General features: G+C 70.7%; 58 protein-coding genes, 1 tRNA gene and 1 pseudogene (1 of these 60 only partly in view). 41 read left to right on the forward strand and 19 right to left on the reverse strand.

From position 1 onward, the window contains the following. Nucleotides 1-310: 310 nt before the first annotated feature. Nucleotides 311-931 carry an RDD family protein gene (locus ON759_RS13345; protein WP_271680891.1) on the forward strand — a complete coding sequence of 207 codons (621 nt, stop codon included), beginning with the start codon at nucleotides 311-313 and terminating at the stop codon, nucleotides 929-931. A gap of 88 nt (nucleotides 932-1019) precedes the next feature. After that, nucleotides 1020-1754, forward strand: coding sequence for an energy transducer TonB (locus ON759_RS13350; RefSeq protein ID WP_271680892.1), 735 nt, complete (start codon nucleotides 1020-1022; stop codon nucleotides 1752-1754). A 73-nt stretch (nucleotides 1755-1827) separates the two neighbouring features. On the opposite strand, the gene ON759_RS13355 is transcribed toward ON759_RS13350, so the two are convergent. Next, nucleotides 1828-3651 (reverse strand): sulfatase family protein, encoded by a 1824-nt coding sequence (locus tag ON759_RS13355; RefSeq protein WP_271680893.1) that lies wholly within the window; start codon nucleotides 3649-3651, stop codon nucleotides 1828-1830. A 195-nt stretch (nucleotides 3652-3846) separates the two neighbouring features. Next, the gene (locus tag ON759_RS13360; RefSeq protein WP_425608489.1) at nucleotides 3847-4491 is read right to left on the reverse strand and encodes a fasciclin domain-containing protein; all 645 of its coding nucleotides are present in this window, start codon (nucleotides 4489-4491) and stop codon (nucleotides 3847-3849) included. 232 nt (nucleotides 4492-4723) lie between these two features. Between ON759_RS13360 and ON759_RS13365 the strand changes: the two genes are divergently transcribed. From ON759_RS13365 to ON759_RS13385, 5 genes are all read left to right on the forward strand, one after another. Further along, nucleotides 4724-5707 carry a hypothetical protein gene (locus ON759_RS13365; RefSeq protein ID WP_271680895.1) on the forward strand — a complete coding sequence of 328 codons (984 nt, stop codon included), beginning with the start codon at nucleotides 4724-4726 and terminating at the stop codon, nucleotides 5705-5707. A 77-nt stretch (nucleotides 5708-5784) separates the two neighbouring features. After that, nucleotides 5785-6138, forward strand: a complete 354-nt coding sequence (locus tag ON759_RS13370) for an FKBP-type peptidyl-prolyl cis-trans isomerase (RefSeq protein WP_271680896.1) — start codon at nucleotides 5785-5787, stop codon at nucleotides 6136-6138. A 70-nt stretch (nucleotides 6139-6208) separates the two neighbouring features. Continuing rightward, nucleotides 6209-6679 carry a hypothetical protein gene (locus ON759_RS13375; RefSeq protein WP_271680897.1) on the forward strand — a complete coding sequence of 157 codons (471 nt, stop codon included), beginning with the start codon at nucleotides 6209-6211 and terminating at the stop codon, nucleotides 6677-6679. A 64-nt stretch (nucleotides 6680-6743) separates the two neighbouring features. After that, nucleotides 6744-7115, forward strand: coding sequence for a YciI family protein (locus ON759_RS13380; RefSeq protein ID WP_271680898.1), 372 nt, complete (start codon nucleotides 6744-6746; stop codon nucleotides 7113-7115). Nucleotides 7116-7245: 130 nt separating this feature from the next. Beyond that, a complete protein-coding gene (locus ON759_RS13385; protein WP_271680899.1) occupies nucleotides 7246-7671 on the forward strand; it encodes an MAPEG family protein in 426 nt (141 codons plus the stop codon). A 51-nt stretch (nucleotides 7672-7722) separates the two neighbouring features. Here ON759_RS13385 and ON759_RS13390 read toward each other — a convergent pair whose 3' ends face one another. From ON759_RS13390 to ltaE, 4 genes are all read right to left on the reverse strand, one after another. Then, the gene (locus tag ON759_RS13390) at nucleotides 7723-8613 is read right to left on the reverse strand and encodes an endonuclease/exonuclease/phosphatase family protein (RefSeq protein WP_271680900.1); all 891 of its coding nucleotides are present in this window, start codon (nucleotides 8611-8613) and stop codon (nucleotides 7723-7725) included. Between the two features lie 61 nt (nucleotides 8614-8674). Next, a complete protein-coding gene (locus tag ON759_RS13395) occupies nucleotides 8675-9943 on the reverse strand; it encodes a hypothetical protein (protein ID WP_271680901.1) in 1269 nt (422 codons plus the stop codon). A gap of 201 nt (nucleotides 9944-10144) precedes the next feature. Continuing rightward, nucleotides 10145-10354, reverse strand: a complete 210-nt coding sequence (locus tag ON759_RS13400) for a cold-shock protein (RefSeq protein ID WP_271680902.1) — start codon at nucleotides 10352-10354, stop codon at nucleotides 10145-10147. A gap of 282 nt (nucleotides 10355-10636) precedes the next feature. Further along, a complete protein-coding gene (ltaE, locus tag ON759_RS13405; RefSeq protein WP_271680903.1) occupies nucleotides 10637-11656 on the reverse strand; it encodes a low-specificity L-threonine aldolase in 1020 nt (339 codons plus the stop codon). 141 nt (nucleotides 11657-11797) lie between these two features. Between ltaE and ON759_RS13410 the strand changes: the two genes are divergently transcribed. The 6 genes from ON759_RS13410 to ON759_RS13435 all read left to right on the forward strand — a co-directional run bounded on the left by ON759_RS13410 (nucleotide 11798) and on the right by ON759_RS13435 (nucleotide 14871). Next, the gene (locus ON759_RS13410) at nucleotides 11798-12178 is read left to right on the forward strand and encodes a hypothetical protein (protein ID WP_271680904.1); all 381 of its coding nucleotides are present in this window, start codon (nucleotides 11798-11800) and stop codon (nucleotides 12176-12178) included. A gap of 84 nt (nucleotides 12179-12262) precedes the next feature. Continuing rightward, nucleotides 12263-12634, forward strand: a complete 372-nt coding sequence (locus tag ON759_RS13415) for a hypothetical protein (protein WP_271680905.1) — start codon at nucleotides 12263-12265, stop codon at nucleotides 12632-12634. Nucleotides 12635-12726: 92 nt separating this feature from the next. After that, a complete protein-coding gene (locus ON759_RS13420) occupies nucleotides 12727-13359 on the forward strand; it encodes a Rossmann-fold NAD(P)-binding domain-containing protein (RefSeq protein WP_271680906.1) in 633 nt (210 codons plus the stop codon). A gap of 70 nt (nucleotides 13360-13429) precedes the next feature. Next, complete coding sequence (locus ON759_RS13425; RefSeq protein ID WP_345780554.1) at nucleotides 13430-13972, forward strand: lipocalin family protein; 543 nt, start codon at nucleotides 13430-13432, stop codon at nucleotides 13970-13972. A gap of 163 nt (nucleotides 13973-14135) precedes the next feature. After that, nucleotides 14136-14429: a hypothetical protein gene (locus ON759_RS13430; protein WP_271680907.1), complete on the forward strand. Its 294-nt coding sequence runs from the start codon at nucleotides 14136-14138 to the stop codon at nucleotides 14427-14429. 103 nt (nucleotides 14430-14532) lie between these two features. Further along, nucleotides 14533-14871, forward strand: a complete 339-nt coding sequence (locus ON759_RS13435; RefSeq protein WP_271680908.1) for a zinc ribbon domain-containing protein YjdM — start codon at nucleotides 14533-14535, stop codon at nucleotides 14869-14871. A gap of 12 nt (nucleotides 14872-14883) precedes the next feature. Here ON759_RS13435 and ON759_RS13440 read toward each other — a convergent pair whose 3' ends face one another. Beyond that, nucleotides 14884-15939: a GGDEF domain-containing protein gene (locus ON759_RS13440; protein WP_271680909.1), complete on the reverse strand. Its 1056-nt coding sequence runs from the start codon at nucleotides 15937-15939 to the stop codon at nucleotides 14884-14886. Nucleotides 15940-16058: 119 nt separating this feature from the next. On the opposite strand from ON759_RS13440, the gene ON759_RS13445 reads away from it, so the two are divergent. Further along, nucleotides 16059-17081 (forward strand): proline iminopeptidase-family hydrolase, encoded by a 1023-nt coding sequence (locus ON759_RS13445; protein ID WP_271680910.1) that lies wholly within the window; start codon nucleotides 16059-16061, stop codon nucleotides 17079-17081. 33 nt (nucleotides 17082-17114) lie between these two features. On the opposite strand, the gene ON759_RS13450 is transcribed toward ON759_RS13445, so the two are convergent. Beyond that, the gene (locus tag ON759_RS13450) at nucleotides 17115-17633 is read right to left on the reverse strand and encodes an adenine phosphoribosyltransferase (RefSeq protein ID WP_271680911.1); all 519 of its coding nucleotides are present in this window, start codon (nucleotides 17631-17633) and stop codon (nucleotides 17115-17117) included. A 238-nt stretch (nucleotides 17634-17871) separates the two neighbouring features. Between ON759_RS13450 and ON759_RS13455 the strand changes: the two genes are divergently transcribed. From ON759_RS13455 to ON759_RS13485, 7 genes are all read left to right on the forward strand, one after another. Beyond that, complete coding sequence (locus tag ON759_RS13455; protein ID WP_271680912.1) at nucleotides 17872-18198, forward strand: EF-hand domain-containing protein; 327 nt, start codon at nucleotides 17872-17874, stop codon at nucleotides 18196-18198. Between the two features lie 102 nt (nucleotides 18199-18300). After that, complete coding sequence (locus ON759_RS13460; RefSeq protein ID WP_271680913.1) at nucleotides 18301-19041, forward strand: HAD family hydrolase; 741 nt, start codon at nucleotides 18301-18303, stop codon at nucleotides 19039-19041. A gap of 107 nt (nucleotides 19042-19148) precedes the next feature. Beyond that, entirely contained in the window at nucleotides 19149-19589 is a 441-nt protein-coding gene (locus ON759_RS13465; protein WP_271680914.1) for a hypothetical protein, read from the forward strand. Nucleotides 19590-19675: 86 nt separating this feature from the next. Then, a complete protein-coding gene (locus tag ON759_RS13470; RefSeq protein WP_271680915.1) occupies nucleotides 19676-20095 on the forward strand; it encodes a copper resistance protein NlpE N-terminal domain-containing protein in 420 nt (139 codons plus the stop codon). Between the two features lie 113 nt (nucleotides 20096-20208). Beyond that, nucleotides 20209-20793, forward strand: a complete 585-nt coding sequence (locus tag ON759_RS13475) for a hypothetical protein (RefSeq protein ID WP_271680916.1) — start codon at nucleotides 20209-20211, stop codon at nucleotides 20791-20793. Nucleotides 20794-20803: 10 nt separating this feature from the next. After that, nucleotides 20804-21208, forward strand: coding sequence for a GFA family protein (locus tag ON759_RS13480; RefSeq protein WP_271680917.1), 405 nt, complete (start codon nucleotides 20804-20806; stop codon nucleotides 21206-21208). A gap of 4 nt (nucleotides 21209-21212) precedes the next feature. After that, complete coding sequence (locus ON759_RS13485) at nucleotides 21213-22097, forward strand: SDR family NAD(P)-dependent oxidoreductase (protein WP_271680918.1); 885 nt, start codon at nucleotides 21213-21215, stop codon at nucleotides 22095-22097. On the opposite strand, the gene prpF is transcribed toward ON759_RS13485, so the two are convergent. Continuing rightward, complete coding sequence (gene prpF / locus ON759_RS13490) at nucleotides 22094-23293, reverse strand: 2-methylaconitate cis-trans isomerase PrpF (protein ID WP_271680919.1); 1200 nt, start codon at nucleotides 23291-23293, stop codon at nucleotides 22094-22096. The two genes, ON759_RS13485 and prpF, sit on opposite strands and share 4 nt — an antisense overlap. Before the next feature lies 1 nt (nucleotide 23294). Then, on the reverse strand, nucleotides 23295-25925 hold the full coding sequence (gene acnD / locus ON759_RS13495; RefSeq protein ID WP_271680920.1) for a Fe/S-dependent 2-methylisocitrate dehydratase AcnD: 2631 nt from the start codon (nucleotides 25923-25925) through the stop codon (nucleotides 23295-23297). A gap of 82 nt (nucleotides 25926-26007) precedes the next feature. Between acnD and dusA the strand changes: the two genes are divergently transcribed. From dusA to ON759_RS13520, 5 genes are all read left to right on the forward strand, one after another. Beyond that, on the forward strand, nucleotides 26008-27018 hold the full coding sequence (gene dusA / locus ON759_RS13500) for a tRNA dihydrouridine(20/20a) synthase DusA (protein ID WP_271680949.1): 1011 nt from the start codon (nucleotides 26008-26010) through the stop codon (nucleotides 27016-27018). After that, complete coding sequence (locus ON759_RS13505; RefSeq protein WP_271680921.1) at nucleotides 27015-27926, forward strand: arginine deiminase-related protein; 912 nt, start codon at nucleotides 27015-27017, stop codon at nucleotides 27924-27926. The genes dusA and ON759_RS13505 overlap by 4 nt, the downstream gene beginning before the upstream one ends. A gap of 113 nt (nucleotides 27927-28039) precedes the next feature. Beyond that, nucleotides 28040-28426 (forward strand): PepSY domain-containing protein, encoded by a 387-nt coding sequence (locus ON759_RS13510; RefSeq protein WP_271680922.1) that lies wholly within the window; start codon nucleotides 28040-28042, stop codon nucleotides 28424-28426. A 64-nt stretch (nucleotides 28427-28490) separates the two neighbouring features. Beyond that, a complete protein-coding gene (locus ON759_RS13515; protein WP_271680923.1) occupies nucleotides 28491-29174 on the forward strand; it encodes a response regulator transcription factor in 684 nt (227 codons plus the stop codon). A 54-nt stretch (nucleotides 29175-29228) separates the two neighbouring features. Further along, nucleotides 29229-30689, forward strand: a complete 1461-nt coding sequence (locus tag ON759_RS13520; protein ID WP_271680924.1) for an ATP-binding protein — start codon at nucleotides 29229-29231, stop codon at nucleotides 30687-30689. A gap of 166 nt (nucleotides 30690-30855) precedes the next feature. On the opposite strand, the gene ON759_RS13525 is transcribed toward ON759_RS13520, so the two are convergent. Both ON759_RS13525 and ON759_RS13530 read right to left on the reverse strand, forming a co-directional pair. Beyond that, nucleotides 30856-31602, reverse strand: a complete 747-nt coding sequence (locus ON759_RS13525; protein ID WP_271680925.1) for a M90 family metallopeptidase — start codon at nucleotides 31600-31602, stop codon at nucleotides 30856-30858. 37 nt (nucleotides 31603-31639) lie between these two features. Next, complete coding sequence (locus tag ON759_RS13530) at nucleotides 31640-31942, reverse strand: hypothetical protein (protein ID WP_271680926.1); 303 nt, start codon at nucleotides 31940-31942, stop codon at nucleotides 31640-31642. 141 nt (nucleotides 31943-32083) lie between these two features. Here ON759_RS13530 and ON759_RS13535 point away from each other — a divergent pair, with 141 nt between their 5' ends. The 9 genes from ON759_RS13535 (at nucleotide 32084) to ON759_RS13575 (ending at nucleotide 38726) form a co-directional block, all read left to right on the forward strand. Further along, nucleotides 32084-33910 carry a DegV family protein gene (locus ON759_RS13535; protein ID WP_271680927.1) on the forward strand — a complete coding sequence of 609 codons (1827 nt, stop codon included), beginning with the start codon at nucleotides 32084-32086 and terminating at the stop codon, nucleotides 33908-33910. 62 nt (nucleotides 33911-33972) lie between these two features. Then, entirely contained in the window at nucleotides 33973-34623 is a 651-nt protein-coding gene (gene plsY / locus ON759_RS13540; protein ID WP_271680928.1) for a glycerol-3-phosphate 1-O-acyltransferase PlsY, read from the forward strand. Next, a complete protein-coding gene (gene birA, locus ON759_RS13545) occupies nucleotides 34620-35606 on the forward strand; it encodes a bifunctional biotin--[acetyl-CoA-carboxylase] ligase/biotin operon repressor BirA (RefSeq protein WP_271680929.1) in 987 nt (328 codons plus the stop codon). Before plsY ends, birA begins: the two co-directional genes overlap by 4 nt. Continuing rightward, entirely contained in the window at nucleotides 35603-36322 is a 720-nt protein-coding gene (locus tag ON759_RS13550; RefSeq protein WP_271680930.1) for a type III pantothenate kinase, read from the forward strand. Before birA ends, ON759_RS13550 begins: the two co-directional genes overlap by 4 nt. A gap of 9 nt (nucleotides 36323-36331) precedes the next feature. After that, nucleotides 36332-37033 carry an SPOR domain-containing protein gene (locus ON759_RS13555; protein WP_271680931.1) on the forward strand — a complete coding sequence of 234 codons (702 nt, stop codon included), beginning with the start codon at nucleotides 36332-36334 and terminating at the stop codon, nucleotides 37031-37033. Nucleotides 37034-37078: 45 nt separating this feature from the next. Further along, nucleotides 37079-37154 (forward strand) — tRNA-Thr (locus tag ON759_RS13560). Nucleotides 37155-37209: 55 nt separating this feature from the next. Then, nucleotides 37210-38133: an arginase gene (gene rocF, locus ON759_RS13565; protein ID WP_271680932.1), complete on the forward strand. Its 924-nt coding sequence runs from the start codon at nucleotides 37210-37212 to the stop codon at nucleotides 38131-38133. A 126-nt stretch (nucleotides 38134-38259) separates the two neighbouring features. Further along, nucleotides 38260-38412 carry an entericidin A/B family lipoprotein gene (locus ON759_RS13570; protein WP_271680933.1) on the forward strand — a complete coding sequence of 51 codons (153 nt, stop codon included), beginning with the start codon at nucleotides 38260-38262 and terminating at the stop codon, nucleotides 38410-38412. Nucleotides 38413-38609: 197 nt separating this feature from the next. Beyond that, nucleotides 38610-38726 carry an entericidin A/B family lipoprotein gene (locus tag ON759_RS13575; RefSeq protein WP_271680950.1) on the forward strand — a complete coding sequence of 39 codons (117 nt, stop codon included), beginning with the start codon at nucleotides 38610-38612 and terminating at the stop codon, nucleotides 38724-38726. Between the two features lie 63 nt (nucleotides 38727-38789). Here the strand turns inward: ON759_RS13575 and ON759_RS13580 are convergent, their stop codons facing one another. Then, the gene (locus ON759_RS13580; RefSeq protein ID WP_271680934.1) at nucleotides 38790-39554 is read right to left on the reverse strand and encodes a hypothetical protein; all 765 of its coding nucleotides are present in this window, start codon (nucleotides 39552-39554) and stop codon (nucleotides 38790-38792) included. Nucleotides 39555-39662: 108 nt separating this feature from the next. On the opposite strand from ON759_RS13580, the pseudogene ON759_RS13585 reads away from it, so the two are divergent. Together ON759_RS13585 and ON759_RS13590 are read left to right on the forward strand one after the other, a co-directional pair. Further along, nucleotides 39663-40973: pseudogene (locus ON759_RS13585) on the forward strand (tryptophan--tRNA ligase); the annotation flags it as partial. Between the two features lie 5 nt (nucleotides 40974-40978). Beyond that, a complete protein-coding gene (locus tag ON759_RS13590) occupies nucleotides 40979-41299 on the forward strand; it encodes a hypothetical protein (RefSeq protein ID WP_345780555.1) in 321 nt (106 codons plus the stop codon). On the opposite strand, the gene ON759_RS13595 is transcribed toward ON759_RS13590, so the two are convergent. The 6 genes from ON759_RS13595 to ON759_RS13620 all read right to left on the reverse strand — a co-directional run bounded on the left by ON759_RS13595 (nucleotide 41300) and on the right by ON759_RS13620 (nucleotide 49096). After that, nucleotides 41300-41686, reverse strand: coding sequence for a VOC family protein (locus tag ON759_RS13595; protein WP_271680936.1), 387 nt, complete (start codon nucleotides 41684-41686; stop codon nucleotides 41300-41302). Further along, on the reverse strand, nucleotides 41683-42051 hold the full coding sequence (locus ON759_RS13600) for a VOC family protein (protein ID WP_271680937.1): 369 nt from the start codon (nucleotides 42049-42051) through the stop codon (nucleotides 41683-41685). The genes ON759_RS13595 and ON759_RS13600 overlap by 4 nt, the downstream gene beginning before the upstream one ends. Before the next feature lie 2 nt (nucleotides 42052-42053). Beyond that, nucleotides 42054-43403 (reverse strand): dihydrolipoamide acetyltransferase family protein, encoded by a 1350-nt coding sequence (locus ON759_RS13605; protein ID WP_271680938.1) that lies wholly within the window; start codon nucleotides 43401-43403, stop codon nucleotides 42054-42056. Nucleotides 43404-43412: 9 nt separating this feature from the next. After that, the gene (locus ON759_RS13610; RefSeq protein WP_271680939.1) at nucleotides 43413-44399 is read right to left on the reverse strand and encodes a transketolase C-terminal domain-containing protein; all 987 of its coding nucleotides are present in this window, start codon (nucleotides 44397-44399) and stop codon (nucleotides 43413-43415) included. Beyond that, nucleotides 44396-45469 (reverse strand): pyruvate dehydrogenase (acetyl-transferring) E1 component subunit alpha, encoded by a 1074-nt coding sequence (pdhA, locus tag ON759_RS13615; protein ID WP_271680940.1) that lies wholly within the window; start codon nucleotides 45467-45469, stop codon nucleotides 44396-44398. The genes ON759_RS13610 and pdhA overlap by 4 nt, the downstream gene beginning before the upstream one ends. Nucleotides 45470-45595: 126 nt before the next feature. Beyond that, nucleotides 45596-49096, reverse strand: coding sequence for a Calx-beta domain-containing protein (locus ON759_RS13620; RefSeq protein ID WP_271680941.1), 3501 nt, complete (start codon nucleotides 49094-49096; stop codon nucleotides 45596-45598). Between the two features lie 115 nt (nucleotides 49097-49211). Between ON759_RS13620 and ON759_RS13625 the strand changes: the two genes are divergently transcribed. From ON759_RS13625 to ON759_RS13640, 4 genes are all read left to right on the forward strand, one after another. After that, entirely contained in the window at nucleotides 49212-50099 is an 888-nt protein-coding gene (locus ON759_RS13625) for a tryptophan 2,3-dioxygenase (RefSeq protein WP_271680942.1), read from the forward strand. Continuing rightward, a complete protein-coding gene (locus tag ON759_RS13630; RefSeq protein ID WP_271680943.1) occupies nucleotides 50096-50758 on the forward strand; it encodes an energy-coupling factor ABC transporter permease in 663 nt (220 codons plus the stop codon). Before ON759_RS13625 ends, ON759_RS13630 begins: the two co-directional genes overlap by 4 nt. A gap of 109 nt (nucleotides 50759-50867) precedes the next feature. Beyond that, entirely contained in the window at nucleotides 50868-52400 is a 1533-nt protein-coding gene (locus ON759_RS13635; protein WP_271680944.1) for a peptide MFS transporter, read from the forward strand. A 118-nt stretch (nucleotides 52401-52518) separates the two neighbouring features. Beyond that, nucleotides 52519-53805 carry the 5' portion of an MFS transporter gene (locus tag ON759_RS13640; protein ID WP_271680945.1) on the forward strand. It continues 6 nt past the right edge of the window, so only the first 1287 of its 1293 coding nucleotides appear in the window; it begins with the start codon at nucleotides 52519-52521; its stop codon lies beyond the right edge, outside the window.

Raw genomic sequence — 53805 nt, forward strand, 5'->3', positions numbered from 1 at the left:
TGAAGGTCGCATGCGGCATACAGTGCCATCGTCGTCTCCTGGTGCGTGGCGCACGCTCGTTGTGTAGGAACCACGAACGTACCGCCATCGCCAGGAGGCGGCGATATGAGTTTTCAGAGAACATTTCCGTTTGAACTGCGCTGCGACCCAGAACGGGGTCAGCTTTACTTCCTTGAAAGGCGCGCATGTCGCGCCTTTTTGCTGCGCCCCGTTACCACATGGCACACCGCCCGCATGAGGAATTTTGCGTGTCGACTTCCGCCCTCGCGGCAGGCATCGTCGCGGTTGCATTGCATCGAAGGTGACGCACGTGATCGACACGCAGGAACCCCTGGTCGTGGCTGCCCCCGCGCCGAAGGCGGCGGCCAGCGACCGCCGCCCCTGGCCGCGCTACCTGGCCAGGATGCTCGACACGCTCGTGCTGGGCGCGGTGATGGGGCTGATCCTCGGCATCGTCCTGGTCTTCACCACCGACGACGCAGGCGAGCGCGTGTTCGCGGCGATGGGCGGCGTCGGCGGCACGTTGCTGACGAACGTGGTGTCGTTCGTGATCGCCGCGGTGCCCATCGCGTTCCTGCTCGCATTCGCGCAGACGCCGGGCAAGTGGGTGTTCGGCATCCGCGTCCGCAATCCCGATGGCAGCCGCCTGGGCCTGTGGAAGGCCCTGCAGCGCGAGGCCTGGGTGCTGGTGCGGGGCGTCGGGTTCGCGCTGCCGGTGGTCACCCTGTTCACTATGATCTCCAGCTACACCGACCTCAAGGACGACGGCGCCACCGCATGGGACCGCGCCCTGCGCTGCGAGGTCACGCATGCGCCGGCGACGCCGTGGTGGTGGGCGCGCGCCATCGTCGGCGGCGTGCTGGTGTTCGGCATGAGCCTGTGGGGCTACATCGACATGCTGATGTCGATCGCCCGGCCTGCGGCGGGCTGAAAGAGCAGCCAGGGACAGCTCCCCTGCCAATCCCCGCACGCGGCGTTTCCCATGCAACACTCCCGCATCGACTGAAGGATCAGGCGCCATGCGCACGCGATGGATCGTTTCGATGGGACTGGCCGCGGCCTTGTGCGGCGCGCCGGCGCTGGCGCAATCGCCCGCACCCGTGATCACCCTGGGTTTCAAGGCCGACGTGCAGGCCGATGGCGTGCCGACCAACATCCAGCCCGATGCCGCGCTCTCGCCGCCGCTGCAGGCGATGGTGCGCAAGCGCGTCGCGGAGTGGCGCTATCGGATGGGCACGTGGCAGGGCAAGCCGGTCGCCGCGACGGTATCGCAGCAGATCACGGCCGAAGCGGTGCCGGTCAACGGCGGCGGCTTCGCCCTGCGGATCAAGTCGGTCGCGTATCCGAGCGTGCGAGCGGACAGCGCTGCGGCCGCGGAGAAGAAGCCCCGCATGGTGGCGCCGGTGTATCCCGCGGCGCTCGCACAGCGGGGCGTGCAGGGCGTGCTGGTCTACGCCTACGCGGTGGATGCCGCGGGCAAGGCAGTGGACGTCGAACTGGTGCATCCGCAGCAGCCCGACCGCGACTTCAAGTTGCTGGATGCGGCCAGCCGCGACGCGATCGCGAAGTCGCGGATGCCGCCGACCAAGGTGGGAGGTGAACCGGTGCCCTGTCGCGTCCTGACGCCGATCACGTTCAGTACCGAGAGGGAGCCGCCGAAGGGACCGGACCTCAGCACCTATCGGGCTGGCCATCCCGAGCTGTGCCCGTTGCCGCCGGAGCTGCTGACCGACGTCGCCGGCACCATGCTCTGAGCAGGACCCGCCCACCCCGCAACGAAAGCGGGCGGCCGAAGCCGCCCGCCTGTTGCACATCGGGAGCTGCCGATCAGAACCCGGCCATCGTCTCCGGGGTGACTTCCCAGCCGGCCTCGATGCCGCCCGGCAGCATCTGTCCGCGGTCCTCGCCGACCTCCGCTTCGATCAGCCGGTTCATCTTCGCGTTCATCGCCATCGCCAGCTCGGCCGACTTCTTGCGGTCCACCGCGAGGTTGTTGACCTCGTGCGGATCGGCGGCGGTGTCGAACAGCTCGACGTCGTTGAGCGCGTACAACTGCTCCAGGGTCGTGGGCATGTTGTGCTGCTTGGGCGAGAAATAGCGGGTGAACACGTAGCGGCCGTCGTAGACCGAGCGGATCGCGCCGCGCTTGGTCATGTCGGGGCGCACGCCGGACGCGCCCAGCTGCTTCGGGTTGCCGCCCTGCTTGAGGAACTCCACGCCCTTGCGCATGAACTCGCCGTCGAGGTAGGCGAACATGTTGTAGTTGTAGAGCAGCGCGTCGTGCAGCGCGTTGACCTCGGCGGTCGCGGGCGAGGCCAGCAGGCCGGAGAAGTCCTTGCCGGGCAGGTCCGCGGTGATCGCCTTGCGCTTGTCGGCGGGCGGGTTGGCGAAGGCGACGAAGGTCGGCGCCAGGTCGAGGTGCGAGGTGAGCGCGCGGCACTCGCGGCCGCCCTTGTAGGCCGGGTGGGCGACGATCAGCGGCACGTTGTTCTGCTCGCGGTAGGCGGTGGCGCCCTTGGAGTGCATCTGGTGCGCGCCGTCGATGTCGCCGTGGTCCGCGGTCAGGATGACGATGGTGCGGTCGGCGAGGCCGGAGGCTTCCAGCTCGTCCAGCACGGCGGCGATGTTGCGGTCGACGTCGCGGATGCAGTTCAGGTAGTAGTTGTGGCGCCGGCGCCAGCGCGCCTCATCGTTGCCGATCGGCGCGACCATCCAGTCGTGCGACTTGAGGTAGTCGACGTGCGCGGCCGGCCGCCCGGGCGCATCCAGCGGCTGCTTGTGGCTGGCCGGCAGGTCGAAGTCCCAGCGCTTGGCGTACAGCGGGTCCACCGGGTCGCGCTCGATCGGCGACAGGCCCGGCGGCGGGCGCTTCGGCGTGCCGGGGGCGTCGGCGTCGTAGAACATCACGTCGTGCGGGTTGACCAGGTTCACCGCCAGGAACCAGGGCGTGCCTGCTTCGGCGAGGTCGCGGCCCTTGCCGCGCAGCCAGCTCACGCCCATCGCCGAGATGATGCCGTCGTGCTTATAGCCGCCGCGGTCGTGGGCGATGATGTCGCCGACGCCGAAGTAGTCCGAGAAGCCGTAGGCCTCCATCTCCTCGGTGAAGATCTTGGTCGGATGGCCGAGCTTGTTGACGGTCTCGAATTCCTTGGTGAGGTGCCACTTGCCCTTGTAGGCGGTGTAGTAGCCCGCATCGCGCAGCATCTTGCCGACCGTCGGCATCTCGGTGGACAGGCTCTGGATCCACGGGAAGTTGGTGTTGTCGAACATCTTGGTCTGCTGGATATGCCGGCCGGTGTAGATCACCGAGCGCGACGAGGTGCAGACGGCGGAGTTGATGCGGTGGTTGAGGAAGGTGGTGCCCGCCTTCATCAGCCGCTCGTGCCCCGGCAGGTGGAAGCCGACCGGCAGCTCGCCCGGGCGGAACAGGCGTTCCTGGTCGACCAGCAGGAACAGGATGTTGTAAGGCCCGGTGTGCGAACCCTGGCCCTGCATCAGGCCGCCGCCGGACGGCTGCGGGCCGGGCGATGCGGTGGCGTTGCCAGCAGCGCCGAGGGCGGCGCCGGTGCCGAGGGCGAGTGCGCTCAGGCCCGATGCCTTGAGGAAATCCCGGCGCGATGCGCCCAGGTCTGTTGGCTTCTTGTCGCTCACTGCACCCTCCGCGGAATGGCCGATTCGGAGGATGAGGGTAGGCAGGAGCGTGCGGCCTTGGGTATGGGACCTTGGCCCCAGCCGGGCGCACGCGCGGGGGAGGTCGCCCTGCCGCGTCGCCGGACGCCCGTACATAAAAACGGGCGGCCGAAGCCGCCCGCCCAACCGCGCCACACCACGGCTGTTGGAACGCGATTACTTGGGCATCAGCACGCTGTCGATCACGTGCACCACGCCGTTGCTCTGGCGGACGTCCGCATTGGTCACCTTCGCGGTGCCGCCCTTGCCGTCGGTCAGGGTGATGCCGCCCATGCCATCCGACTTCGCGGTCAGGGTCGCGCCCTGCACGGTGGTCAGGGTGGCGCTGCCGCCGCCCGCTTCGATCTGCTGCGCCAGCGCCGCGGCATCCACGTTGCCGGCGACCACGTGGTAGGTCAGCAGGCCGGCGAGGTCGGCCTTCTTCTCCGGCTTCAGCAGGCCGTCGACGGTACCGGCCGGCAGCTTGGCGAAGGCATCGTCGGTCGGGGCGAACACGGTGAACGGACCGGCGCCCTGCAGGGTGCCGACGAGGTCGGCGGCCTTGACCGCAGCGACCAGGGTGCTGAGATTCGGCGCGGCCGACGCATTGGTCACGATGTCCTTGCTGGCGTCCATCGCGGCGCCGCCGACGGTGGGGTTCTCGCTGGCGGCGGGCATCGGCTCGACCGGCGGAGTCTCTGCCGGGGTCTCGACCGCGACCGGCTCGGCGGCGGGCGGCGGGGTCTCCTGCTTGCCGCAGGCGGCGAGGGCCAGGGCGCTGGCGATGGCGATCGGGAGGGTCAGGTGCGGCTTCATCGGCATTCTCCTTGAGGGGGATGGGCCCGCCTGCGCGGCGGGAGTGCCGGGGCGTGCGTGGTGACCTTACGAGGCCGCATGCGAGGCGGATGCATGCGTTGCGCAGGTCGCCGCATTCGGGGAGATGAAGGTTCCGTTGCCGCTCACGGAGGTGCAGGGGCCGTGACCGCCGCCCGGCATGGCATCGATGCGCGACGTGGCGCTAGCATGCGTCGACGTATCGGGGGAGATGCGCCGCATGATGTTGGTTCCCGCGTATTGGGCCGAGGCCCGCGAGCAGGCACGGCACCAGGGCCGCACGATCACCGTGCGCCGCCATGGGTGGTCGGACGAGAGCGTGGAGGCCGCGCAGGCGCATGCGCAGGCGCGTACGCGCGCGGCGCTGGACGCGATCCTGGCCGGCGAAGCCCTGCCGCGTCGCGAACGTCGCACGAACTACGGCGTGGAAGGCGTGCCGATCCGCGAGCAGATCGTGTCCCGCCACGGCGACGTGGTGGTCACCCGCAACAGCTACGGCGCGCTCTGCCTCAATACCCCCGACGTGCTGTTCGCCGACATCGACCTGGAGCAGGCGCCCGCCGGGTGCGTGGTGCCGCTCGGCATGCTGGGCGCGTTGGCGGCGGTGGGATTCGCCGCGGGCTGGTGGCTCGGGCACTGGGCACTGGGCATCGCGATGGCGGGCGTGGCGATGTATGCGGCGAACGCGTGGATGCTGCGTCGCCGCCGTGCCATGCACGACCGCGACGGCGGCGCCGAGGCGCGTGCGTTCGCGCCGGTGGCCGCCTTCGCGGCAGCGCATCCGCATTGGCACCTGCGCGTGTATCGCACGCCGGCGGGGCTACGCGTGCTGGCGATGCACCGCTGCTTCGATCCGCAGGAACCGGAGGCGCAGGCCCTGTTCGAGGCCTTGCGCGCCGACGCGCTGTACGCGGTCATGTGCCGGGTGCAGCACTGCTTCCGCGCGCGCCTCACTCCCAAGCCGTGGCGGATCGGCATCAGCCGGCGCATCCGCCCGCCGGTCGCGGCGTGGTCGGCGGAACAGGCCAGCCTGCCCGGGCGCCTGGCCTGGATCGCGGACTACGAGGCGAGGTCCGCAGGCCATGCCGCCTGCCGCTTCCTGCGTGCGTTGGGCGACACCGACGCAGTCGATCCGAAGGCGGACGCGGTGCGTGCCCTGCACGACGCGATGGCGAAGGCGCACGAGGACCTGCCGCTGGCCTGAGCCGGTGTCGATGCGCGGCGCATGCGCGGACTACGGCTAGACTGCGCCCCCGTGCCCACGTTCGCAAAGGACCCGCCATGCCGTACACCACCACCGCCTCCGGCCTGCAGTTCGAGGACCTCGTCGTCGGCAGCGGCCCCGAGGCGCGGCCCGGCCGCAACGTCGTGGTGCATTACACCGGCTGGTTGTACGAGGGCGGCATGCAGGGCGCGAAGTTCGATTCCAGCAAGGACCGCGGCGAGCCCTTCATCTTCCCGCTCGGCGCGGGCATGGTCATCAAGGGCTGGGACGAGGGCGTGCAGGGGATGCGCGAAGGCGGCCGCCGCATGCTGGTGATCCCGGCCGCGCTGGGCTACGGCGCGCGCGGTGCTGGCGGGGTGATCCCGCCCAACGCGACCCTGCTGTTCGAGGTGGAATTGCTCGGCGCGTAAGCGGCCCGCTCACGTCGCCATCGCAGCCGCGCAGCCATCCTGCAGGCATTCCCACGCCACAGGTGCGCCGATGCGTCATTCCCCGCTGCCGTTCCTGGTGTTCGCCGTCGTCGCGATCGCGGCCTGTTCCGATCGCACGCCCGCGCCCGCCACGCCCGCTGCACCGGAAGCGGTGAGCGCGACGCCGGCGCCCTCCGTCGAACCCGCGCCGACGCCCGCGGCCGAGGCCACGCCCACCCCGCCGGCCACCGAGGCGGCGATGCTCGAGGCCGATTACCTCGGCCGCTGGACCGGCGTCGAGGGCATGTACCTCGACATCGCCAGCAAGCCCGGCGGCGGGGTCAGGGTGCAGATGCAGTGGGACCTCGACCATCGCGGCACCTTCGACGGCTCGGTCACCGCGGAAGGCCTGCGCTTCATGCGCGACGGCGTGGCGGAGACCGCGGTCCCCGGCAATGGCGATGCCACTGGCCTGAAGTACCTCGCCGGCAAGCAGGACTGCCTGGTGGTCAAGCCGGGCGAGGGGTATTGCCGCGACTGATCCGCGGCGTGTCGAAACGCGTCGCCCTGGCGCGTCGTCGGGGCATGTCCACCGGAGATCGCCCATGCATTACGTCGGCCTCGCCTACTTCACGCCCGATCGCTTCGCCGAGCTGAGCCCCGAAGAGGTCAAGGCGCTGGTCAGCCAATGCCCGCCGCTGGACGCGCGCATGCGCGCGACCGGCAAGGTGCGGGTGTCGGCCTCCTTGGGCGACCTCGACACCTGGCGCACGCTGCGCCCGCGCAACGGCGCGACCCACGTGAGCGACGGGCCCTACGCCGAGGCGAAAGAAGTGGTCGGCGGATTGTTCATCATCGAAGCCGACACCCATGAGGAGGCGCTGCGCATCTCGGCGATGCACCCGGCCGCGAACTTGGGCGAGGACGTCGGCTGGGCGGTGGAACTCATCCCGCTGCCGTTCTACCTGCCGGGCTGAGCCTCGCGGCGACCGACCCCGCGCACGGCCTGTTCGTCCCCGCGATCGGCCGCGCGCAGCGGGCGTGTGCCGGCGCCACCGGCGCGATTGCGGCATGATCCGGCATCGCCCGCCGCCGCACGGAGCCGCCATGGCATCCCCGCAACCGCTGCTCGCCCCGGTCATCGCGCTGGTCATCTGGACCGCGGTGATGTGGGCCTGGATGTACGCGACCCGCATCCCCGCGATCCTGCGCCTGCGCATCAAGCTCGACGGCCACCTGCCGCGCGGCGAGCAGATGGCCACGCTGCCGGCGGTGGTGCGCTGGAAGGCGGACAACTACAACCACCTGTTCGAGCAGCCGGTGTTGTTCTACGCCACCGCGCTGGCGCTGGCGGTGCTGGGCGATGCCAGCACGGCCTCGCTGGCGCTGGCTTGGGCATACGTGGCGCTGCGCATCGTGCACAGCCTGTGGCAGGCGCTGGTCAACCGCATCCCGGTGCGCTTCGCGCTGTTCGCGGCATCCTCGCTGGTGTTGTTCGCGCTGGTCGCGCGCGCGGCGATGCAGGTGTTCTGAGCGCAGCGTCGTCGCCATGTCGACGGCCGCCGCTGCTGCATCGCCTTGGCCTCAGCGCAGGGTGAGCCGCGCAGCGATCGCGCAGTGGTCGCTCAGCGACTCGCCCGGATAGCGCGATTCCTCGAAGCCGACCAGGTCGTTGGCCGCGCGCCGGTCCAGCACGATGTAGTCGATGAAGTCGGGGTAGCGCGGGTTGCAGCGCGCGCCCTGGTCGCCGGAGGCGCGCGCGAGGTCGGCGTTGGCCGGCAGGCCGTCGTCGAGGTCGGCCCACACCACGTCGCCGGGCACCGAGAGGCGGCGGTTGTAGTCGCCGAGCACGGCGAAGCGCAGGCCCTCGCCGGCGCGCTGGTCGATCCAGCGCTCCAGCACCGGCACCTGCTGCAACAGCACCGGGCAGGCCTCGTTGCGGTCGCCGGCGGTGCAGCCGGCCTTGAGGTGCACCGACAGCACGCGGATCGGCGCGCCGCCCGCCGGGCGCACGATGAGGTCGACGCCCGAGCGCAGGTCGGGGTTGCCGACCTGCAGCGCGGTGACGTCCGCCAGGCGCTGGTAGGCCACGCCCTTGCGGATCGCGAAGCCGGTGCGTTGCGCGTTCACGGTCAGCCCGGGACGGCCGCCGCATTCGCCCTTGCGCCCGGTGCCGACGCGCGCCTCGATCTCCACGGTGTAGCGCGCCGGGTCGAACACGCGTTCCGCCGCGGCCTTCGATTCCACTTCCTGGAACGCCACCACGTCCGCGCCGAGCGCCTCGACGTAGGCGCGCATCGCGGCGTAATCGGCCTCGGTGCGCGGGCGGCAGCCGGAACCGTCGAGCTCGGCCAGGTGCTCCATGTTCCAGCTCGCCAGGGTCAGCGTGGGCGCGGTGGCCCCGCGTTCGCGCACGCCGGTGCAGGACGTGGCGAGGAACAGGCAGAGGGCGGCGAGCAGGGCATGGCGTGTCATGCGACTAGTAAAGCATCCACGCATCGCCGTTCGCCAGCATCGCCGATCCGCGGCGGGCGTCTCACGGCTTCGCCGGGTACGCCAGCGCCGCCGCATCCGCGCCTGCGAACCCGCCCTGCAGGAAGCCCAGCCGGACCGTCCGGTACTCGTCGCCGATGAGTCGATGGCCGCCCGCGACGTAGAGCAGCCGCGCGTGCGGATAGGCCGCGCGCAACAGCTCGCTGGACGCGTCGTCGAACACCACGTCCTGCCGCCCCTTGATGATCAGGACGTCGCCCGCGAAGTGGCGATCGATCTCGAAGCGCATCGGCGCGATGCGATGGCGACGATGCCACGCCAGCATGTCGTCCAGCGCGACCGTCGAGAGTTCGTAGAGCAGGTTGAAGCGATCGTTTCGCTGGTAGCGCATCAGGTCCGCGCCGACCAGCTCGAACCAGCGGACCCGTGCCATCAGGGACGAGGGCGCGTGGACGACGTAGGCCAGCATGCCCAGGTTGCGTCGCGGCGACAGCTCGTACGTCCAGAGCCAGCGGCCACCCGCAAGTCCCCGGGCCGTGCGCAATTGCGCCGCGCGCGGGTCGGCCGCGTCGCGACCCTGCTGGTACAACACGTTCGCCACCCGGGCGCGCGCCGAAGGATGCGCGTGCAGCCAGGGCGCCAACGCCTTGGCGGCCATCGGGTTGTAATTGGCGAAATCCGGGGAGTAGGGCTGTCCGGCGCGCTGCGACAGGTCGGGAGCGCCGGTGGACTCCAGCAGCAGCCGGCGCACGTGGGCGCCGTGCGCGGAGACGTACTGTTGGGCGAGGACGCCGGCGCCAGAGGCGCCGAACACGTTGATCCGGCCATCCGCGGGAAGCAATCCCTTGCGCAGCATGTCCAGGCGCACCGCTTCGATGTCGCCGACTTGCTGGTTCGAACCGTACAGCCGCATCGCCTGCTCATGGTCGACCTTTCCGTCCCGATACACCTCCGGCAACAGCGTCGGTGCATGCCCACACACCCCGATCAGGACGTAGGACGCACCACCCAGCATGGCTTCGAAGAAGTCGAAGTCGGGATCGAGGTCGACCAGTTCCATCTGGCCGTCGGTGAGCAGGAAGGTGACGTCCCCACCCTTCCGGAAGCCCGGGCTCAGCAGGTAGAAGCCGCGCAGCGTGCCGCGCGCCAGGTCGGCGTGGTCCACCGGCAGGTCGATGTAGTGGTGCGACGCATCCTCGCGCATCTCGGGATAGGTCTCGCCCGCAGCCAGTCGCGCTCCGGGGGTTCGATACATCCAGGCATGCACCCCCGCCAGGATGGCGCAGGCCAGTCCGGCAGCCAGGACCAGCATCGGAAGCTTGCGACGAGGGGTGTGCATGCGGGCCGGGAGGCGAGTGCGGTGCGGGCATTCTCGCCGGCCCGCGCCGCCCGCGTATCTTCGGGTGCGCATCGCGGGTGCATCGCCGAGGGATGTCCCATGAACGAAAAACCCCGCACGTCGCCGTGCGGGGTCGGGTGTCGCACCGGCGGCGCGCGAAGCGCCGCGGCTGGCTCAGACGGCCTGGACTTCCTCGGCCTGCAGGCCCTTCTGGCCCTGCGCGACCTTGAAGGTCACCTTCTGGCCTTCCTGCAGGGACTTGAAGCCGCTGCCCTGGATGGAACGGAAGTGCACGAACAGGTCGGCGCCGCTCTCCGGGGTGATGAAGCCGAAGCCCTTGGCGTCGTTGAACCACTTGACGGTGCCGCTTTCGCGATTGGACATGGTGTTACTCCTTGCGACAGTTGGGGTTACGCAGCCCGCGGGGCGGTGCTGCGACTGCATCGAGCAAGGGGTAACGCGAAGCGATGAGGCGGATCGTCTGGAGCGGTCGTCTTCGACCATGTCACCGATTGATCTACAGCACCGGAGTCACGATGTACCGTGATCCCGCCTTGGACAGTGGCGCCACCCTACAGCAATTCGGCGCGCGAACATGAACGGAACGCCGTGCTTCGCCTCGGCGGGTGGACGCGCAGCGTACGCGATGCATGCTGCTGCAGCGCCTCAGCGCGTGGCGAAGAACCGCGCGAATGCGTCCGCGGTGCGTTCGATGCCGGCATCGTCGACATCGAGGTGGGTGACCAGGCGCAGCGTCGGCAGGGTGCCGATGCTGATGCGGATGCCGGCGTCGCGCAGGTGCGCGTCGAGCGCGCGCAGGCGGTCCACCGGCACGTCGACGAAGACCATGTTGGTGTGCTGGCCGAGCACGGTCGGTCCGTCGATGTCGGCCAGGCGTTGCGCCAGTCGCGCCGCGCGCGCGTGGTCGTCGGCGAGCCGGTCGACGTGGTGGTCCAGCGCGTGCAGGCAGGCCGCGGCCAGCATCCCCGCCTGGCGCCAGCCGCCGCCGCAGACCTTGCGCCAGCGCCGCGCCTTCCCGATCAAGGCATGCGGGCCGACCAGCACCGAGCCCACCGGCGCGCCCAGGCCCTTCGACAGGCACACCGACACGGTGTCGAAATGCCGCGCGATCTCCCGCGCCGGCACGTCGCAGGCCACCGCCGCGTTGAACAGCCGCGCGCCGTCGAGGTGGATGCCGAGGCCACGGTCGCGCGCGAGCGCGCTGGCTTGCCGCAGGTAGTCGAGTGGCAGCGTGCGGCCGTGCCAGGTGTTCTCCAGCGCGAGCAGTCGGGTACGCGCGAAGTGCGGGTCGATCGGCTTGATCGCGGCGGCCACGCGGTCGAGCGGCAGGCTGCCGTCGTCGGCCTGCACGATCGGTTGCGGCTGGATCGAGCCGAGCACCGCCGCGCCGCCGCCCTCGAACTTGTAGGTATGCGCGTCCATGCCGACGAGGTATTCGTCGCCGCGCTCGCAGTGCGCGAGCAGGGCCAGCAGGTTGGACTGGGTGCCGCTGGGCACGAACAGGCCCGCCTCGAAGCCGAGGTCGTCGGCCAGCCGGCGCTGCAGCGCATCGACCGTGGGATCCTCGCCGTAGACGTCGTCGCCGACGTCCGCCGCCCGCATCGCCTCGCGCATCGCGTCGGTGGGGCGGGTCACGGTGTCGCTGCGCAGGTCCACCGGGGTCATCGTGCGTCCTTCGGAAAAGGGAACGGCGACTTTACTGCGCGACGCGGCATCCGGAACCGGTCCCGGCGCGTAGTGGGACGGGTGCATGCCAGCGTGGCGATCGATGCGGGCCCGCACTTCCTCCATGACCCGGGAACCCCCATGCGCATGCCCGTCCTCGCCATTGCCCTGCTGGTCGCGACGTCGACCACGCCCCTCCGTGCGGCCGAGCCCGGGCTCGACGGGCGCTGGGTGGTCGATCTCTCCAGCGAGCCCGGCAAGCCCTACACCCAGCCGATGGATCTGGCGCTGCTGGCCGACGGCAGCGTGACCGGCAGCTTCTACAACAGCACCATCGAGGCCGGCCGCTGGAAGCGCGACCGCGGCCGCCTGTGCGCGAGCTTCCGCACCACCGACGGCGTCGGCCCGTACCACACCGCGGTGTGCCTGGTCGGCGACCACGCCGAGGGCCAGACCTGGGCGGAGCACCGGCGCTTCCTGTTCAACTGGGGCGCCACCCGCGCGCCGACCACGGCGCCCTGACCGAGCCGCGATAGGCCCATGGGCCGATTGCCGGCCCCCTGCGGGCGGCGGACGATCCCGCCACCGCCCGCCCGAGGAATGCCCATGCGCCGCCCCTTGCTCGCCTTCGCCCTGCTCGCCCTGGCCACGCTCGCCCAGGCCCGCGGTTCCGACAACAAGTGGCGGCTGGAATTCAGCGGCAATGCCGAGTCGGCCGGCCGCATCGTGCTGCAGCTGGTGCCCGAGGAGGGCGAGCCGGTCGCGGCGACCGTCGAGATCCGCAAGGGCCGCAGCGAGAACGGCGTGGCCCGCGACGTGCGCGACGGCCTGCGCGCGGCGGTCGGCAAGCGCTTCAAGGTCGAAGTCGACGACGGCGAGGACGTGCTGGTGAAGAAGGGCCGCGGCGAACGCAACTTCTCGGTGACGATCGTCGAGAACAGCGTCAAGGGCGTGCGGATCAACCTCGATCCGGAATAAGCGGCGCCACCGTCCCAGCTTGACCGCGCGCTCCACGCTTCGAATGCGCCCTGCTGGCATCATCGCCACCCCGGTTCGAGGCGAGGCGCGTGATGGAGATCCTGCACGTGGGTGCGACTGGCCTGGTCGGCAGCCTGGTATTGCCGCGGCTGCTGGCGGCCCCGCAAGTCTCGCGGGTGGTGGCGCCGACGCGCGCCCCATTGCCGTTCGCGGACCCGCGCCTGGTCAATCCGGTCGTGGACTTCGAGGCGCTGCCCGTCGGTGTCGCCTGGTGGGACGTGGATGCGGTGGTGTGCACGCTCGGCACGACCATGGCCAACGCCGGGTCGCGCGAAGCGTTCCGCCGCGTCGACCTCGACTACCCGCTGGAGATCGCCCGGCATGCACGCCTGCATGGTGCGCGCGTGTTCGCCTTGAACTCCGCGATGGGTGCGGATCCCGGCTCGCGGGTGTTCTACAACCGGGTGAAGGGCGAGCTCGAAGCCGCGCTGGACGCACTGGGATTCCCGTCGCTGGTGCTGGTCCGGCCCGGCCTGATCGACGGTGAGCGGCAGGAGCGTCGACCGGGCGAACGCGCGGCCCTGGCGGTGTCGCGCGTGTTGCGCCCGCTGCTGCCGCACGGTTGGCGCCCGAGCAGGGCGGCCCGCATCGCCGATGCGCTGGTCGCGGGCGTGCTCGCCCCGACCCCGGGTCGGGTCCTCGTCGACGCCGCCGCGCTCGCCTGATCCGGGCATTCACCCGGCGGCCACGCAGGGCGCGGCACGCTACGCCACCCCACGCATCGAAGCCGATCCGATGAAACGCCTGTTGCCGTTCACCCTGTTGTTCGCCGCCGCCACCGCCCAGGCGCAGGATGCGACCCTGCCCAATGTCGCGGTCCCCGCGCTGGACCTGCAGCGCTATGCGGGCCAATGGCACGAGATCGCCCACGTGCCGATGTTCTTCCAGCGCAATTGCGTGGCCAACATCACCGCGACCTACACGCCCCGCGACGACGGCAGGATCGGCGTCCGCAACGCCTGCGACGACAAGCAGGGCAAGCGGATGGTGTCGGAGGGCGTGGCGCGCCCGGTGCCCGGTCAGCCAGGACAGCTGGAAGTGCGGTTCGCGCCGGACTGGCTGGCCTGGGTGCCGATGGTGTGGGCGGACTACTGGGTGGTCGACCTCGATCCGGATTACCAGTGGGCGGTGGTCGGCGGCCCGAGCCGCAAGTACCTGTGGATTCTGTCGCGGACGCCGACGATGGCGCGATCGAAGTACGACGCGATCGTGGCCCGCGCGGCGCAGCGCGGCTACCCGGTCGACGAGCTGGTGCTGCCGTTGGGCACGCTGGACTGAACAAGCTCGGCTGAACCCGCTGGAATGAAACGGGGACGTTCGTCCGCGCTTGGCATGCGTTGGTCCCCGATCCGCATCCCGCAGCGACACGCGGATTGTGGTTGCGTCGCAGCGTGTCTATCTTCCGCGGGCGGCGGAGCGCGCCGCATACGGGGAGGCGGGCATGAAGATGCACAGGTTCGCGGGCGTGGTCCTTGGCGGCTTGGTGCTGGCGGGCTGCGGTGGCACGGCAGGATCGGATTCGCGCGAGCTCAGCGCGGCGGATTGCCGTGCCTATTACGAATACACCTACAAGCTCGATGGCATGGATGCGGCGGGCGTGCTCGGCGAGGAGCAGCTGGCCAAGGATTCCCAGACCTGCGCGGATACCGGGATGGTGACCAAGCGTCACTACGATTGCGCGATGAAGGCGGCGTCGGTAGCCGACCTGCAGGGCTGCGGGGCGCCGAACACCTGACGACGCGAGCCGGGTGCCGGTTTCGCGGTGACGCCGGCCCCTCCAGGGCGCCAACGCGTGGCGGGGCGTAAAATCTCGGCTTCGCCCGTTTTTGGTTGCCCCCATGTCCACCTTGCCGCCCTGCCCGCAATGCGCGTCCACCTACACCTACGAGGACGGCGCGCTGCTGGTCTGCCCGGAGTGCGGGCACGAGTGGTCGCCTGGGCAGGCTGAGGCGGCGGAGGATGCGAAGGTCGTGCGCGATGCGGTCGGCAACGTCCTGCAGGACGGCGACACCGTCACCGTGATCAAGGACCTCAAGCTCAAGGGCTCGTCGCTGGTCGTCAAGGTGGGCACGAAGGTGCGCAACATCCGCCTCGTGGATGGCGACCACGACATCGATTGCAAGGTCGACGGGATCGGCCAGATGGGCCTGAAGTCGGAGTTCGTGAAGAAGGCCTGAGCCCGGGCGGGGTCAGGCGGCCTGCACGCGGTCGCGGCCACCGCGCTTGGCTGCGTAAAGCGCTGCGTCGGCGCGTTGCAGCCACTCGCCGACGGTGTCCCCGGGGCGATGGGCGCTGACGCCGATACTGATGGTGACCGGCAGCGCCTGCGAGGCGAAGGCCACCGCCTCGCGTGCGTACTCGCACTGCAGCGTCGCCTGCGCCAAGTCCACCTCCGGCAACAGCCACGCGAACTCCTCGCCGCCATGCCGCGCCAGCAGGCCATGCCCTGCACTGGTCGCGCGCAGCGTCGCGGCGACCTGCACCAGCACCTCGTCGCCCGCCGGATGGCCATGGGTGTCGTTGATCGCCTTGAAGTGGTCGATGTCGAGCAGCGCCAGGCAGGCCGGTCGACCCGCCGCCGACGCTTGCTCCAGCGCCGCGACCAGTGCGCGCCGGTTGGCCAGGCCAGTCAGCGGGTCCAGCCGGGCCTGTTCGTTGAGGTCGGCGTTGGCCAGTTCCAGCGCATCGCTGAACTTCACCAGCTGTTCCTCGTACCACGCTCGCTCCTGCAGTTGCAGGCGCAGCGCACGGCTCGTCCGTCGCAGTTCCAGCAACGCCGACACCTGCCGCGACAACGCCTGCAGGGCCGCCTGCTGTTGCGGTTCCAGCGTGCGCGGTTCGCCATCCATGACGCAGAGGGTGCCGACCGCCAATCCGTCGGCATCGAGCAACGGCGCGCCCGCGTAGAAGCGGATGCCGGGTGCGCCGGTGACGTACGGGTTGTCGCGGAAGCGCGCGTCCGCGCGCGCGTCCGGCACCACCATGGTCTCGTGCGGCTGCAGGATGGCATGCGCGCAGAACGCGGCATCGCGCGGCGTCTGCGGATCCTCGATGCCCAGCCGGGCCTTGAACCACTGGCGGTCGGCGTCGATCAGCGCCACCGACGCCATCGGCATCCCGCAGATCGCGGCGGCGATCGCGACCAGGTCGTCGAAGGCGGCCTCCGGCGCGGAATCCAGGATGTCGTAACGCTGCAGCGCGCGCAGGCGCTCGGCTTCGTTGTCGGGCTTGGCGGGACGCAGCATGGTGGTCGGCGGGCCGGAAAGCGCGCAGCCTAGCGCGCCGCCGGCGGGCGACCGTGAAGGGATCGCGGTGGCGCCCCGGGCCGCGTAGAGTGCTGGCTGGTTGACCTCGGGGAAAGACGATGCGCGCGATCTTGGGCGGTGTGCTGGGCTTGCTGCTGGCGGGGGGCGCGTTCGCCGCCGATCCGCCCACGCTGGCGTCCTACCACGACAACACCGGGCGCGCGGATGCGTTCTCCGGCGGCTCGCGGATGATCCCGATCCACACCCCGCAGGGCGACTTCAAGGTCTGGACCAAGCGGGTCGGCAACAACCCGACGCTGAAGCTGCTGTTGCTGCATGGCGGGCCGGGCGCCACCCACGAGTACTTCGAGGCGTTCGACAGCTTCCTGCCGGCGGCGGGCGTGGAGTACTACTACTACGACCAATTGGGCTCTGCCTACAGCGACCAGCCCAAGGACATGGCGCCGTTGCTGTCGGTCGACCGCTTCGTCGAGGAAGTCGAGCAGGTGCGCCAGGCGCTGGGCCTGGATGCCGCGGACTTCTGCGTGCTGGGGCATTCCTGGGGCGGTATCCTCGCCATCGAGTACGCGCTGAAGTACCCGCAGCACCTCAAGTGCCTGGTGGTCTCGAACATGATGTCGAGCATCCCGGCCTACAACCGCTACGCGCGCGATGTGCTGATGCCGCGCATGGACCCGGCGGCGCTGAAGGAGATCCTCGCGCTGGAAGCCGCGGGCAAGTACACCAACGCGCGCTACGAGGAACTGCTGCTGCCGTACTACGAGCAGCACGTCCTGCGCATGCCCGCGTCGCAGTGGCCGGAGCCGGTGCAGCGGGCATTCTCCAAGACCAACAAGGCGGTCTACGTGCCGATGCAGGGGCCCAGCGAAATGGGCGCCAGCGGCATCCTTCTGGAATGGGACCGCACTGCCGACCTGGAGAAGATCGCAGTGCCCACCCTGGTGATCGGCGCGGAGCACGACACCATGGATCCGACGTTCATGCAGATGATGAGCCGGAAGTTCCCGCGCGGCGATTACCTGTACCTGCCCAACGGCAGCCACATGGCGATGTATGACGACCAGCAGGCGTATTTCGCGGGCCTGCTCGGCTGGCTGCGCAAGGTCGACCAGGGGCGCTGAGGCGCGTCGCGCCGGCGTCCGCCAGTACAGGGGTCAGGGCACCCACGCGGCGCGCAACGGCGCGTCGCCGGACCAGCGCGCGCGCCCGTCGAGGAAATCGAGCTCGATGAGCACCGCGGCGCCGACCACGTCGGCCTGCAGCGCATCCGCCAGTCCGCGTGCGGCGGCGAGCGTGCCGCCGGTCGCGAGCACGTCGTCGACCAGCAACACGCGCGCGCCCGGTGGCAGGGCATCCGCCTGCACCTGCAACGCATCCTCGCCGTATTCGAGCGCATAGCGCTGCTCGATCACCCGGCCCGGCAACTTGCCGGGCTTGCGGACCGCCACCAGCCCGGTGCGGAGTTCCCGCGCCAGCGGCGCGCCGAGCAGGAAGCCGCGCGCCTCGATCGCCATCACCGCGTCGATCGCGGTGTCGCGCCACGGTGCGGCGAGTGCATCGATCGCCGCCGCGTTCGCGAGCGGATCGGCCAGCATCGGCATGATGTCCTTGAACACGATCCCCGGCTTCGGGAAGTCCGGGATGTCGCGGATGCGCTGGATCCAGTCGGCCACGGGCGGTCCTCGGCAAAGCGCGCATCATGCCGCGCGCCGTGCGGGCGCTCAACGTGGGCGCCGCCCGCCTTGCACGGATCCGTGGTTGGGTGGTTAAGGCGATGTTGCGGTTCAGGCTGCGCGGCAAGGCATGTTCAGAGCGCGTCCGTAAGGTGGGTGGCGCATCCGGTGCCGGACCTGTCAGCGGACCCGGGTGCGACGCACGTTTTGATCCCCCGCAGAACGCACGAGGTGACACATGCAGAAGACAATGCTCATGGCCGCGCTGTCGGCCACCCTGGCGATGGCCGCGGCGACGGTGCAGGCGCAGGACCCGATGCCGCCCAAGCCCGCCCCGCCGCCGCCCGCGACCCCAGCGCCACCGGCCGCGCCGATGTCGTGGAGCGCGCTGGACGCGAACGGCAACGGCACCCTGGACGCCGGCGAGGCCGCGCGCATGGAGAGTCTGGCCAAGGTCTTCCCGGCGGCGGATGCAGACGCCAACGGTGAGCTCAGCCAGGACGAGTACAAGGCCTGGCTTGCGGCCAATGGAAACGGCAAGGCGAAGCCCGCTGCAGGCGGCTGATCGCGATTCGAGAGAACACGGCGCAGGGACGCGCCAACCGTTGTGGCACGGCACGAAGGGCGGCGCGAGTCGCCCTTCGTCTTGCCCGTTTACACTGGCGCCATGCAGCCACAGACCCTTCGCTGCGCGGACATCGCGCTGGTCGGCTTCGATGCCGACGACACCCTCTGGCGCAGCCAGGACTACTTCGACGAGGCGCAGGCGCGGTTCGAGGAGATCGTGGCCGGCTATGTCGACCTCGGCGACCTGGGCGGGCGCCTGTACGCGGTCGAGAAACGCAACATCGCGCTGTTCGGCTACGGCGTGAAGGGCATGGTGCTGTCCATGATCGAGGCCGCGGTGGAGATCACCGGCGCACGCATCAGCGCCGCCGACCTGCATCGCATCGTCGTCCTCGGCAAGGACCTCCTGCAGCACCCGGTCGAGTTGCTGCCCGGCGTGCGCGAAGCGGTGGCCGAGGTCGCGTCCACGCACCCGGTGGTGCTGATCACCAAGGGCGACCTGTTCCACCAGGAAGCGAAGGTGCGCGATTCCGGCCTCTCCGACCTGTTCCGGCGGATCGAGATCGTCAGCGAAAAGGACCCCGCCACCTACGCGCGCCTGTTCGAGGAATTCGGCATCGACGCCGGGCGCTTCCTGATGGTCGGCAATTCGCTGCGCTCGGACATCGCGCCGGTGCTGGCGCTGGGCGGTTGGGGCGTGCACGTGCCGTACCACACCACCTGGGCGCACGAGGCGGAGGCGCCGCTCGGCGAAGGGATCGAACGCATGCGCACGATCGCGCGACTGGCGCTGCTTCCCGCGGCGATCCACGAACTGCAGGCGCAGAACTCACTTCGCTGAATGCCGCCCCTTGGCTAGCGCCGCAGTGGGGCTGGATTAAAAACATGTTCATGGCAGCCGCGCGAAGGTGTCCCTGCGTCCGCATGGTGCGGACCGAGGAGACCTCCATGAGCCTGACGACCCGATTCCTTGCCCCCGCCGTTCTGGCCGCCAGCCTTGGCGCTGCGGCGATCGCCGTGCCGGCTCCGGCGCAGGCGCAGTCCGACGCCCTGGTCCGCGTGCTGGTCGACGTCGCCGACGTGGCCTTGCGTGGCGGCGTGCCGTACTACCGCTACGGCAACTACGGATACGGCGACCGACTGGTGATGCAGCGCGACCGCTACGGCCGCCCGGTCTACTACCGCTACGTGCCGCGCGCGTCCTATCGCGCGGGTCCGCCGTACGGCAACGCCTATGGCCATTACCGCAACCGCGGCAATCCCGTGACCGGTCCGCAGCGGGTGATGTGCAACCACAACGGCAAGTGCACCGCGGTGTACTACGACCCGCGCCATGACCGAGATGGCGACCGCGACTGGGATGGTCGCCGCTGGCGCGACCGCCGCTGAGTTCCGCCATGCCGCGGCACGACGAACGGCGCCCACGGGGCGCCGTTCGTGCGTCCGGATCCGGCCGGGTGCGACACAATCGGCGCATGCCGCGCCTTTCCTGCGTTGTCGCCTCACTCGTCCTGCTGTTGGCCGGCTGCGGGCGCGTGGAAGCGCCGGCGGAGCAGGCGGGCGAGCCCGGTATCGGGATGGAATTCAGCGGCGTGCGCGCCTGCGCGGACTGCGACGCGATCGAGGCGTGGCTGCGATTGGAGGCGGATGGTGGCTCGCAGCGCTACCGCCTGGTCGAACGTTATCTCGACGATGGCCATGCGCGACGCTTCGAGGAGTCCGGGACGTGGCGCGCGCGCGGCGACCTGCTGCAACTGCGGCGCGTCGATGGCGGCGAGCGTACCTACCTGCGCCTGGCGGATGGCCGCCTGCAGGCGCGTGCATCGTCCGGGCGGGCGGATCCGCGGCTGGCGGACGATCTGCTGGCGCCGCTGGCCCGACCCCATCCGCGTTGATGCGGCGTGTTCGCATGCCACGCACGCCGTCGCTTGCGACACAATGGCATCCAATCCCAGCGACCCGAGGTGGGCCCGTGCCGAGATGCCGCGCGGTTTCGTTCGTTTGCGCCATGGCGCTGGCCGTCGCGGCCCAGGCGGCGGCGCAGGTCGCCAGCCCGGGCTGGACGCCGCGCACCGGCGATGCCTGGGTCGATGCCTGGCTCGGCGACATGAACGCCTACGCCCATCGCTATCGGGATCCCTTCATCGACGAAGTCGTGCGTTACCAGGGCGCGCCACGCCCGCTGGTCGACGAGTTGTTGGTGCGGCGTCGCTGGGCGCCCGCCGACGTGTACTACGCCTGCGCCATCGCGCGGGAGGTTGGTCGTCCCTGCGATGCCGTCGCGGATGACTGGCAGCAGCACCGCGACCAAGGATGGGGCATGGTGGCGCAGCGGCAGGGGATCCGGCCGGGTTCGCCGGAGTTCCGTCGCTTGAAGCGGGGCTTGGTGCCCACCTACGATCGCTGGGCGCGCCCGATCCTCCTGGATCCGGAGCTGCAGCGGATCTATCCCAATCGGGGCAAGGCGGCGGATCCCGGGGTACGCCCCTCGGGAGAAGGGCCGGCGGCGCCGAAAGCGGGGCCCCCACGCAGTGGCGACGCCAGGGCGGCGCGGACCAAGCCGCGCGACAAGGCCGATGCCACTCCGCGATGAGCGCCTTGCGATGACCCCGCCCCCTGCCCGCACCGACTTCGCCGGCGGCTGCCATTGCGGGCGCGTGCGTTTCGAAGTGGACGCAGCGACCCCGCTCGAGGTGCTGGACTGCAACTGCTCGATCTGCCGGATGACCGGCTTCCTGCACCTGATCGTGCCGGCCACGCGGTTTCGCCTGCTGTCCGGCGCGGACGCGCTGGTCGAGTACCGCTTCAATACCGGCGCGGCCCGGCACCTGTTCTGCGGCCACTGCGGCATCAAGTCCTTCTACGTGCCGCGCAGCCACCCGGACGGGATCAGCGTCAACGCGCGCTGCCTCGATGGCATCGACCTCGCCGCCGTGCGCGTGATTCCCTTCGACGACCACCACCGCGAGGCGGCGATGGCCGGCATCGCCCATCTTTCCGAGGCCTGAACGCATGCACATGATCGACCTGGCTGGCCGCGTCGCCATCGTCACCGGCGCGGGCGGCGGCCTCGGCCGCCAGCACGCCCTGCTGCTCGCACGGCGCGGTGCACGCGTGGTGGTGAACGACCTCGGCGCGGGCGCCGACGCGGTGGCCGCCGAGATCGTGGCCGCCGGCGGTCAGGCGCGCGCCGTGCAGTGTTCGGTGACCGATGCCGACGCGGTGCAGGCGATGGTCGATGGCGTGGTCGCCGACTGGGGCCGCGTCGACATCCTGGTCAACAACGCCGGCATCCTGCGCGACAAGTCCTTCGCCAAGCTCGACCTCGCCGACTTCCGTGCGGTGGTCGACGTGCACCTGATGGGCGCGGCCCACTGCAGCAAGGCGGTGTGGGAACCGATGCGCGCGCAACGCCATGGCCGCATCGTGATGACCACGTCCTCGTCCGGCCTGTACGGCAACTTCGGCCAGGCCAACTACGGCGCGGCGAAGATGGCGCTGGTCGGGCTGATGCAGACGCTGGCGCTGGAAGGCGAGCGCTACGGGATCCGCGTCAACTGCCTCGCGCCAACCGCGTACACGCGGATGATGGAAGGCATCCTGCCGCAGGACCAGCTGGATGCGCTGGATCCGGCGCTGGTGAGCCCGGCGGTGCTGGCGCTGGTCGCCGACGCCGCCCCGACCCGCGCGATCCTGTGCGCGGGCGCGGGCAGCTACGAGCTAGCGCACGTGACCCTCACCCAGGGCGTGCACCTGGCCGACCCGACGCCGGAAGCCCTGCTCGCGCAATGGGATGCGCTGGCCGACCGCGACGGCGAGATGGTGCCGGGCACCGGCTTCAACCAGGCCCGCCACGAATTGCGCAAGGCCGGCCTCGCGATTCCCGACGCCGACTAGGCGCCCGCCACCTGTTCCACCGGCACGCGCACCGTGCCTTCCATCAGCACCCGCGCGGACCGCGACATCACCGCCTTGGTCGCGACCCACTGGCCGTCGACCTGGCGCACGTCCGCGCCCACGCGCAAGGTGCCGGAGGGATGCCCGAAGCGCACGACGTCGCGGGTCCCGCCGCCGGCCGCGGCATTGACCAGCGTGCCCGGCACCGCGGCGGCGGTGGCGATGGCGACCGAGGCGGTGCCCATCATCGCGTGGTGCAGCTTGCCCATCGAGATCGCGCGCGCCAGCAGGGCGATGTCGGCGGCGGCGACCGGCTTGCCGCTCGACGCGACGTAATCCTTGGGCGGCGCGACGAACGCGACCTTGGGCGTGAGCGGGCGCGCCGCGGCCTGCGCCACGTCGCCGATGAGCCCCATGCGCACCGCGCCGGCGGCGCGGATGGCCTCCAGCTTGGCCAGCGCGGCCTTGTCCTCGTTGATCGCGGGCTGCAGCTCGGTGCCGTCGTAGCCGAGCGTCGCCGCTTCGACGAACACCATCGGCACGCCGGCGTTGATCAGGGTGGCGCGGACGCGGCCTAGGCCGGGCACGTCGAGTTCGTCGACCAGCTGGCCGGTCGGGAACATCGCGCCGCCGTCCTCGCCTTCGTCGGCGGGATCCAGGAATTCCAGCGCGATCTCGGCGGCGGGGAAGGTCACGCCGTCGAGCTCGAAGTCGCCGGATTCCTGCACCTCGCCAGCGCGCACCGGCACGTGCGCGACGATGGTCTTGCCGATGTTGGCCTGCCAGATCCGCACCGTGCACAGGCCGTCGCGCGGGATGCGCGCGGGGTCGAGGAAGCCGTTGGCGATCGCGAACGGGCCCACCGCGGAAGACAGGTTGCCGCAGTTGCCGCTCCAGTCGATGAAGTCGCCGTCGACCGGCACCTGGCCGTAGAGGTAGTCGACATCGTGGTCCGGCACCGACGCCGGCGAAATGATCACCACCTTGCTGGTGCTCGAGGTCGCGCCGCCCATGCCGTCGGTCTGCTTGCCGTATGGATCGGGCGAGCCGATGACGCGCACCAGCAGGGCATCGCGCGCCTTGCCTGGCGCCTGCGCGAACGCGGGCAGGTCCTGCAGGCGGAAGAACACGCCCTTGCTGGTGCCGCCGCGCATGTAGGTGGCGGGGATGCGGAGTTGCGGGGCGAAGTCGCTCATCTCACGCGCTCCGGTTGGCGGCGAGGAAATCCTGCGCGAAGCGCTGCAGCACGCCGCCGGCCTCGTACACCTCGACGTCTTCATCGGAATCCAGCCGGCAGGTCACCGGGACCTCGACGGTCTCGCCGTTGGCGCGGTGGATCACCAGCGCCAGCGTCGCCCGCGGGGTGCGCGCACCGACCACGTCGAAGGTTTCGGTGCCGTCGATGCCCAGCGTCTTGCGGGTGGTGCCGGGCAGGAACTCCAGCGGCAGCACGCCCATCCCGACCAGGTTGGTGCGGTGGATGCGCTCGAAGCCCTCGGCGACGATCGCCTCCACGCCTGCCAGGCGCACGCCCTTGGCGGCCCAGTCGCGCGAGCTGCCCTGGCCGTAGTCGGCGCCGGCGATGATCACCAGCGGCTGCTTGCGCTGCATGTAGGTTTCGATCGCTTCCCACATGCGCACCACGGTGCCGTCCGGCTCGATCCGAGCCAGCGAGCCCTTCTTCACCTCGCCATCGACCACCGCCATCTCGTTGACCAGCTGCGGGTTGGCGAAGGTCGCGCGCTGCGCGGTGAGGTGGTCGCCGCGATGGGTGGCGTAGGAATTGAAGTCCTCCTCCGGCAGGCCCATCTTCGCCAGGTATTCGCCGGCCGCGCTGGAGGCGAGGATCGCGTTCGACGGCGACAGGTGGTCGGTGGTGATGTTGTCGCCGAGCACCGCCAGCGGGCGCATGCCGCGCAGCGTGCGTTCGCCGGCCAGCGCGCCTTCCCAGTACGGCGGGCGGCGGATGTAGGTGCTCTGCGGGCGCCATGCGTAGAGCGGGGCGACGTGGCCGGCGTGCGCCATGCGCGGCGCGAACATCGGGTCGTAGACCCGGCGGAACTGTTCGGGTTTCACGCTGGCGCGCACCACCGCGTCGATCTCGGCGTCGCTCGGCCAGATGTCCTTGAGCGTGACCGGGCGGCCGTCGGCATCCAGGCCCAGCGCATCCTTCTCGATGTCGAAGCGCACCGTGCCGGCGATCGCGTAGGCGATCACCAGCGGCGGCGAGGCGAGGAAGGCCTGCTTGGCGTAGGGATGGATGCGCCCGTCGAAGTTGCGGTTGCCGCTGAGGACCGCGGTGGCGTACAGGTCGCGGTCGATGATCTCCTGCTGGATCGCGGGGTCCAGCGCACCGCTCATGCCGTTGCAGGTGGTGCAGGCGAAGGCGACGATGCCGAAGCCCAGGCGTTCCAGCTCCGCCAGCAGGCCGGCCTCCTCCAGGTACAGCTGCACCGCCTTGCTGCCCGGCGCCAGCGAGCTCTTCACCCACGGCTTGCGCAGCAGGCCCCTGGCATTCGCGTTGCGCGCCAGCAGGCCGGCGGCGATCACGTTGCGCGGGTTGCTGGTGTTGGTGCAGGAGGTGATCGCGGCGATGATGACCGCGCCATCCGGCATCAGGCCGGCGGCTTCGTCGGCCTTGCCCGCGGCGAGCTTGGCCTCGTCGGCGATGCCGCGCGCGGCGAGGTCGTCCACCGGCAGGCGGCGATGCGGGTTCGACGGACCGGCCATATTGCGCACGACGCCGGACAGGTCGAACCGCAGGGTGCGTTCGTACTGCGCATCGGCGAGATCATCGGCCCACAGCCCGGCGGCCTTCGCATAGGTCTCGACCAGCCGGACCTGGGCGTCGTCGCGGCCGGTCAGGCGCAGGTAGTCGAGCGTGTTGTCGTCGATGGCGAACATCGCCGCGGTGGCGCCGTACTCGGGCGCCATGTTGGAGATCGTCGCGCGGTCGCCGATGGTCAGCGCCGCGGCGCCCTCGCCCCGGAACTCCAGGTAGGCGCCGACCACCTTCTCCTTGCGCAGGAACTCGGTCAGCGCCAGCACCACGTCGGTGGCGGTGATGCCGGGCCGCGGCCGGCCATCGAGTTCGACCGCCACGATGTCCGGCGTGCGCATCCACGAGGCGCGGCCGAGCATCACGTTCTCCGCTTCCAGCCCGCCGACGCCGATCGCGATCACGCCGAGCGCATCCACGTGCGGGGTGTGCGAGTCGGTGCCGACGCAGGTGTCCGGGAAGGCCACGCCATCTTGCACGTACACCACCGGCGACATCTTCTCCAGGTTGATCTGGTGCATGATCCCGTTGCCCGCGGGGATCACGTCGACGTTGGCGAAGGCGTGCTTGGTCCATTCGATGAAATGGAAGCGGTCGGCGTTGCGGCGGTCCTCGATCTCGCGGTTCTTGCGGAACGCCTCCGGGTCCGAGCCCGGCGCCTCCACCGCCAGCGAGTGGTCGACGATCAGCTGCACCGGCACCACCGGATTGACCCGCGCGGGATCGCCGCCCTGGTCGGCGATCGCGTCGCGCAGGCCGGCGAGGTCGACCAGCGCGGTCTGGCCGAGGATGTCGTGGCAGACCACGCGCGCCGGGAACCACGGGAAGTCGAGGTCGCGGCGGCGTTCGACCAGCTGGGCGAGGTAGGCGTCGCGCATGGCAGGGTCGGCCTTGCGCACGATGTTCTCGGCGTGCACGCGGGCGGTGTAGGGCAGGCCGGCCCAGGCGCCGGGGCGCAGCGCCTCGACCGCCGCGCGGGCGTCGTACCAGTCCAGGGAGGTGCCGGGCAGCGGCTTGCGGAACATCGCGTCGGGGGCGGGGCTGGTCATCGCGGTCGTGGGGTGCGTGGGCGAGGCCGCCATTGTCGCGCATGCCTCCGTTCGCCGCAGTCAGACGATGGTCGTCCGTACAATGCCGGCCGTGACCCCTGCGCCCGCCATCCCCGCCGACCAGCTGCGCCTGTCCGTCGCCCCGATGATGGACTGGACGGACCCGCATTGCCGCGTCTTCCACCGCGTGCTGGCGCCGCATGCGCGGCTGTACAGCGAGATGGTCCACGCCAACGCGGTACTCCACGGCGACCGCGCGCGCCTGCTGGCGATGGACCCGGTCGAGCATCCGGTCGCGCTGCAACTGGGCGGCAGCGAGCCGGCGCTGCTGGCCGCGGCCGCGCGGATCGGCGTCGACGCCGGCTTCGACGAGGTCAACCTCAACTGCGGCTGCCCTTCGGACCGCGTGCAGGCGGGGCGCTTCGGCGCCTGCCTGATGCGCGAGCCGGCGCTGGTCGCCGACAGCGTGGCGGCGATGATCGCGGCGGTGCCCGGCGTACCGGTGACGGTGAAGTGCCGGCTCGGCGTCGACGACGACCACGAATGGGAGCGCTTCCTCGCCTTCGTCGACACCATCGCCGCCGCCGGCTGCGCGACCTTCGTGGTGCATGCACGCAATGCGTGGCTGCAGGGCCTGTCGCCGAAGGAGAACCGCGAGGTGCCGCCGCTGCGCTACGACTGGGCCTACCGGCTCAAGCGCGAGCGCCCGGCGCTGCAGGTGGTGGTCAATGGCGGTATCGCCGATGCGGCGGAGGCGACCGCGCACCTGGCGCATGTCGATGGCGCGATGCTCGGTCGCGCCGCTTACCACACGCCCTACCTGCTGCATGAACTCGACGTCGCGTGGTTCGGCGGCGCGCTGCGCTCGCGGGCCGACCTGCTGCGCGCCTACCGGCCGTATGTCGAGGCGCAGCTCGATCGCGGGGTGTTCCTCAAGCACATCGCCCGCCACGTGCTCGGCCTGTTCGCCGGCCAGCCGGGCGGTCGCGCGTTCCGCCAGGTCCTGAGCGAGGGCGCGCACAAGCCGGGTGCCGGCTGGGCGCTGGTCGAGCAGGCGCTGGCGCTCACCGAGCGCGGGGCGCAGGCGGCATGATCACCCGCGACCTCGATGCCTTCTTCGCCTTCGCGCGTGGCGTCGAAGCCGACTTCGGTCCGGCCACGCCGCGCGCGGCGTTCCTGGTCGCGCCGGACGGGTTTGCGCGGGCCGGGCAGTCGGCCACCGACAACGTCTACATGGCCGATGCCGCCGCCTTCGACGCGCAACGTGCCTCCCTGCAGCACCGCGACCTGCAGCGCGCGATCTCCGCGGTGCTGCCGACGCTCTGCTTCGCCGGCGATCCGGCCACCCCGGACGCGGTGTTCCCGAACAACGTCTTCGGCTGCGCACCCGGGCGTTACGTGGTCGGCCGCATGCGCCACCCGGTGCGCCAGCGCGAGGCCGGGCGCGCCGACATCCGCGCCTTCTTCCGCGACGTGCTGGGCCGCGACGAGGTCGACCTGTCCGGCCAGCCGAATCCGTGCGAGCTCACCGGCTCGCTGGTGATCGACCGCGCCCGCGGGCTGGGGTATTGCGGCCTCTCCGAGCGCTGCGACGAGGACGGCGCGCGCCTGATGCACGCGGCCTTCGGCCTGCGCGCCACCCTGCTGTTCGACCTCGCTGCCGGCGAGTACCACGCGAACGTCGTGCTGGCGGTGCTGGCCGGGCGGGCGGCGGTGGTCTGCCCAGGCGGTTTCGCCGATCCGGCGGTGCCCGCGGCGATCGCCGGGTTCCACGCGCCGCATGCGATCACCTGCAACGCCGACGAACATGTCGCCTTCGTCGGCAATTGCATCGCCTTGTCCCGGGAAACGGTGTGGATGAGCGCCGCCGCCGCCGCGGCCCTGGCCCCGCCCCATCGGCAGGTCCTCGCGGAAGCCGGTTTCCGGGTCGAATCCGTGGCCCTGGACGCGATCGAGGCCGGGGGCGGCTCCCTGCGCTGCTGCATCGGCGAAGTGTTTTGACGGGTGCCGCTGCCCCGAACCTGAACAGCGCGGTATCCTGTTCAGGTGATTTCAGGGCCGATTCACCGCCCGCGCCCAGAATCGTCGCCAACGTTCCGCCAACTGGTCCCGCCATGTCCCGCCGTCGCCCGCCCTCGTTGACGCTCCTGGCCCTCGCCTTGCTGGCGATGCTGCCGGCGTTGCCGGCCTTCGCGGATCCGCAATCGAACGGCGGTGGCCGGGGCGGGCGCCAGCAGCAGGAACAGGGCAACAATCGCGCGGACCACAGCAGCCTGTCCGATGCCGTGCGCCGGGTCGAGCGCGACACCCGCGGCGAAGTGCTGTCGGCCGAGCGCGTGCAGTACGACGGCCGCGATATGCACCGGGTCAAGGTGGTGGACGACCAGGGCCGCGTGCGCGTCTTCATGCAGGAGCCGCGCCACGACGAAGGCGAACGCCCGGCCCAGCGCGAGAGCGGTGGTCGTCGCCCGCCCCCGCCTCCACGCGACAATGACGACTGACCCCGCATCCTGAGCCGCTGACAGATGCCCCCGGCCGCGAGGCCGGATCCCACGAGGAGATTCCATGCGTATCCTGCTCGTCGAAGACGAAGCCCCGCTGCGCGAAACCCTGGCCGCGCGTCTGAAGCGCGAAGGCTATGCGGTCGATGCCGCGCAAGACGGCGAGGAAGGCCTGTACATGGGCCGCGAAGTGCCGTTCGACGTCGGCATCATCGACCTCGGCCTGCCGAAGATGTCGGGCATGGAGTTGATCAAGGCCCTGCGCGACGAAGGCAAGAAGTTCCCGGTGCTGATCCTGACCGCGCGCTCCAGCTGGCAGGACAAGGTCGAGGGCCTGAAGCAGGGTGCCGACGACTACCTGGTGAAGCCGTTCCATGTCGAGGAGTTGCTGGCCCGCATCAATGCGCTGGTCCGCCGCGCCGCCGGCTGGAGCAAGCCGAGCCTGGAATGCGGACCGGTGATGCTCGACCTCGCCGCGCAGACGGTCAGCGTCAACGGCGCCAACGTCGACCTCACCAGCTACGAGTACAAGGTGCTCGAGTATCTGATGATGCACGCCGGCGAACTGGTCTCGAAGGCCGACCTCACCGAGCACATCTACCAGCAGGACTTCGACCGCGACTCGAACGTGCTCGAAGTGTTCATCGGCCGCCTGCGCAAGAAGCTCGATCCCGATGGCAGCCTCAAGCCGATCGAGACCGTGCGCGGCCGTGGCTACCGCTTCGCGATCCCGCGGAGCGGGGAGTAAGCGCATTCCGGCGGCGCGGCGCGTGAGGCCCGCCGCTGGTCGCGCGTCCCGCGCATGACCCCGGCGCCCGCCGTCGATCCCCCGAAGCCCACGGGCGCGGCCGACCAGCCGCGCCCGCGTCGTTTGCGCATCGCCCAGCCCCGTTCGCTGCAGTCGCGCCAGTTGTGGGCGGCAAGCCTGGGCCTGGTGGCGTTCCTCGCGCTGGCCGGTTTCGCGCTGGACCGCGCGTTCCTCAGCACCGCGCAGAGCGGCATGCGCGAGCGCCTGCACAGTTATGCGCTTGCCTACGCCAGCAGCGACTTCGCCCGCGACGGCAGCGTCATCCCGCCGTACGACCCGCCCGACCCGCGCTTCAAGCGCCCGGGTAGCGGGCTGTATGCGCAGATCGTGCTGCCGAGCCGGCGTTGGGAGTCGGAGTCCGCGCAAGGGCCGCGCCTGCCGCCGGCCTCGATGCTCGCTGCGCGCCAACAGGTCTTCGAAGGGCCGTTGCCGCTCACCCAGATCAATGGCGAGGCGGGCGAGGTCTACCGCTACGGGATCGGCCTGGTCGACGCGACTCGCGCCGACGGCACCGAGGTGCCGTACGCCGTCTATGTACTGGAGGACACCACCGCGCTCGGCCGGCAGCTTGGGGCGTTCCGCTCCGCGCTCTGGCTCAACCTGGGCGGTGCGGGCCTCGTCCTGCTGCTGCTGCAGATGCTCGTGCTGCGCTGGAGCCTGCGTCCGCTGCGCGATGTGATCGCCGACCTCAAGCGCGTCCAGGCCGGCCACGCGTCCGGCATGAGCGAAGCCCATCCGCGCGAGCTGGAACCGCTGACCGCCAGCATCAATGCGTTCATCGAGAGCGAGCGCGAGAACCTGGACCGCCAGCGCAACACGCTCGCCGACCTCGCGCACAGCCTGAAGACGCCGCTGGCGGTGATGCGCACGCGGCTGGACAGCGGCGCCGGCGAGGCGGAGTTGCGCGTCGAAGTTGACACCCAATTGCGGCGCATGAATGACCTGGTGTCCTACCAGCTGGCGCGCGCCGCGCGCTCCGGCCACCAGTTGTTCGCCGCGCCGATCGAGATCGAGCCGCACGCCGAGCAGATCGTGACCGGGCTGGAGAAGGTGTATGCCGGCAAGCGGGTGCTGTGCGAGTTCGAGATCGCGCCGCAGGCCCGCTTCCACGGCGAGGTCGGCGACCTGCAGGAGTTGCTGGGCAACCTGCTGGAAAACGCGTTCAAGTGGGCGCGGGCGCGTGTCCTGCTGACCATCGCCGAAGGCACGGAGAGCGCCGGTCGCCGGCCCGGCCTGTCGATCGCGGTCGAGGACGATGGGCCCGGCATCGCCGAGGACCGCATCGCGCATGTGCTGCAGCGTGGCGTGCGCGGCGACGAGCGGGTGCAGGGCCACGGCATTGGCCTCGCGATCGTGCAGGACATCGTCAAGAGCTATCGCGGCGAGCTGCACGTCTCGCGTTCGGCGGAGCTTGGCGGCGCGAAGTTCGAGATCGTGCTGCCGCCGGGACTCTGACCGCGCACGCATCGATGCTGCGACCACGCGGCCTGCGCCTTGGGGCATGGCTTCGCCGCTCTATCCAGTCATCCACGACTGATGTCGCGGCCGCGGGCCATCCCTGGCCCGCTCGAAGCCATGCCCCAAGGCGCAGGCCGCATGGCTGCCATGCGTGCCAGCCGCTTTATGCGAGCAATGGCGCTCCGTAGAACCGCTGCAGGTGCGCCGCAACCTCGGGCATGGCGTCGCGCAGTCGCGCGGGATCGCTGAAGTGGTACTCGGTGCAGACCGCGAAGAACTCCTCCGGGGATTCGGTCGCATAGTCGTCGATCGGGCTGTCGTCGCCGGCATCGACCCGCGCGCACAGCGCGTCGTAGGCGCGCTGGAAGTCGGAGGCCCATTGCAGCTGCCAGTCGCGCGGGAGCGGCGGGGTGCCGTCCATCGCGCCGTCCAGCGCATCCAGCTTGTGCGCGATCTCGTGGGCGACCACGCAGAAGCCGTCGCGCGGTGCGGCGATGTCGGCGCGCACGTCGGCCCAGGACAGGATGACCGGGCCGTGCTCCCACGCCTCGCCGATCATGTCGTCGTCCCATTCGTGCAGCACGCCATGCGCGTCCTGGTGGCTGCGCTGCACCCGGAAGGCGTCCGGGTAGACCAGCAGTTCGCGCCAGCCGTGCAGGCCCTCGCGTCCGAACTCGAGCAACGGCAGGCAGCACAGCATCGCCAGGCGCAGGCGCTGCACGTCGTTCAGGCGCAGCCCGCGCAGCGGGGTGATCGCCTTGCCGGCGAGGAAGGCGGCGACCAGCGCCTGCAAGCGCTGGTCGCGCGCGGGGTCCAGCGTGCGCAGCCAGGGCAGGCCGGCGGCGGCCTGGCGCCAGAGCGCAGGATCGAGGTCGGGCGCAGTGTTGCGCCGCCGGAACGGCCAGATCATCGCGGGTGCGGGCGGGCCGGCGTGGTGCCGGCCTCGCTCAGCGGAACATCCCGGGCAGGAAACTGTGCCAGCGCGGCGCGGCAGGACGCGTGCCGGTGGCGCGCGGCGCAACGGCCGGCTTCGCCTTCGGGGTCCTGCGCGCGGCGTTCGCCGCGGCCGGATCGGCCTCCGGATCCTCGACCCGATCGGCGTCGGTGGCGGTCGCGGTTTCCCCGTCCGGGCAGCTGCCGGCGCCATCGGCCGACAGGTGGCGTCCATCCGTGGCGGCGGCGACGCCGCTGGCGCACAGCAGCGCGATGCAGACCAGGGCCAGGCGGAAGCGGCGGGCGGACAGCGACATGCGGGTCACCAGAGAGGAGGACGGGCACGCTTTGGAGGCATGATCCCAACACGGACTATAGCGTGGATGCAGCCTGAACGGAAAAGGTTGCATGGTGCATCGCAACAGGCCCCGTGGCGCGGATCGCGCAGACTTCGCCGCATGGATGCCGCCCAGTCCACGCCCGCTCCCGCCGTCACCGCCGCCGCGCTGCGCCGCGCGATGATCGCCGGTACGCGCCGGGTCATCGCCGCGCGCGACGAGCTCAATCGCATCAATGTGTTCCCGGTGCCCGACGGCGATACCGGCAACAACCTCGCCTCGACCCTCGGCAACGTGCTGCAGGGTGCGTTGAGCCGGCGCAGCCGGCACATCGGCGAACTGCTCGCGCGCATCGGCAACGACGCCATCGATGGCGCGCGCGGCAATTCCGGCGCGATCATGGCGCAGTTCCTCGTCGGCCTGGCCGAGCAGGCGCGCAACGCCCCCGTGCTGGACGCGCGGGCGCTGGCCGCCGCGGTGCGACGGGGCGCGGACAGTGCGCGCAGCGCACTGGCCAAGCCGGTGGAGGGGACCATCCTCAGCGTCATCTCCGCGTTCGCCGATGCGCTCGACGAGGCCGCGGGCCAGGCCAGCAGCGACGATCCACGCACCGGCTTCACCCGCGCATTGCAACGGGCGCGCCACGCACTGGCGGATACGCCGCGGCAGATGCCGGTGTTGCAGAAGGCCGGGGTGGTCGATGCCGGCGCGCGCGGCTTCGTCGACTGGCTGGAAGGCATCGCCGAATACGTCGAGGGCGGCCCGCGCGCGATGCGCATGCAGGCCGCGCCCGCCGCGGCGAACGATGCCGGCGCGGAGATCGCGCACCTGCACGAAGATGTGGATCCCGATTGCCGCTACTGCACCGAATGCCTGGTGCTGGGCGATGCGATCGACCGCCAGGCGTTGCAGGCGGCGCTGGTGGCGCTGGGCGTCGATTCCCTGGTCGTCGCCGGCAGCCGCACGCGGGTGCGCGTGCATGGCCATGTCGGCAGCCCGCAGGCGCTGTTCGATGCCTGCGCGCTGCATGGCCAGGTCGAGTCGATGAAGGCCGACGACATGCTGCAGCAGCAGCGGAGCGCGGAGTCGCCGACCCGGGTGGCGATCGTCACCGACAGCGCGGCCGACCTGCCGGGCTTGCTGGCCGACCGCCTCGGCATCCACGTCGTCCCGGTGCGGGTGAGCCTGGACGGCCGCGACTACCTCGACCGCCTTGGCCTCACCGCCGGCGCGTTCTACCGGCGCATGGCGGCGAGCGCGCAATTGCCGAAGACCAGCCAGCCGCCGCCCGGCGACTTCCGCCGGGTGTTCGAGCACGTGCTGGCGCACCAGTCCGGCGCGGTCTATGTCGGCTTGTCGCGGCCCTTGTCCGGCACCCTGCAGGCCGCGGAGACCGCCGCGCGCGCGCAGCCAAAACCACCGGCCTGCCTCGACAGCGGACACGTGAGCGCGGGCCAGGCCCTGCTGGCGTGGCGGGCCGGCGAACTGGCCGACGCCGGCGCCGGGACTGCGGAGATCCTCGCGGAGATTGCGCGGCTCAAGCCATTGACCACCACGTGGGCGATGGCGCGCGACATCTCGCACGCGGTGCGCGGTGGGCGGATCCCGCGCTGGGCGGGGCCGATGGTGCGCTGGAGCGGCCTGCTGCCGATCGCCAAGGTGCGCGGGGACGGCACCCTCGGCGTGGCCGGCGGGCTGTTGGCCCGTGGCCGTGCGTCGGAAGCCTTCGCCCGTTACGTTGCACGACGCGCGCCCGTGGCCAGCGGCTGGCGGCTGATCGTCGGGCATGCGGATGCACCCGCGGATGGCGAGCGCCTGCTCGCGGCCTTGCGCACGCGCTTGCCGGTGGTCGAGGCGCACCTGGTCGAAGTGGGTCCGGCGGTGGGTGCGCACGCGGGGCCCGGCACGCTGGTGGTCGGCCTGCAGCCGGCCCCGGACGCGGCCTGAGTGCGCAGGCCCCGCCTGCCGCGATGACCGGGCGCTGACGCGGCGCGATTATCATCACCGGCATGCCCCCGATCGCCTTGACCGTCCTGCTGCTGCTGTGCGCTTACCTGCTGGGGTCGGTGTCCGGCAGCCTGCTGCTCGGTCGCCTGCGCGGGGTTGACATCCGTCGCCACGGCAGCGGCAACGCCGGCGGCACCAATGCCCTGCGCACCCTCGGCTGGCGCTTCGCGCTCGGGGTGGTCGCGATCGACCTCGGCAAGGGCGCGCTGGCGGCGTGGCTCGCGCTGCGCTTCGCGCCGCTGGGCCAGGCGTTCGACGTGACCGCGCATGGCTATGCCGCCGCGGCCTGCGCGGTGGTCGGCCATGTGTGGCCGCTGTGGCACGGCTTCCGCGGCGGCAAGGGCGCGGCGACCGCGGTCGGCGGCCTGTTGATGCTGTGGCCGTGGTCAATCGGCGTGCTGCTGCCGGTGTGGATGCTGGTGCTGGTCGCCACCGGTTACGTCGGGTTGTCGACCGTGCTCGCCGCGCTGGCCCTGCCGGTGCTCGCGTGGGGCACCGACGCCGAGCCCGCGCGGCTGTGGTTCTCCATGTTTGCGGCGCTCTTCATCGCCTTTACCCACCGCGCCAACCTGCAGCGCCTGCGGCAGGGCACCGAGTCGCGCTTCGAACGGGCGCGCCTGTTGCATCGGCTGCATCGCGGTTGGTCGCGGTGAGCGACGCGCACGCCGAACGCACGCTGCTGCAGCGACTGGCGGCCGGCCCGGTGAGCGGTGATGCGCTCGCCCGCGAGGCCGGGCAGACCCGCGCCGCGGTGTGGAAGCGCATCGAAGCCTTGCGCGCCGCCGGCGTCGTGGTCGAGGCCGTGCCCGGACGCGGCTATGCCTTGCGCGATCCGCCCAACTGGCTGGACGCCGCAGCGATCCGTGCCGCGATGGCGCCGACAGCGCACCTCCAGCTGGCGTCGCTGGAGGTGGCATGGACGCTCGACTCCACCAACAGCGAACTGCTGCGGCGCGGGGCGCCGGTGGACGGCTGCGCGGTGCTGCTCGCCGAGCGCCAGACCGGCGGTCGCGGGCGACGCGGCCGCAATTGGCAATCGCCGCTGGGCGCGCATGTCTATCTCTCGGTGGCCCGCCAGTTCGACGGCGGACTGGCGCGCCTGGGCGGGCTGAGCCTGGTCGCCGGGATCGCCGCCTGCGACGCATTGCACGACCTTGGTTTCGGGCGCGTTGCGCTGAAGTGGCCGAACGACCTGGTCGTCGACGATGGCCACGGCCTGCGCAAGCTCGGCGGATTGCTCGTCGAAGGCGGCGGCGAGGCCGGTGGCGTGGCGCGCGCGGTGATCGGCCTTGGCCTCAACGTGCGCATGCCTGGGGCGGTGGGCGCCGGCATCGACCAGCCCTGGATCGATCTCGCGGCGATGCAGGCCGGGGTCTCGCGCAATGCGGTCGTCGCCGCCGTGCTGGACGCGTTGCTGCCGGCGCTGGCGCGTTTCGACGCCGACGGCCTCGCGCCCTTCCTGCCGCGCTATGCCGTGCACGATGCGCTCGCCGGACGCGGCGTGCGCGTGCACGACGCGGCCTCCACATGGGAGGCGCAGGCGCTCGGCATCGCCGAGGACGGCGCGCTGCGGGTGCGCATGGGCGATGGCCACGAGCGCCGCGTGCACGCGGCCGACGTGAGCGTGCGCGCATGAGCACCTGGGTGTTCGACCTCGGCAACACGCGCTTGAAATACGCCGAGGTGGGTACCGATGGCCTGCCCGGCGAGCCCCGGGCGATCGCCCATGATGCGGCTGGCGACTGGCTGCGCGCGCTACCGCGGGGCGATGTCGCCTGCGTGGCCAGCGTGGCCAGCGAGGAGCGCCGGGTGGCGCTGCTGGATGCGCTGTCCACCCGTTTCGCGCGTATCCACCGGGTGCACACGCAGCCGCGCCTTGGCCCGTTGCGCATCGCCTATCCCGTGCCCGCCCACCTAGGCGTGGATCGTTTCCTCGCCCTGCTCGATGCCTGCGGCTCCGGGCCGGCGTTGGTGGTCGGCATCGGCACCGCGTTGACCATCGACGTGCTGGATGCCGCTGGCGGCCATCGCGGCGGCCGCATCGCGCCCTCGCCGCGACTGATGCGCGAGGCCCTGCATGCGCGTGCGGCGGTGTTGCCGGAGGCGGGAGGTGCCTACGCCGAATTCGCCGACGACACCGCGCCGGCCCTGGCCTCGGGCTGCGAAGGCGCGGCGATCGCGCTGGTCGAGCGCAGCCTGGCGCAGGCCACGACCTTGCTCGGTGCCGCGCCGGCGCTGCGCCTGCACGGTGGCGGCGCGGCAACGCTGCGCCCGTTGCTGCCCGCGCACGACTGGGTGCCGGATGCCGTGCTGCGCGGGCTCGCGCGCTGGCACGCGCTGGCCTTCGCATAAACTCGCGGCATGTTCCTGCGCGCCGCGATCCTGGTCTTGCTGGTCCTCAACCTCGGGGTCGGGGCGTGGTGGCTGTGGGCGGGCGGGCCCGCACCCGCGCCGGCCAGCGCGTCGCGGGACATCGAAGGCGTGCCCGGCCTGCGCCTCGTGGCCGAAGCACCACCGCCTGTGCCGCCACCGGTCGCGACGCCGCCCGGCGTGGCTGAAGCACCGCCGGCAGGCTCGCCGACCGTCGCGGTGGCCGCGCCTGCGTCCGCACCCGGCGAGGCCTGCCTGAGCTTCGGTCCGTTCGCCGATGCCGCCGCGCGCGACGCATTGCGCCCGGCGTTGGCGTCGGCGCTGCAACTGGTCGATCGCGAACAGGCCGCCCGGCCCGCGCGCGGCTGGCGGGTCATGCTTCCGGCGCAACCCAGCCGCGAGGCCGCGGTGGCCCTCGCCGAGCGCATCAAGGCCGCCGGCATCAACGACCTCTACGTGATGGGCGAAGGTCCGGAGGCCAACAGCATCGCGCTCGGCCGGTTCGGCGGCGAAGAGGCGGCGCGCCGGCGCGAAGCCGAACTGCGCGCCAAGGGCTTCCCGGCGCAGGCCTCGCCGCTGGGCGGCAGCCCGGCGCAATGGTGGCTCGACGTGCGCCTGTCGGCGCATGCCGATCGCGCGGCGGTCGCCGCGTTCGGTCCCTCGCGGCCGGTGGCCTGCGACACCCTGCGCTGATGCGCGGGGCGGCCCGTGGCACGACAGGCTAGAATCCCGGCCAGCGCCGCTTTAGCTCAGCTGGTAGAGCAACCGCCTTGTAAGCGGTAGGTCATCCGTTCAAATCGGATAAGCGGCACCAGTTGCCCGCGCCCGCGTGGACCCGTCCGCGGCGCCTCCACGACGAAGGAACCGCGATGAGCCGACGCTATCCGCCCGTGACCCTGTTCGGCGTCCCCACCGACATCGGCGCCTCGCGGCGTGGTGCCTCGATGGGCCCCGAGGCCTTGCGCGTGGCCGGACTGGTCGAGGCCATCGCCGCGCGCGGCGTGGACGTGCGCGATGCCGGCGACGTGCAGGGGCCGCGCAACCCGACCAGCCCACCGGTGGACGGCTATCGCCACCTCGACGAAGTCGTCGCCTGGAACCGCGCCGTGTTCGAGGCCAGCACCCGTGAGCTGCAGGCCGGGCGCATGCCGATCCTGCTGGGCGGCGACCATTGCCTGGCGATGGGCTCGATCGCCGCGGTCGCCGCGCATTGCCGCGCCACCGGCCGCAAGCTGCGCGTGCTTTGGCTGGATGCGCATGCCGATTTCAACACCCGCGACATCACCCCGAGCGGCAACCTCCACGGGATGCCGGTCGCCTGCCTGTGCGGGCTGGGCCCGGCGCCGCTGACCGGCCTCGGCGGCCACGTGCCGGCGATCACCCCGGACCAGGTGCGGCAGATCGGCATCCGCTCGGTGGACCCGGGCGAGAAGCGGCTGGTGAAGGAATACGGCCTCGACATCTACGACATGCGCTACATCGACGAGGTCGGCATGCGCCGCACCCTGGAAGAAGCGCTGGAGGGCGTCGATGCCGACACCCACCTGCACGTCAGCTTCGACGTCGACATGCTGGACCCGTCGATCGCGCCCGGCACCGGCACCCGCGTCCCGGGCGGCGTGAATTACCGCGAGGCGCAGCTGATCATGGAGATGGTGGCCGACACCGGGCAACTCGGGTCGCTCGACCTGGTCGAGGTCAACCCGGCGCTGGACCGTCGCAACGCCACCGCGAGGCTGGCCGTGGACCTGGTGGAGAGCCTGTTCGGCAAGTCGACGCTGATGCGCGACTGAGGCATCGCATTGCCGTTCATGCGCGGTTGCGCGCTTGCACGCGCGCTTCACGGGGGGGTGCGTTTCATGGTCGGGCGGGCGCACGGCGTCCGGCAGATCCGACCCCAACCCCCGAGGAGTTCCCCCATGAAGCGCATCGCATCCCTGTTGCTGCTGGCCGCGTTCTCGATGTCCGCCCTGACCGCCTGCAATACCGTCGCGGGCGCCGGCAAGGACGTGCAGAAGGCCGGCGAGAAGGTCGAAGAGAAGGCCCAGGATTGCAAGGACGGCAAGTGCTGAGGTCCTGATCGGTCTTCCCAGGACGGACAACCAGCCGCATGGAGGCGGTGCGGGCCGGGACTTTCCCGGCCCGTTGTCGTACCGGGCCGCCGATTGCGCGCGTGGCGGCGTCTTCGCTAAGCTGAACGTGGTCGCTTACGGACTGCCAGAGGGTGACGAAGATGCTGCGGATGACTGCGAAGATCGTGGTGCTGGCGATGGGCTTGGCCCTGCTGGCGGGTTGCAACACCATCGCGGGTGCCGGCAAGGACGTGCAGAAGGTCGGCGAGAAGGTCGAGAAGACCGCCGAGCAATGCAAGGACATGAAGTGCTGATCACCTGACCGCCGATGGCGGCATGCACGGGCCCGCGCAAGCGGGCCCGTGTCGTTTGCGGGATCACTCGCCGGGCGGGTCGGCGACGAAGGCGCCGGGGAAGGCGGTCGGCCGGTGTTCGGCAATCCAGGGCCGGGGCAGGATGCCGCGCGCGGCCAGGCTTTCCGCGTCGTCGTAACGCAGTTGCCGCAGCTGCACCGGGCTGCGGCTTGCGCGTACGAAGTGGGTGCGCCCCACCGGCGACCACGCGCGCTGGCCATGGCCGGTCCCAAGTTGTTGCGGCACGGCTGCTGCATCGGCGGTGGCGGCCTCGGCGCGCGCGGCGGGCGCCGATGCCTTGGCCTGTGCCCGCGCCTCATCCTGCAGCACGATCGGCGGGGTGGGCGGGGCCTCGCGGAACACGGCGATGCCGATCACCCCGACGTCGGCCGGGCGCCCGGTGCGCGCGGCATAGCTGTCCGGCACGTCGGTGAACAGGAACTCGGCGACATCGTCCAGCGACTTGCGCCAGCCGGCGATCTCCGTGGTTTCCCACGGGCCGAGCACGTAGCCGGCCTGGCCCGGGGCCGCGGTTTCGCCGGTCACCGCGTTCACCCCGTCCACCGAGAGCACCACCAGCACGCGTTCGCCGGTGGTGTTGGCGAGGCGCACCGCGTAGCGATGCCCGGGGATGCCGGCGATCCACGCATCGCCGCGATGCGCGTATTGCGGCATGACCGTGGCGGCGTCGCGATCGACGACGTCGAGGCGGACGAGGTCGCGGGCCGGCAGGGGCAGGCAGGCGGTGCCGGCGAGCAGGGCAAGGGCGAGCAGCATTGGGCGCGTCATGGCAGGGCTCCGGGTGGGTGGACCGTGCCTGCCAACGCGCGCCCGCGGCGGGCGGGGTTGCGTGGCCCGCCGGTTACACTGTGCGCCGCTTCGGACAGCCCCCCGCGCATGAGCAAGACCCGCGTCCTCACCGGCATCACCACCTCCGGGACCCCGCACCTCGGCAACTACGTCGGCGCGATCCGCCCGGCGATCGCGGCCAGCCGGGCGCCCGGCGTGGAGAGCTTCTACTTCCTCGCCGACTACCACGCGCTGATCAAGGTGAGCGACCCGGCGCGCGTGCAGCGCAGCACGCTGGAAATCGCCGCCGCGTGGCTGGCCTGCGGGCTGGAACCGGACAAGGTCTGGTTCTACCGCCAGTCCGACATCCCCGAGATCCCCGAGCTCACCTGGCTGCTGACCTGCGTCGCCGGCAAGGGCTTGCTCAACCGCGCGCATGCCTACAAGGCCGCGGTGGACAAGAACCGCGCCGAGGGCGAGGACGACGACGCGGGGATCAGCGCGGGCCTGTTCATGTACCCCGTGCTGATGGCCGCCGACATCCTGGTCTTCAACGCGCACAAGGTGCCGGTGGGCCGCGACCAGGTGCAGCACATCGAGATGGCGCGCGACTTCGGCCAGCGCTTCAACCACCTCTACGGCGACCACTTCACCTTGCCCGAGGCGGCGATCGAGGAGCAGGTGGCGACCCTGCCCGGCCTCGACGGCCGCAAGATGAGCAAGAGCTACGACAACACCATCCCGCTGTTCGCGCCGCGCGCCGAACTCAAGAAGTTGATCGCCGGCATCCTCACCGACTCGCGCGCGCCCGGCGAGCGCAAGGACACCGAAGGCTCGGCGCTGTTCCAGCTCTACCAGGCGTTCGCCTCGAAGGAGGAGACCGCCGCGTTCGCCCGGGCCTATGCCGACGGCATCGGCTGGGGCGATGCAAAGCAGCAGCTGTTCGAGCGCATCGATGCCGAAGTCGCGCCGCTACGCGAACGTTACGAAGCGCTGATGGCGAAGCCGGGCGAGATCGAGGCGATCCTGCGCGACGGCGCGGCGCGGCTGCGCGTGCAGCACGCCACGCCGATGCTCCGGCAGCTGCGCGAGGCGGTCGGCCTGCGCGACCTGTCCACCAGCCCCGTGGTCGCGGCAGGCGCCCCGTCGCGCCGCGAGGCCGCGGCGCTGCCGGTGTTCAAGCAGTACCGCGATGCCGACGGCAAGTTCTACTTCAAGCTGGTGCAGGGCGAGCGCGTGTTGCTGCAGAGCGTCGGCTTCGCCTCGCCGCGCGATGCCGGCCAGCGCGTGGCCGCGATCAAGCAGGGCGAAGTGGGCGATGCCGCCAGCGATTTCATGCTGGGCGAGGGCGTGACCGAGGACGAGGTCAACGCGGCGCTGTCCGCGTTCGTCGCCGCGCAACTCGAAGGCACGGCCGGGCCCGGATGAGCGACCTCGCTGGCCTGCCGTTGCTGGCGTTGGTCCTGTTCGCGCCGTGGTTCCTGATCCTGGGCTGGCTGTACTGGTGGTTCCCGCGCCAGCCGCGGACCGCCGCGCGCCGCCGCTTCGACGTGGCCGCCCTGGCCCTGGCCGTGCTCGCCTGCATCGCCAGCCTGCACCTGAGCTTCGATGCCGCGGATCGCAGCCACGGGCACCTGTGGCCGCAGGTGCTGGCGACCTCGGTCGGCTATGGCGTGTTCCTGGGGGTGCTCGCCGGCGCGGTGCTGCTGCGGCGTCGCTGGCCGGGGCTTTCGCAGCCGCGCTGATCAGTCCCAGTCGTTCCAGGCCACGCCGCGGTCCGGGAACTTGGTCCTGACCACGCAGAAGCGTTGCCCGGTCGGGGCTTCCATCACCCACCAGCGCTTCACGAAGGCGATCTTCTTCGCGCCAAGGCGTTCCAGGCGGTCCGCCTCGGCATCGACGTCGTCGGTCTCGATGTCGAGGTGCACGCGCGAGGGATGCGCCACCTGCTGCACTTCGATGTGCAGCTCGCCCGGCGTGTCGCCGAGCATCTGGTAGGCCGCGGTCGCGTCGCCCGCCTCGCGGTCGGCGATGCTGCAGCCGAGCGCACGCGCCCAGAAGTCGGTCGCGGCATCGAGGTCGTCGGTCTTGCAGTCGATGATGAAGCCGGACAGGCGGCTGCGATGGCTCATGGCGCGCTCCCGCTGATTGGCGTGCCGAACTGCAACAGGAAACCGTTCAAGTCGTAAATCGCGAACTCGCGCATCCCGTAGTCGAAGGCTTCGAGCGGATAGCAGACCCTGGCGCGATCCTTCAAGCGTTGCCACCAGGCATCGACGTCGTCGCAACGCAGGTACAGCGAGCCGGTGAAGGCGGGCACGCAGTCGCCTTCGTGCGCGTTGAACGCGGACAGCATCAGTTCGATGCCGTCGCGCTGCAGGAAAGCCCAGCCCTCGCTGCCATCAGAGCACGATTCCAAGCCGAGCGCGTCGCGGTACCACGCCACCGCCGCCGGCACATCCGGCACCCGCAGCATCGGTACCAGCGCCTGCAGCATCCTCAGTTCGGCGCAGACAGGTCGTCCAGCAGCGCGGCGAGGAAGCGCGCGGCCTCGCCGCCGGTGCAGGCGCGATGGTCGAAGGTCAGCGAGATCGGCATGCGCCGGTGCACCCCGATGCCGCCCATCACCGCGACGACGTCGTGCGAGAGCTTGCCGGCGCCGATGATCGCCACGCACGGCGGCACCACCACCGGCGTCGCGTAGCGGCCGGCGAACATGCCGAAGTTGGACAGCGAGATCGTGTAGCCGGACAGCTCCGACGGCGGGATCGAGCGATCCTCGACCTGCGCGCGCAGGCGCTTGATCGCGCCACGCACGCCGTTGGCGTCGAGCATGTCGGCATTGCGCAGCGCCGGCACGAACAGGCCGTCGTCGGTGTCCACCGCGATGCCGATGTCGACGTGCGGGTGCAGGGTGCGGGTGAGGTTCGCGCCGTCGAACCAGGCGTTGAGCGCAGGCACCGCCTTGCATGCGGCGACGACCGCGCGCACCAGCCGCGCGGTGATGTCCTGGCGGCCGAGCCAGGCATGCAGGTCGGCATCGTCGACCAGCGTGGTGGGCACCACCTGCGCATGCGCGTCGGCCATGACCCGCGCCATATTGCGGCGCACGCCCTTGAGCTGCTCCGGCTGGCCGGTCGCGGCCACGCCCGGCGGCTGCGTGCGCATCGGCTTGCCGGCCTGCGACAGCGTGCTGCGGGTGCCCCCACCCGAATGCGCTGCGCGCATTCCTCCCTCCCCCGCTTGCGGGGGAGGGCTGGGGAGGGGGCGCGCGGTACCGGCCTTCGCCGAGCCATCCGCGGCGGCATGCTTCACGTCCTGCATGGTGACCGTGCCGTCCGGCCCGCTGGCGCGCACCCGCGCGATGTCGACGCCGAGCTTGCGCGCCATCGCGCGCACCGCCGGTACCGCCTTGGCGCCACCGACCGCCATCGCGGCCTCGGCATGCACGGCGGTGCCGACCTGCATCGCGCCGACCACGGTCCCGGCATCGGCTGGTTTTTCACCGCTCCCCTCCGCGGGAGAGGTCGCCGCGCTCGTTGCGGCGGGAGAGGGGGGCGGGCCATGGTGGTGGCCGGTGTCCTGGCCTTCCGCGCGCTGCGGCAGCGAGGCATCGACCTCGAATTCCGCGAGCATGCTGCCGGTCACGATCACGTCGCCGGCCGCGCCCGCCAGTTTCAGGACCTTGCCGCTGACCGGCGAGGGCACGTCCACCACCGCCTTGGCGGTTTCCATCGAGACCAGGTTCTGGTCGAGGCGGATGGTGTCGCCTTCCTTGACGTACCACTCGACGATGGTGGCGTCCGGCAGGCCCTCGCCGAGGTCGGGCAACAGGAATTTCTTGGACATGCGGGATCCTCAGGAATGCGCCATCGCGCGCCTGGCGGCGGCGACGATCTTGTCCACGCTCGGGAGGTACTTCATCTCGAGCCGGAACAGCGGGATGTGGGTGTCGTAGCCGGTGACGCGCTCGACCGGCGCCAGCAGGTCGAACAGGCAGTCCTCGGCGATCCGTGCCGCGACTTCGGCGCCGAAGCCCGCGGTCTTCGCCGCCTCGTGCACGATCACGCAGCGGCCGGTCTTGGCCACCGACTCGGCGATGGTCGGGAAGTCCAGCGGCTTCAGGGTGGCGACGTCGATCACCTCGGCGCTGATGCCCTCGGCGGCGAGTTTCTCGGCGGCCTCCAGGGTTTCCTTCACCTGCGCGCCCCAGGTCACCAGGGTCACGTCGCTGCCATCGCGCAGCACGAAGCACACATCCAGCGGCAGGGCTTCGCCGTCGTCCGGCACCAGTTCCTTGTACTGCCGGTAGATGCGCTTGGGCTCCATGTAGATCACCGGGTCCGGGTCGCGGATCGCGGCCAGCAGCAGGCCATACGCGCGTTGCGGCGAGGACGGCATGACCACGCGCAGGCCCGGGACGTTGGTGAAGATCGATTCGTTCGCCTCGCTGTGGTGCTCCGGCGCGCGGATGCCGCCGCCCCATGGCACGCGCAGCACCATCGGGCAGGTCAGGCGGCCCCGGGTGCGGTAACGCATGCGCGCGGCGTGGCACACGATGAAATCGACCATCGGGTACATGAAGCCGTCGAACTGCGCCTCGGCGACCGGCTTCATTCCCTGCGACGCCATGCCCACGGTGAGGCCGGCGATCGTGGTTTCGTCGAGCGGGGTGTCGAGGATGCGCTCGGGGCCGAAGGTCGACGACAGGCCGGCGGTGGCGCGGAACACGCCGCCGTTGACGCCGACGTCCTCGCCGAGCACGACCACCGACGGATCATTGCGCAGCTCGTAGGCCAGCGCCTGGGTGATCGCCTCGATCAGGGCAATGGGCTGGTCGCTCACGGGCGTCCCTCCTGCGCGATGGCCTGTTCGCGTTGCGCGAGCACCTCGGCCGGCATGTCGCCGTAGAGGTAGTCGAACATCGCTTCCACCGGCTGCACCGGGGTTTCCAAGTAGGCATTGATCTCGACATCGACCCGCTGGCCGCAGTCCTCGATCCACGCGTCTTCCTGCGCCTGGTCCCACAGGCCGGCATCGGTGAGGAACTTGCGCAGGCGCAGGAACGGCTCCTTCTCCCATGCGGCCTTGACCTCGTCCTCGCCGCGGTAGCGGCGGGCGTCGTCGGCGGTGGTGTGGTCGTGCAGGCGGTAGGTGAGGAACTCGATCACGCTGCCGCCTTCGCCGGCGCGTGCGCGCGCGTGCGCTCGGCGCATCGCCTCCAGTACCGCGACCAGGTCGTTGCCGTCCACCTGCAGGCAATGCAGGCCGCCGGCCAGCCCCTTTTGCGCCAGCGTCTGCGCCCCGGTCTGCGCCTTGCGCGGCACCGAGATCGCCCAGCCGTTGTTGATCACGCACAGCACCAGCGGCAGCGAATACGCGCCGGCGGAGTTCACCGCGGCGTAGAAGTCGGTCTTGGACGAGCCGCCGTCGCCGCAGGTCGCGACGGCAACGCGCTGCTCGCCGCGCAACTTGAATGCGAGCGCGGCGCCGGACGCCATCAGGCATTGGGTGGAAATCGGCACGCACCACGGGTAGTCGCCGCGCGGCCCCGCGAAATCGTTGCCGCGTTCGTCGCCGCCCCAGTACAGCAGCACCTCGCGCGGGCGCACGCCGCGTTCGAACTGCGCGCCGTATTCTCGGTAGCTGGGGGCGAACACGTCCTCGGGTCGCATCGAGGTGCCGATCCCGACATGGGTCGCCTCGTGGCCCAGGCAGGCCGCGTAGGTCCCCAGCTTGCCGGTGCGCTGCAGGGCGATCGCCTTGGTGTCGAAGGTGCGCACGAACAGCATCCGCTTGAACAGCGGCAGCAAGGCCGCGGCATCCGCCACCGCCGGCGGCAACGGGCCGGACAGGGTGCCGTCCGGCTTCAGGTATTGCAGGTATTCGATCTCGAAGCTGGCCGCGAGGCTCATTCGCCGTCCCATTGGTGCATTGGTTGCGAATGATACGGTTGCGGCGTTAGCGGTCCGTTGCGCGCTGCAAAAAAAAGGGGAGCGGTTGGCCGCTCCCCCTGGGTGTTGCAGACCCGGAGGTCGTGTTCAGCGCAGGCTGGGCTGCGGGTTCACCAGGCAGTACGGCAGGTCGCGGTAGCGGTTCGTCCAGCGGTGGATCCAGCTTTCCAGGGTGGAGCCGGTGTACCCCTTTTCGCAGATGTTCTGGCACCACTGCAGCTTGGTGCCGGTATAGCCGTCGTTCGCGCAGGTGGTGGTCACCGTGTAGTCGAGCACGACGCTGGCGACGTTGCCGGCATTGTCGGTCGCGGTGCAGGTCGTCGAGCGGGTGCCGGTGCTGCTGGTATCCAGCGGATCGCAGCCCGCGTTCGCGATGCCCGAGGTGGCGTCGCTGGCGTTCGGCGATGCGCTGTAGCTGCCGCCCACCAGGATCGTGGCGGGGACGGTCGGCGCCAGCGTCGGGGCGGTGGCATCGCGCTTGATCGACACCGTGGTCACGCTGGTGGTGCCGCCGCTGCTGGTGGCGCTGCAGGTGTAGGTCGCGCCGGCGGTGTCGCTGGACAGCGTGCTGTCCTCGCAGCCGGTGGTGGTGGTCACCGTGGTCTCCGGATCCACCACCGTCCAGTGCACGCCCACGTCGCTGGTGTACCAGCCGTTGTCGCCATCCGGCGCGGCGGGGGTGAGCGTGTAACCGACCTCCGGGCCGCTGGAGTCGGCGACCAGGCGGATGCTGAGGCGGACCGGGTCGTGGTCGGAGGTGCGGATCGCGGTGCCGGCGACGCCGAAGTTGTGCACGCCGAAGTCGGCGTTGATGCGCGCGTGCTCGATGATCGCGTCGGAGACGGCGGCGTCGGTCACCAGCGCCTCGTTGACGACCACGTGGTCCAGCGTCTGCGCGCTGCCCTCGAAGACGTACGAGTAACGCTCCGCCGGATCGGCGATCAGGTCGCTGCCATCCACCAGCGGGGTCGCCACCGGGCTGGCCACCCAGGTGATCGCCTCGTTCTCCGGCACCTGGTCGCCGCGCACGATGCCCATGATGTCGGCGTAGCCGTCGTTGAACTCGAAGGCGTTGAAGTCGCCGACCAGCACGATCTTCTCGTTCGGATCCGCGACCTGCCGGTCGTTCACGAGGTTGGCCAGGAACACCGCCTGCTGGGCGCGCTTGTTGCGCACGCGGTCGCCCTCGGTCGGCCAGCCGCTGCTGCCCGGCGAGGTGTCGTCGATGCCGTTGAGGGAGCGCAGGTGGTTGACGAACACGGTGACCGGGTAGCTGGCGCCGGTGTCGGCGTGCACGACGGCGCGCAGCATCAGCGGCGGGCGGTCGTTGAGCAGCGCGGTGCTGGTGTCCGGGTTGGTGAATAGCGTGTTCTTGCCGTACTGGGTGACTTCGAGCACCTCGACGCGCGGGGTCGGCGTGGTGCCGCCGGTGTCGCGGGTATTCACCAGGAAGCCCACGTTGATACCGCCCGGGTCGTTGCCCTGCACCAGGTAGGGCACGTAGGTCGGTGCGCGGCCGCAGGTCGCGTTGATGCGGTCCGCCAGCAGGCCGAGGACGCGCAGGTTCTCGACTTCCACCACGCCCAGGATGTCGGGCGCCTTCAGGTAGTCGCAGATCGCGGTGGAGGTCTTGGTCAGGCGCTTGTCCACCGCGGCAGCGGTGAGGGTCGGGGCACCGTTGCTGTCGTTCACTTCATCGAAGAAGCGCAGCAGGTTGAAGCCGGCGATGGTGACGTCGTCGGTGCCCGGGTCGGAGACCGCGGTCGCGGTCTTGCCGCCGGCGACGGCGACCGTGCCGTTGTCCGGCAGCAACGCCCAGGTGCCGGCGAAGTAGTCGAGCACGCCGACCATGCCGGTCACCGTGGCGCCGGCGTCCAGCGCGACCGCAGTGGCGCCCACCTGGCCGCGGCTGCGGACCATCAGGCGTTCCTGGTTGGTGTCGAACAGCGGCGGGGTCTTGCCGGGCGGGATCGGGAACACGTCCATGACCCCGATGCCGGGCTCGCGGTAGGGCCGCCCGACGCCCGCCAGCACCACCTGGAACACGCCGGTGCTGCTCGCGGTGGCGCTGGATTCGGTGATGTTGCCCTCGGAACCTTCGACCACGGTCGCCTCGGGCACGCTCACGCGCATGCCCTCGAACTTTTCCGCGGTGCCGGGGTCGGAGGCCGCGTTGAAGTCGGCGCTGGCCAGCACGACGGGCGCAGGCAACGGGTTGCCGCTGCTGAGCTGGATGATCGTCGACGGGGAGACCAGTTCGGTGATCGACAGCTGGTTGAGGTTGCTGCCCGGGGTGAACTCGGACACCGTGGCGGTGACCCGCACCCGGTTGCCGATCGCGGCGGCGGCGGGCGGCGCCGTGCTGGTGAAGACGAAGATGCCCTCGGAGGTGGCGGGGTCCGCGTCGACCTCGGCGTCGGCGGTCTGCAGGAAGAAGCCGTTGTTGAACTTCAGCGCGGTGACGATGCCCTCGGTGGTGACGCTGGCGCCGTTGAGCGGCGATCCCAGGCCAGCACCCTGGATGTCGTGGATCGGGACGATGGTGATGTCGTCGTTCTGGATCGAGCCGAGGCCCTGGCCTTGCGTCACCACCGCGCCGGTCACGTTGGTGACGTTGACGAAGAAGCCCTCGTTCGGCTCGTTCGCGGTGTCGCCGTAGATGGTGACCGAGAAGCTGTAGCTGGTGGACCCGGCCGGGATGGTCTGCGCCGTGAGCGACTTGGCCTCGAAGTCGGAGGGCGAGGTCGCCGTCCCGTCCGCGGTGGCGATGTCGAAGCTCACGCCGCCGGCGCCCGCCGGGGCCGACAGCGACACGGTGAAGGTCATCAGCGTGGTGCCGCTGTTGCCCTCCATCTGGGTGACGTCGTTGATGCTCAGCGCGACCTGGCCGGGGCCGCCGTTCGGGGTGATGCTGAAGTCATCGACCGCCAGGCCGTCGTCGGCGCCGGAGGCATCGCCGTCGAGCCAGCGGATGCAGAAGCTCGCGCCGTTGGCGATCGACAGGCTGCCGATGGTGTCGCTGAGGGCGGTGCGGTTGGCGGCGGCATTGCCGTCCTTGGCGCCGGTGGTCGCGGTATTCGGGGTGCTGAAGTTCAGCGTGGCGACGCTGGTCCAGGCGCCGGTCGTCAACGAGGTGGCGTCGAGGCTGTACTCGAAACCGAGGCCGTCGGCGCGCGCTGCGGTGCCCAGGCGCCATTGTTCGCCGGTGTAGGCGATCGCCAGGCTCGAAATGGTCCCGCCGGTGTTGTTGGTGAAGCAGGCACCGAAGATCGAGATGAGCGTGCCGCTGCGCAGGCTGCCGAAGGCCCGTTCGGTGCTGCCGGCCGAGCCGTAGCTGTAGGTGTCGCCGGTGTTGCTGCTGCCGGTGTCGACGGCGTACTGCTCGTTGTCGCGCGCCCCGCCGCCGGATTCGGTCAGTTGCCAGCCGGTGGGCAGGGCCGTGTTGGTGGTGGAGCCGGCGGTGTTCGACAGCGTGTCGAAGTTCTGCGAGTAGGTGCCGCCGGTGAGGCTGACGTTCTGCGCCTGCGCGGCGCCTGCACCCAGCACGAGTAGGAGCGCCACACCGAGGCGCCGAGCGATCTGCTTCATTCTGTTGTCCCCAAGGAAGCCCGTCCCCCCGGGACCGGCCTCCCGATTTTGCGGCATTTTGGTGACAGCTGCATGTCCGGGGCGCCCGTGCCTGACTGCGTGCCAGAATGCGCCCATGGCCAACGACCAGAACCTGCGCGCCCTCGAGGACGGCATCCATGTCGACCTGGACGGCCGCCTGACCTATGGCGGCTACCTGCGCCTCGACCAGCTGCTGACCGCCCAGCAGCCGCTGTCGCAGCCGCCGCACCACGACGAGATGCTGTTCATCGTCCAGCACCAGGTCAGCGAGCTGTGGCTCAAGCTGCTGATCCACGAGCTCAGTGCAGCGGTCGAGCACCTGCGCCACGACCGCGTGTGGCAGTTCGGCAAGGTCGCCGCGCGCTGCAAGCGGGTGCTGGATCAGCTGACCGGGCAATGGTCGGTGCTCGAGACCCTCACCCCCTCCGAATACATGGAGTTCCGCGAGATCCTCGGGCCCTCGTCGGGCTTCCAGTCGCTGCAGTACCGCACCGTCGAGTTCCTGATGGGCAACAAGAACGCGGGGATGGCCAAGGTCTTCCGCCACGATCCCGAGGCCCACGCGGTGCTGGTGGCGGTGTTGCAGGCGCCGAGCCTGTACGACGAATTCCTGCGCTACCTCGCGCGCTGGGGCCATGCCGTGCCGGCCTCCAGCCTGGAGCGCGACTGGTCGACCCCGCACGTCGCCGACCCGGCGCTGCTTCCGGTGTTCGAGCGCATCTACGAGGACACCGGCCGCTACTGGCGCGAATACGCGCTGTGCGAGGACCTGGTCGACCTCGAGACCCAGTTCCAGCTCTGGCGCTTCCGCCATATGCGCACGGTGATGCGGATCATCGGCTTCAAGCGCGGCACCGGCGGGTCGTCGGGCGTCGACTTCCTCAAGCGCGCGCTGGACCTCACCTTCTTCCCCGAGCTGTTCCAGGTGCGCACCAGCATCGGCGCCGATCGCGGCTACGGGGAGGCGGACGCGGGCGGATGAACGCCGGCGTGCCGGAGGCGGTGCAGGTCGCCGCGCTGGCGGCCTCCGCGGTGGTCCTCGCCTCCACCGCGCGACGCCTGCCTTGGCACAAGCTGGAGGGCGACCGCGAAGCGCAGCGCGTGCTCCTGCTGGCGACCTTCGGCCTGGCGGCGTTGCGCTGGTTCAACGCCGATGCGCTGGCCGGCAGCAGCCTGCATTTCCTCGGTGCGGCGATCGCCAGCCTGATGTTCGGCCCCGGCTTCGCGTTGTGGGCGTTGGCCGTGGCCAGCCTGCTGGCCTGGGTCGGCGAGACCGCATGGCTGGGGTGGGGGCCGGATTTCCTCGCCTGCGGCGTGGTGCCGGTACTTGTCGCCCGTGCGCTGTTCCGCTTCGAGCAGGCGCGCCTGCCGCCCAACCTGTTCGTCTACGTGCTGGTCAACGGCTTCCTGGGCGGCGGCCTCTCGATGCTGGCCTCGCAGCTGGCCAAGGCCGGCGCATCGGCGTGGCTCGACGTCGGCCAACCCGGCGTCTACCTGGCCAGCGCGGTGCCGATGATGTTCGGCGAGGGCTTCCTGTCCGGCGGCGCGATGGCGCTGGTGGTGGTGTACCGCCCGCACTGGTGCGCGACCTTCGACGACCGCCGCTACCTGCGTCCCCCCGGCGACCCGCCGGCTGGATGAATGGGGGAGGTTTGACGGCGCGCGGCAGGGTCGGTGATCCTCCGCCGGTTCCGCGCGCCGCGCGGACCGCGTACCCAGACCTCCAATCGCACGACCAAGGGGAGACCGCATGAGCGGAGCCGTAGACACGCCAACCCCGGTGAATCCACCGGAATTCCCGCAACTCATGGGGCATCCGCGCCCGTTGTGGATGCTGTTCATGTCGGAGTTCTGGGAGCGCTTCGCGTTCTACGGCATCCGTTGGGCGATGGTGCTCTACATCGTCGCCCAGTTCCATGGCGGCGACGCCTCCGGCGAGAAGCCGGCCAGCGAGCTGTACGGTGCCTACCTGGCGCTGGTCTACGCCGGCGCGATCTTCGGCGGCTACGTCGCCGACAAGCTGATCGGCTACCAACGCTCGATCCTGCTCGGCGCGGTGGTGATGTCGGCGGGCCTGTTCCTGCTGGCCTCGCCCACCGAATCCATGTTCAAGCTGGGCCTGGCCACCATCATCGTCGGCAACGGCCTGTTCAAGCCGATCATCTCCACCATGGTCGGCAAGCTTTACGCGCAGGGCGATGAGCGCCGCGATTCGGGCTTCACCATCTTCTACATGGGCATCAACCTGGGCGCGCTGCTGGCGCCGCTGGTGACCCAGTACCTGGCCAAGAAGATCTTCGGCATCGAGGACATGCCGGCCTACAAGATCGTCTTCATCTCGGCCGGCATCGGCATGCTGCTCAGCCTGGTGTGGTTCTGGCTGGGTCGCGGCCAGCTCAAGGGCATCGGATTGCCGGCGCCGCACCAGGCCGGGCTGCGCAACGTCAGCCTGGTGCTGCTGTTCGGCGTGCTGGTCGGCATTCCCTTGTTCTATGCCTTGCTCACCATCGACGCTGGCCTGCTGCAAGGCATCCTGATGGCGCTGTTCGTGATCCCCGCGATCATGCTGCTGCGCGAAGGCGTGGTCGAAGGCCAGGTCTCGCGCGACAAGGTGATGGCGATGCTGACCATCTTCGTGTTCAACGTGCTGTTCTGGATGTTCTTCGAGCAGGCCGGCAGTTCGTTCAACTTCCTCGCCGACAAGATCGTGGACCGCGACATCGGCATGCAGGGCCTGTTCCAGGCGCTGGCCGGCACCAACAATTTCCCGGTGTCCTGGTTCCAGTCGGTGAACTCGGTGGCGATCATCGCGCTGGCGCCGGTGCTGGCCTGGCTGTGGGTGAAGATGGGCAAGAACAACCCGATCATCCCGCGCAAGTTCGGCCTGGGCCTGATCTTCAACGGCCTGGCCTTCCTGCTGCTGATGGTGGCGCTGTCCAGCATGGTCGACGACGCCGGCAAGATCCCGTTCTGGACACTGTTCATGGTCTACGTGATCCAGTCGGTGGGCGAGCTGTGCCTGTCGCCGATCGGCCTGTCGATGACCACCAAGCTCGCCCCGGCGCGGCTGGCCGGCTTGGCGATGGGCTGCTGGTTCCTGTCGATTGCGATCGGCAACAACCTGGCCGGCATCTTCGCCGGCAAGGTCAGCGGCGAAGGCGGCATGACCGTGGCCTCGGCGCATGCCGGCTACACCTTCGGCTTCTATGCCCTGGTCGGTTCCGGCGTGCTGCTGTTCCTGATCGCCCCGCTGATCCAGAAGTGGATGCACGGGGTGAAGTAAGCACCCCCGTCGCGGTGCGGAGACGGCGCCTTCGGGCGCCGTTTTCGTTGGCGCGGGGCGCTATGCTGGGGTGATCCGCGGTGCCGCCGCCCATCGAACGACAGACCGGAGCGCCACCGTGACCCCATCCGCAAGCGTTGCGCCCGCCGTGCCCAGCCCCGCGCGACGCTGGTGGGTGTTGCTGCTGGTCAGCATCGCGATGTTCGGCAACTACTACGCCTACGACGCGCTGAACCCGGTGGTCGACCTGCTGCGCTCGCAGCGCGGCCTGGACTACGGGCAGGTCGGGATGCTGTCGACCGCGTACAACATCGCCGCGCTGGCGGTGCTGCTGCTGGGCGGCTACGCCATCGACCGCTGGGGAACCCGCCGCGCGATCCCGCTATTCGCGGCGATCTGCGTGGCCGCCGCGGCGCTGACCGCCGCCGCGCCGAATTACGAGACCCTGGTGGCCGGCCGCTTCCTGCTGGGCGTGGGCGCCGAGCCGCTGATCGTGGCCGCGACCACGGTGCTGGCGAAGTGGTTCAGCGGGCGCGAGCTGGGCTTCGCCTTCGGGCTGAACCTGTCGATCTCGCGGCTGGGCTCGGCGTCCACCGACTGGTCGACGTCGTTCGCCGAACCGCTGTACGCGAACTGGCAGGACCCGCTGTGGCTCGCCACCGGGATGGCCAGCGCCGGGCTCGTCGCGGCCCTGCTGTACGTGCGGATGGAGCGCGGCGGCGTACCCGTGGCCGCCAGCGCGGCCGGCACGGCCGAACCCCTGCAGTGGCGGCGCCTGTACGCCTTCGGCAGCGCCTACTGGTACATCGTGGCGCTGTGCGTGGTGTTCTACGCGGCGGTGTTCCCGTTCCGCACCTTCGCCATCGACTATTTCCAGCAGGCGCACGGCGTGGACCGCGACGCCGCGGGCCTGCTCAGCAGCCTGCTGCCGATGGCGGCGATCATCGCCACGCCGCTGTTCGGGTTGTGGGCGGACCGGGTGGGCAAGCGCGCGCTGTTCATGCTGGCCGGCACGCTGGCGATGCTGCCGCTGTTCCTCGCCGCGACCTACCTGCCGCCGGGGCCCTTGGTGGCGCTGCCGTTCACCGGCGTGGCGGTCCCGCTCACCTTGCTGCTGGTGATGCTGGTGCTCGGCGTGGTGTTCTCGCTCATCCCCGCGGTGATGTGGCCGGCGGTCGCCTACCTGGTCGACGAGCGGCGGCTGGGCTCGGCGTATTCGCTGATGACGTTCTGCCAGCAGATCGGCTGGGCGCTGGTGCCGCTGGCGATCGGTGCGCTCAACGACCACTTCGCGGCGGGGCCGCAGAACACCGCCGGCTACGCGCCCGGCATGTGGTTCTACACCGGGCTGTCGGCCGTGGGCCTGTCTGTCGCCTGGCGGCTGTGGCGGCTCGAGGCCCGCGCC

It is taken from the genome of Thermomonas mangrovi (assembly GCF_028201335.1).
GTDB classification, from domain to species: Bacteria; Pseudomonadota; Gammaproteobacteria; order Xanthomonadales; family Xanthomonadaceae; genus Thermomonas; species Thermomonas mangrovi.

What these genes read in the sequence shown, in the direction of transcription:
- ON759_RS13620 (WP_271680941.1), bottom strand. Translation starts at nt 49,096, where the DNA reads ATGAAGCAGATCGCTCGGCGCCTCGGTGTGGCGCTCCTACTCGTGCTG.
- ON759_RS13425 (WP_345780554.1), top strand. Translation starts at nt 13,430, where the DNA reads ATGAAACGCCTGTTGCCGTTCACCCTGTTGTTCGCCGCCGCCACCGCC.
- ON759_RS13350 (WP_271680892.1), top strand. Translation starts at nt 1,020, where the DNA reads ATGCGCACGCGATGGATCGTTTCGATGGGACTGGCCGCGGCCTTGTGC.
- ON759_RS13600 (WP_271680937.1), bottom strand. Translation starts at nt 42,051, where the DNA reads ATGCTGCAGGCGCTGGTACCGATGCTGCGGGTGCCGGATGTGCCGGCG.
- ON759_RS13485 (WP_271680918.1), top strand. Translation starts at nt 21,213, where the DNA reads ATGCACATGATCGACCTGGCTGGCCGCGTCGCCATCGTCACCGGCGCG.
- ltaE (WP_271680903.1), bottom strand. Translation starts at nt 11,656, where the DNA reads ATGACCCCGGTGGACCTGCGCAGCGACACCGTGACCCGCCCCACCGAC.
- ON759_RS13360 (WP_425608489.1), bottom strand. Translation starts at nt 4,491, where the DNA reads ATGCCGATGAAGCCGCACCTGACCCTCCCGATCGCCATCGCCAGCGCC.
- ON759_RS13595 (WP_271680936.1), bottom strand. Translation starts at nt 41,686, where the DNA reads ATGAGCCATCGCAGCCGCCTGTCCGGCTTCATCATCGACTGCAAGACC.
- ON759_RS13460 (WP_271680913.1), top strand. Translation starts at nt 18,301, where the DNA reads ATGCAGCCACAGACCCTTCGCTGCGCGGACATCGCGCTGGTCGGCTTC.
- ON759_RS13370 (WP_271680896.1), top strand. Translation starts at nt 5,785, where the DNA reads ATGCCGTACACCACCACCGCCTCCGGCCTGCAGTTCGAGGACCTCGTC.
- ON759_RS13410 (WP_271680904.1), top strand. Translation starts at nt 11,798, where the DNA reads ATGCGCATGCCCGTCCTCGCCATTGCCCTGCTGGTCGCGACGTCGACC.
- ON759_RS13510 (WP_271680922.1), top strand. Translation starts at nt 28,040, where the DNA reads ATGTCCCGCCGTCGCCCGCCCTCGTTGACGCTCCTGGCCCTCGCCTTG.
- ON759_RS13420 (WP_271680906.1), top strand. Translation starts at nt 12,727, where the DNA reads ATGGAGATCCTGCACGTGGGTGCGACTGGCCTGGTCGGCAGCCTGGTA.
- ON759_RS13415 (WP_271680905.1), top strand. Translation starts at nt 12,263, where the DNA reads ATGCGCCGCCCCTTGCTCGCCTTCGCCCTGCTCGCCCTGGCCACGCTC.
- ON759_RS13555 (WP_271680931.1), top strand. Translation starts at nt 36,332, where the DNA reads ATGTTCCTGCGCGCCGCGATCCTGGTCTTGCTGGTCCTCAACCTCGGG.
- ON759_RS13365 (WP_271680895.1), top strand. Translation starts at nt 4,724, where the DNA reads ATGATGTTGGTTCCCGCGTATTGGGCCGAGGCCCGCGAGCAGGCACGG.
- ON759_RS13475 (WP_271680916.1), top strand. Translation starts at nt 20,209, where the DNA reads ATGGCGCTGGCCGTCGCGGCCCAGGCGGCGGCGCAGGTCGCCAGCCCG.
- ON759_RS13570 (WP_271680933.1), top strand. Translation starts at nt 38,260, where the DNA reads ATGAAGCGCATCGCATCCCTGTTGCTGCTGGCCGCGTTCTCGATGTCC.
- plsY (WP_271680928.1), top strand. Translation starts at nt 33,973, where the DNA reads ATGCCCCCGATCGCCTTGACCGTCCTGCTGCTGCTGTGCGCTTACCTG.
- ON759_RS13480 (WP_271680917.1), top strand. Translation starts at nt 20,804, where the DNA reads ATGACCCCGCCCCCTGCCCGCACCGACTTCGCCGGCGGCTGCCATTGC.
- ON759_RS13525 (WP_271680925.1), bottom strand. Translation starts at nt 31,602, where the DNA reads ATGATCTGGCCGTTCCGGCGGCGCAACACTGCGCCCGACCTCGATCCT.
- ON759_RS13505 (WP_271680921.1), top strand. Translation starts at nt 27,015, where the DNA reads ATGATCACCCGCGACCTCGATGCCTTCTTCGCCTTCGCGCGTGGCGTC.
- ON759_RS13455 (WP_271680912.1), top strand. Translation starts at nt 17,872, where the DNA reads ATGCAGAAGACAATGCTCATGGCCGCGCTGTCGGCCACCCTGGCGATG.
- ON759_RS13445 (WP_271680910.1), top strand. Translation starts at nt 16,059, where the DNA reads ATGCGCGCGATCTTGGGCGGTGTGCTGGGCTTGCTGCTGGCGGGGGGC.
- ON759_RS13470 (WP_271680915.1), top strand. Translation starts at nt 19,676, where the DNA reads ATGCCGCGCCTTTCCTGCGTTGTCGCCTCACTCGTCCTGCTGTTGGCC.
- ON759_RS13430 (WP_271680907.1), top strand. Translation starts at nt 14,136, where the DNA reads ATGAAGATGCACAGGTTCGCGGGCGTGGTCCTTGGCGGCTTGGTGCTG.
- ON759_RS13625 (WP_271680942.1), top strand. Translation starts at nt 49,212, where the DNA reads ATGGCCAACGACCAGAACCTGCGCGCCCTCGAGGACGGCATCCATGTC.
- ON759_RS13395 (WP_271680901.1), bottom strand. Translation starts at nt 9,943, where the DNA reads ATGCTGGTCCTGGCTGCCGGACTGGCCTGCGCCATCCTGGCGGGGGTG.
- acnD (WP_271680920.1), bottom strand. Translation starts at nt 25,925, where the DNA reads ATGACCAGCCCCGCCCCCGACGCGATGTTCCGCAAGCCGCTGCCCGGC.
- ON759_RS13520 (WP_271680924.1), top strand. Translation starts at nt 29,229, where the DNA reads ATGACCCCGGCGCCCGCCGTCGATCCCCCGAAGCCCACGGGCGCGGCC.
- dusA (WP_271680949.1), top strand. Translation starts at nt 26,008, where the DNA reads ATGCCGGCCGTGACCCCTGCGCCCGCCATCCCCGCCGACCAGCTGCGC.
- ON759_RS13530 (WP_271680926.1), bottom strand. Translation starts at nt 31,942, where the DNA reads ATGTCGCTGTCCGCCCGCCGCTTCCGCCTGGCCCTGGTCTGCATCGCG.
- ON759_RS13440 (WP_271680909.1), bottom strand. Translation starts at nt 15,939, where the DNA reads ATGCTGCGTCCCGCCAAGCCCGACAACGAAGCCGAGCGCCTGCGCGCG.
- pdhA (WP_271680940.1), bottom strand. Translation starts at nt 45,469, where the DNA reads ATGAGCCTCGCGGCCAGCTTCGAGATCGAATACCTGCAATACCTGAAG.
- ON759_RS13630 (WP_271680943.1), top strand. Translation starts at nt 50,096, where the DNA reads ATGAACGCCGGCGTGCCGGAGGCGGTGCAGGTCGCCGCGCTGGCGGCC.
- ON759_RS13515 (WP_271680923.1), top strand. Translation starts at nt 28,491, where the DNA reads ATGCGTATCCTGCTCGTCGAAGACGAAGCCCCGCTGCGCGAAACCCTG.
- ON759_RS13400 (WP_271680902.1), bottom strand. Translation starts at nt 10,354, where the DNA reads ATGTCCAATCGCGAAAGCGGCACCGTCAAGTGGTTCAACGACGCCAAG.
- ON759_RS13590 (WP_345780555.1), top strand. Translation starts at nt 40,979, where the DNA reads ATGAGCGACCTCGCTGGCCTGCCGTTGCTGGCGTTGGTCCTGTTCGCG.
- ON759_RS13390 (WP_271680900.1), bottom strand. Translation starts at nt 8,613, where the DNA reads ATGACACGCCATGCCCTGCTCGCCGCCCTCTGCCTGTTCCTCGCCACG.
- ON759_RS13380 (WP_271680898.1), top strand. Translation starts at nt 6,744, where the DNA reads ATGCATTACGTCGGCCTCGCCTACTTCACGCCCGATCGCTTCGCCGAG.
- ON759_RS13575 (WP_271680950.1), top strand. Translation starts at nt 38,610, where the DNA reads ATGGGCTTGGCCCTGCTGGCGGGTTGCAACACCATCGCGGGTGCCGGC.
- ON759_RS13550 (WP_271680930.1), top strand. Translation starts at nt 35,603, where the DNA reads ATGAGCACCTGGGTGTTCGACCTCGGCAACACGCGCTTGAAATACGCC.
- ON759_RS13385 (WP_271680899.1), top strand. Translation starts at nt 7,246, where the DNA reads ATGGCATCCCCGCAACCGCTGCTCGCCCCGGTCATCGCGCTGGTCATC.
- ON759_RS13375 (WP_271680897.1), top strand. Translation starts at nt 6,209, where the DNA reads ATGCGTCATTCCCCGCTGCCGTTCCTGGTGTTCGCCGTCGTCGCGATC.
- ON759_RS13465 (WP_271680914.1), top strand. Translation starts at nt 19,149, where the DNA reads ATGAGCCTGACGACCCGATTCCTTGCCCCCGCCGTTCTGGCCGCCAGC.
- rocF (WP_271680932.1), top strand. Translation starts at nt 37,210, where the DNA reads ATGAGCCGACGCTATCCGCCCGTGACCCTGTTCGGCGTCCCCACCGAC.
- ON759_RS13535 (WP_271680927.1), top strand. Translation starts at nt 32,084, where the DNA reads ATGGATGCCGCCCAGTCCACGCCCGCTCCCGCCGTCACCGCCGCCGCG.
- ON759_RS13605 (WP_271680938.1), bottom strand. Translation starts at nt 43,403, where the DNA reads ATGTCCAAGAAATTCCTGTTGCCCGACCTCGGCGAGGGCCTGCCGGAC.
- prpF (WP_271680919.1), bottom strand. Translation starts at nt 23,293, where the DNA reads ATGAGCGACTTCGCCCCGCAACTCCGCATCCCCGCCACCTACATGCGC.
- ON759_RS13435 (WP_271680908.1), top strand. Translation starts at nt 14,533, where the DNA reads ATGTCCACCTTGCCGCCCTGCCCGCAATGCGCGTCCACCTACACCTAC.
- ON759_RS13635 (WP_271680944.1), top strand. Translation starts at nt 50,868, where the DNA reads ATGAGCGGAGCCGTAGACACGCCAACCCCGGTGAATCCACCGGAATTC.
- ON759_RS13580 (WP_271680934.1), bottom strand. Translation starts at nt 39,554, where the DNA reads ATGACGCGCCCAATGCTGCTCGCCCTTGCCCTGCTCGCCGGCACCGCC.